The 57,671-nt window shown below is 57.1% G+C and carries 52 protein-coding genes and 1 other RNA gene (1 of these 53 running past the window's edge); 30 read left to right on the top strand and 23 right to left on the bottom strand.

Annotated elements, in window-relative coordinates:
• Positions 1 to 1,460, bottom strand: the 5' portion of a protein-coding gene (locus tag INF61_RS01100; protein WP_015571918.1) for a PAS domain-containing methyl-accepting chemotaxis protein. Its footprint begins 61 nt before the window's first position; 1,460 of the gene's 1,521 nt are visible here — the first part of the coding sequence; the start codon lies at positions 1,458 to 1,460; the stop codon falls past the left edge of the window.
• Between the two features lie 422 nt (positions 1,461 to 1,882).
• Between INF61_RS01100 and ygjG the strand changes: the two genes are divergently transcribed.
• The 9 genes from ygjG to INF61_RS01055 all read left to right on the top strand — a co-directional run bounded on the left by ygjG (position 1,883) and on the right by INF61_RS01055 (position 11,257).
• Positions 1,883 to 3,262: a putrescine aminotransferase gene (ygjG, locus tag INF61_RS01095; RefSeq protein ID WP_045348130.1), complete on the top strand. Its 1,380-nt coding sequence runs from the start codon at positions 1,883 to 1,885 to the stop codon at positions 3,260 to 3,262.
• A gap of 602 nt (positions 3,263 to 3,864) precedes the next feature.
• The gene (locus tag INF61_RS01090; protein ID WP_040118130.1) at positions 3,865 to 4,407 is read left to right on the top strand and encodes a fimbrial protein BcfA; all 543 of its coding nucleotides are present in this window, start codon (positions 3,865 to 3,867) and stop codon (positions 4,405 to 4,407) included.
• 71 nt (positions 4,408 to 4,478) lie between these two features.
• Positions 4,479 to 5,012: a fimbrial protein gene (locus tag INF61_RS01085; RefSeq protein ID WP_015571921.1), complete on the top strand. Its 534-nt coding sequence runs from the start codon at positions 4,479 to 4,481 to the stop codon at positions 5,010 to 5,012.
• Positions 5,013 to 5,058: 46 nt separating this feature from the next.
• Positions 5,059 to 5,769 carry a fimbria/pilus periplasmic chaperone gene (locus tag INF61_RS01080; RefSeq protein ID WP_023304467.1) on the top strand — a complete coding sequence of 237 codons (711 nt, stop codon included), beginning with the start codon at positions 5,059 to 5,061 and terminating at the stop codon, positions 5,767 to 5,769.
• 60 nt (positions 5,770 to 5,829) lie between these two features.
• Positions 5,830 to 8,454 carry a fimbrial biogenesis usher protein gene (locus tag INF61_RS01075; RefSeq protein WP_193547455.1) on the top strand — a complete coding sequence of 875 codons (2,625 nt, stop codon included), beginning with the start codon at positions 5,830 to 5,832 and terminating at the stop codon, positions 8,452 to 8,454.
• A complete protein-coding gene (locus tag INF61_RS01070) occupies positions 8,455 to 9,462 on the top strand; it encodes a fimbrial protein (protein ID WP_023295472.1) in 1,008 nt (335 codons plus the stop codon).
• Positions 9,463 to 9,471: 9 nt separating this feature from the next.
• Entirely contained in the window at positions 9,472 to 10,017 is a 546-nt protein-coding gene (locus tag INF61_RS01065; protein WP_193547454.1) for a fimbrial protein, read from the top strand.
• Positions 10,018 to 10,026: 9 nt separating this feature from the next.
• A complete protein-coding gene (locus INF61_RS01060) occupies positions 10,027 to 10,548 on the top strand; it encodes a fimbrial protein (protein WP_017692635.1) in 522 nt (173 codons plus the stop codon).
• Positions 10,541 to 11,257 (top strand): fimbria/pilus periplasmic chaperone, encoded by a 717-nt coding sequence (locus tag INF61_RS01055; RefSeq protein WP_193547453.1) that lies wholly within the window; start codon positions 10,541 to 10,543, stop codon positions 11,255 to 11,257. Before INF61_RS01060 ends, INF61_RS01055 begins: the two co-directional genes overlap by 8 nt.
• 34 nt (positions 11,258 to 11,291) lie before the next feature.
• Here the strand turns inward: INF61_RS01055 and INF61_RS01050 are convergent, their stop codons facing one another.
• Positions 11,292 to 11,894, bottom strand: a complete 603-nt coding sequence (locus INF61_RS01050) for a helix-turn-helix domain-containing protein (RefSeq protein ID WP_193547452.1) — start codon at positions 11,892 to 11,894, stop codon at positions 11,292 to 11,294.
• A gap of 42 nt (positions 11,895 to 11,936) precedes the next feature.
• Here INF61_RS01050 and INF61_RS01045 point away from each other — a divergent pair, with 42 nt between their 5' ends.
• On the top strand, positions 11,937 to 12,626 hold the full coding sequence (locus INF61_RS01045; protein ID WP_047726746.1) for a B3/4 domain-containing protein: 690 nt from the start codon (positions 11,937 to 11,939) through the stop codon (positions 12,624 to 12,626).
• 134 nt (positions 12,627 to 12,760) lie between these two features.
• Here the strand turns inward: INF61_RS01045 and lsrG are convergent, their stop codons facing one another.
• From lsrG to lsrA, 6 genes are read right to left on the bottom strand one after another with little or no spacing between them, the layout of a single operon-like run.
• The gene (lsrG, locus tag INF61_RS01040; RefSeq protein WP_023295476.1) at positions 12,761 to 13,054 is read right to left on the bottom strand and encodes a (4S)-4-hydroxy-5-phosphonooxypentane-2,3-dione isomerase; all 294 of its coding nucleotides are present in this window, start codon (positions 13,052 to 13,054) and stop codon (positions 12,761 to 12,763) included.
• A complete protein-coding gene (lsrF, locus tag INF61_RS01035; RefSeq protein ID WP_017382415.1) occupies positions 13,051 to 13,938 on the bottom strand; it encodes a 3-hydroxy-5-phosphonooxypentane-2,4-dione thiolase in 888 nt (295 codons plus the stop codon). Before lsrF ends, lsrG begins: the two co-directional genes overlap by 4 nt.
• Positions 13,939 to 13,949: 11 nt before the next feature.
• The gene (lsrB, locus tag INF61_RS01030; RefSeq protein ID WP_045348124.1) at positions 13,950 to 14,951 is read right to left on the bottom strand and encodes an autoinducer 2 ABC transporter substrate-binding protein LsrB; all 1,002 of its coding nucleotides are present in this window, start codon (positions 14,949 to 14,951) and stop codon (positions 13,950 to 13,952) included.
• A 1-nt stretch (position 14,952) separates the two neighbouring features.
• Positions 14,953 to 15,930, bottom strand: coding sequence for an autoinducer 2 ABC transporter permease LsrD (gene lsrD / locus INF61_RS01025; RefSeq protein WP_032103364.1), 978 nt, complete (start codon positions 15,928 to 15,930; stop codon positions 14,953 to 14,955).
• Entirely contained in the window at positions 15,931 to 16,962 is a 1,032-nt protein-coding gene (gene lsrC, locus INF61_RS01020) for an autoinducer 2 ABC transporter permease LsrC (protein ID WP_039269700.1), read from the bottom strand.
• Positions 16,959 to 18,446 carry an autoinducer 2 ABC transporter ATP-binding protein LsrA gene (gene lsrA / locus INF61_RS01015; RefSeq protein ID WP_032669124.1) on the bottom strand — a complete coding sequence of 496 codons (1,488 nt, stop codon included), beginning with the start codon at positions 18,444 to 18,446 and terminating at the stop codon, positions 16,959 to 16,961. Before lsrA ends, lsrC begins: the two co-directional genes overlap by 4 nt.
• Before the next feature lie 215 nt (positions 18,447 to 18,661).
• Between lsrA and lsrR the strand changes: the two genes are divergently transcribed.
• From lsrR to INF61_RS01000, 3 genes are all read left to right on the top strand, one after another.
• Positions 18,662 to 19,633 carry a transcriptional regulator LsrR gene (lsrR, locus tag INF61_RS01010; protein ID WP_015571933.1) on the top strand — a complete coding sequence of 324 codons (972 nt, stop codon included), beginning with the start codon at positions 18,662 to 18,664 and terminating at the stop codon, positions 19,631 to 19,633.
• Between the two features lie 32 nt (positions 19,634 to 19,665).
• A complete protein-coding gene (gene lsrK / locus INF61_RS01005) occupies positions 19,666 to 21,246 on the top strand; it encodes an autoinducer-2 kinase (RefSeq protein ID WP_045327433.1) in 1,581 nt (526 codons plus the stop codon).
• Positions 21,247 to 21,430: 184 nt separating this feature from the next.
• Positions 21,431 to 23,452, top strand: coding sequence for an NADPH-dependent 2,4-dienoyl-CoA reductase (locus tag INF61_RS01000; RefSeq protein WP_193547451.1), 2,022 nt, complete (start codon positions 21,431 to 21,433; stop codon positions 23,450 to 23,452).
• A gap of 103 nt (positions 23,453 to 23,555) precedes the next feature.
• On the opposite strand, the gene rlmG is transcribed toward INF61_RS01000, so the two are convergent.
• Positions 23,556 to 24,692 carry a 23S rRNA (guanine(1835)-N(2))-methyltransferase RlmG gene (rlmG, locus tag INF61_RS00995; RefSeq protein ID WP_032649625.1) on the bottom strand — a complete coding sequence of 379 codons (1,137 nt, stop codon included), beginning with the start codon at positions 24,690 to 24,692 and terminating at the stop codon, positions 23,556 to 23,558.
• An 83-nt stretch (positions 24,693 to 24,775) separates the two neighbouring features.
• On the opposite strand from rlmG, the gene INF61_RS00990 reads away from it, so the two are divergent.
• From INF61_RS00990 to sstT, 4 genes are all read left to right on the top strand, one after another.
• Positions 24,776 to 25,279, top strand: a complete 504-nt coding sequence (locus tag INF61_RS00990; protein ID WP_003862622.1) for a YgjP-like metallopeptidase domain-containing protein — start codon at positions 24,776 to 24,778, stop codon at positions 25,277 to 25,279.
• Between the two features lie 70 nt (positions 25,280 to 25,349).
• Positions 25,350 to 26,348 (top strand): Gfo/Idh/MocA family protein, encoded by a 999-nt coding sequence (locus INF61_RS00985; RefSeq protein WP_003862623.1) that lies wholly within the window; start codon positions 25,350 to 25,352, stop codon positions 26,346 to 26,348.
• Between the two features lie 251 nt (positions 26,349 to 26,599).
• On the top strand, positions 26,600 to 27,565 hold the full coding sequence (locus tag INF61_RS00980) for a TerC family protein (RefSeq protein WP_017382424.1): 966 nt from the start codon (positions 26,600 to 26,602) through the stop codon (positions 27,563 to 27,565).
• Positions 27,566 to 27,840: 275 nt separating this feature from the next.
• Positions 27,841 to 29,082: a serine/threonine transporter SstT gene (gene sstT, locus INF61_RS00975; RefSeq protein ID WP_003862628.1), complete on the top strand. Its 1,242-nt coding sequence runs from the start codon at positions 27,841 to 27,843 to the stop codon at positions 29,080 to 29,082.
• An 86-nt stretch (positions 29,083 to 29,168) separates the two neighbouring features.
• Here sstT and INF61_RS00970 read toward each other — a convergent pair whose 3' ends face one another.
• Together INF61_RS00970 and uxaC are read right to left on the bottom strand one after the other, a co-directional pair.
• A complete protein-coding gene (locus INF61_RS00970) occupies positions 29,169 to 30,656 on the bottom strand; it encodes a UxaA family hydrolase (protein WP_015571940.1) in 1,488 nt (495 codons plus the stop codon).
• Positions 30,657 to 30,673: 17 nt separating this feature from the next.
• Positions 30,674 to 32,086, bottom strand: a complete 1,413-nt coding sequence (uxaC, locus tag INF61_RS00965; RefSeq protein WP_017382427.1) for a glucuronate isomerase — start codon at positions 32,084 to 32,086, stop codon at positions 30,674 to 30,676.
• A gap of 475 nt (positions 32,087 to 32,561) precedes the next feature.
• Between uxaC and INF61_RS00960 the strand changes: the two genes are divergently transcribed.
• The 11 genes from INF61_RS00960 (at position 32,562) to INF61_RS00910 (ending at position 39,927) form a co-directional block, all read left to right on the top strand.
• Complete coding sequence (locus INF61_RS00960) at positions 32,562 to 33,860, top strand: MFS transporter (RefSeq protein ID WP_015571942.1); 1,299 nt, start codon at positions 32,562 to 32,564, stop codon at positions 33,858 to 33,860.
• A 188-nt stretch (positions 33,861 to 34,048) separates the two neighbouring features.
• Complete coding sequence (gene exuR / locus INF61_RS00955) at positions 34,049 to 34,825, top strand: transcriptional regulator ExuR (RefSeq protein ID WP_003862635.1); 777 nt, start codon at positions 34,049 to 34,051, stop codon at positions 34,823 to 34,825.
• A gap of 341 nt (positions 34,826 to 35,166) precedes the next feature.
• Positions 35,167 to 35,829, top strand: coding sequence for a DedA family general envelope maintenance protein YqjA (yqjA, locus tag INF61_RS00950; RefSeq protein WP_003862638.1), 663 nt, complete (start codon positions 35,167 to 35,169; stop codon positions 35,827 to 35,829).
• A 2-nt stretch (positions 35,830 to 35,831) separates the two neighbouring features.
• The gene (gene mzrA / locus INF61_RS00945; protein ID WP_003862640.1) at positions 35,832 to 36,215 is read left to right on the top strand and encodes an EnvZ/OmpR regulon moderator MzrA; all 384 of its coding nucleotides are present in this window, start codon (positions 35,832 to 35,834) and stop codon (positions 36,213 to 36,215) included.
• A 143-nt stretch (positions 36,216 to 36,358) separates the two neighbouring features.
• On the top strand, positions 36,359 to 36,727 hold the full coding sequence (locus INF61_RS00940) for a DUF1090 domain-containing protein (protein WP_017382428.1): 369 nt from the start codon (positions 36,359 to 36,361) through the stop codon (positions 36,725 to 36,727).
• A 29-nt stretch (positions 36,728 to 36,756) separates the two neighbouring features.
• Entirely contained in the window at positions 36,757 to 37,062 is a 306-nt protein-coding gene (locus tag INF61_RS00935) for a YqjD family protein (protein ID WP_003862645.1), read from the top strand.
• 2 nt (positions 37,063 to 37,064) lie between these two features.
• Positions 37,065 to 37,463 (top strand): phage holin family protein, encoded by a 399-nt coding sequence (locus INF61_RS00930; protein ID WP_003862647.1) that lies wholly within the window; start codon positions 37,065 to 37,067, stop codon positions 37,461 to 37,463.
• Complete coding sequence (locus tag INF61_RS00925) at positions 37,460 to 37,756, top strand: YqjK-like family protein (RefSeq protein ID WP_003862649.1); 297 nt, start codon at positions 37,460 to 37,462, stop codon at positions 37,754 to 37,756. The genes INF61_RS00930 and INF61_RS00925 overlap by 4 nt, the downstream gene beginning before the upstream one ends.
• 247 nt (positions 37,757 to 38,003) lie before the next feature.
• On the top strand, positions 38,004 to 38,396 hold the full coding sequence (locus tag INF61_RS00920; RefSeq protein WP_006812075.1) for a DoxX family protein: 393 nt from the start codon (positions 38,004 to 38,006) through the stop codon (positions 38,394 to 38,396).
• 72 nt (positions 38,397 to 38,468) lie between these two features.
• Complete coding sequence (locus INF61_RS00915; RefSeq protein WP_017382429.1) at positions 38,469 to 39,455, top strand: glutathione S-transferase family protein; 987 nt, start codon at positions 38,469 to 38,471, stop codon at positions 39,453 to 39,455.
• A gap of 106 nt (positions 39,456 to 39,561) precedes the next feature.
• Positions 39,562 to 39,927, top strand: coding sequence for a DUF805 domain-containing protein (locus INF61_RS00910; protein ID WP_015571946.1), 366 nt, complete (start codon positions 39,562 to 39,564; stop codon positions 39,925 to 39,927).
• Positions 39,928 to 39,965: 38 nt separating this feature from the next.
• Here the strand turns inward: INF61_RS00910 and yhaJ are convergent, their stop codons facing one another.
• Positions 39,966 to 40,868, bottom strand: coding sequence for a DNA-binding transcriptional regulator YhaJ (gene yhaJ / locus INF61_RS00905; RefSeq protein WP_003862655.1), 903 nt, complete (start codon positions 40,866 to 40,868; stop codon positions 39,966 to 39,968).
• A 104-nt stretch (positions 40,869 to 40,972) separates the two neighbouring features.
• Between yhaJ and INF61_RS00900 the strand changes: the two genes are divergently transcribed.
• Entirely contained in the window at positions 40,973 to 41,674 is a 702-nt protein-coding gene (locus INF61_RS00900; RefSeq protein WP_017382430.1) for a pirin family protein, read from the top strand.
• Between the two features lie 80 nt (positions 41,675 to 41,754).
• Here INF61_RS00900 and INF61_RS00895 read toward each other — a convergent pair whose 3' ends face one another.
• The 11 genes from INF61_RS00895 to garL form a co-directional block, all read right to left on the bottom strand.
• Entirely contained in the window at positions 41,755 to 43,059 is a 1,305-nt protein-coding gene (locus INF61_RS00895; protein ID WP_193547450.1) for a serine dehydratase subunit alpha family protein, read from the bottom strand.
• Between the two features lie 20 nt (positions 43,060 to 43,079).
• A complete protein-coding gene (locus INF61_RS00890; RefSeq protein ID WP_045357998.1) occupies positions 43,080 to 44,411 on the bottom strand; it encodes an amino acid permease in 1,332 nt (443 codons plus the stop codon).
• Between the two features lie 274 nt (positions 44,412 to 44,685).
• On the bottom strand, positions 44,686 to 46,980 hold the full coding sequence (gene pflB, locus INF61_RS00885) for a formate C-acetyltransferase (RefSeq protein ID WP_048246824.1): 2,295 nt from the start codon (positions 46,978 to 46,980) through the stop codon (positions 44,686 to 44,688).
• Positions 46,981 to 46,995: 15 nt separating this feature from the next.
• Positions 46,996 to 48,204: a propionate kinase gene (gene tdcD, locus INF61_RS00880; protein ID WP_193547449.1), complete on the bottom strand. Its 1,209-nt coding sequence runs from the start codon at positions 48,202 to 48,204 to the stop codon at positions 46,996 to 46,998.
• A gap of 30 nt (positions 48,205 to 48,234) precedes the next feature.
• Positions 48,235 to 49,566, bottom strand: a complete 1,332-nt coding sequence (tdcC, locus tag INF61_RS00875; protein WP_193547448.1) for a threonine/serine transporter TdcC — start codon at positions 49,564 to 49,566, stop codon at positions 48,235 to 48,237.
• A 10-nt stretch (positions 49,567 to 49,576) separates the two neighbouring features.
• Complete coding sequence (gene tdcB / locus INF61_RS00870; protein WP_023304478.1) at positions 49,577 to 50,566, bottom strand: bifunctional threonine ammonia-lyase/L-serine ammonia-lyase TdcB; 990 nt, start codon at positions 50,564 to 50,566, stop codon at positions 49,577 to 49,579.
• A 96-nt stretch (positions 50,567 to 50,662) separates the two neighbouring features.
• The gene (gene tdcA / locus INF61_RS00865; protein ID WP_047726741.1) at positions 50,663 to 51,583 is read right to left on the bottom strand and encodes a transcriptional regulator TdcA; all 921 of its coding nucleotides are present in this window, start codon (positions 51,581 to 51,583) and stop codon (positions 50,663 to 50,665) included.
• A 672-nt stretch (positions 51,584 to 52,255) separates the two neighbouring features.
• Positions 52,256 to 52,632, bottom strand: an RNA gene (rnpB, locus tag INF61_RS00860) — RNase P RNA component class A.
• Between the two features lie 32 nt (positions 52,633 to 52,664).
• A complete protein-coding gene (gene garK / locus INF61_RS00855; RefSeq protein ID WP_032672038.1) occupies positions 52,665 to 53,810 on the bottom strand; it encodes a glycerate 2-kinase in 1,146 nt (381 codons plus the stop codon).
• A gap of 56 nt (positions 53,811 to 53,866) precedes the next feature.
• Complete coding sequence (gene garR / locus INF61_RS00850; RefSeq protein ID WP_017382435.1) at positions 53,867 to 54,757, bottom strand: 2-hydroxy-3-oxopropionate reductase; 891 nt, start codon at positions 54,755 to 54,757, stop codon at positions 53,867 to 53,869.
• 21 nt (positions 54,758 to 54,778) lie between these two features.
• Positions 54,779 to 55,549, bottom strand: coding sequence for a 2-dehydro-3-deoxyglucarate aldolase (gene garL, locus INF61_RS00845; protein WP_003862676.1), 771 nt, complete (start codon positions 55,547 to 55,549; stop codon positions 54,779 to 54,781).
• 367 nt (positions 55,550 to 55,916) lie between these two features.
• Between garL and garD the strand changes: the two genes are divergently transcribed.
• Entirely contained in the window at positions 55,917 to 57,488 is a 1,572-nt protein-coding gene (gene garD / locus INF61_RS00840) for a galactarate dehydratase (protein WP_032669108.1), read from the top strand.
• The last annotated feature ends 183 nt before the right edge of the window (positions 57,489 to 57,671 follow it).

Raw genomic sequence — 57,671 nt, 5'->3', positions numbered from 1 at the left:
ATCTGCGCGCTCTCTTCAACCAGGTCAGCATTTTTCTGCGTAATGCTGTCCAGCTCTGCCACAGCACGGGTCAGCTCTGTCAGGCCTGTCGCCTGCTCTGAGGTGGCGTGACTGATCTGCGCGATGAGCTGCGTGACGTTTTTCACCTGCTCGACAATATCATCCATAGTACGTCCCGCGGCGTGGACCTGCTCGGCGCCCGACTGCACTTTGCTGGCGCTGGCGTCGATCAGCTTGCGAATATCGTTAGCCGCGTTCGCGCTGCGGCTGGCAAGATGACGCACTTCGCCCGCTACCACCGCAAAGCCTTTCCCCTGCTCGCCTGCGCGTGCCGCCTCAACCGCGGCGTTCAGCGCCAGAATATTGGTCTGGAAGGCAATGTCATTGATAAGCGAGGTAATAGAGCCAATGCGCTGGGTACTGTCGGCAATGTCATCCATGGTTTTCACCACGGTCTGCATCACGGTGCCCCCCTGCGTGGCCGCGCTGCTGGCAGCCATCGACAGCTTGTCGACTTCGGCTGCGGTCTCAGAGTTACTCTGCACCGACGCCGCCATCTGGTTCATTGTTGCCACGGTCTGCTGCACGTTAGCCACGGTCTGGCGCGTGCGGTCGTTGAGATCTTCATTGCCCTGCGCCAGCCTGTCGCTGCCGTCGCGCACGCTCACCACCTGGCTGGAGACGTCGTTGATCAGCCAGCGGCACATCAGCCCCAGCTGTCCGACGGCCCGCAGCGTCAGCCCCAGTTCATCGCTGCGGTTAAGATGCTGCACGCTGTTACGCTCTCCGGTAGCGACCCTGAGCGCCTGCCGTGCGACGTTTTCCACCGGGCGGACAATCTGTTGCTCAAACACCAGGGTGCCAAGCAGCATCACCACGGCTGCCGCCACCAACGAAGCCCAGCCCGCGGCACTGGCAACCAGCGTTGCGGCCATCACCGCGAAAAGTACCGCCATTACGCTACGCACGCGCCAGCGCAGCGGCATCGCCGGTAATTTGCCGAGCCAACCTTTGCGCACCACCAGCCCTTTATGAATGCGTTTTTTGCAGCGTCCTTCGTTGAGCGCCTTATAAAGCGGCTCCACCGCGGCGACCTCGTCCTGCGTGGCGCGGGTACGAATGGACATATAGCCCGTCATCTGGCCGTTACGCACCATTGGTACCGCATTGGCGCGTACCCAATAGTGATCGCCATTTTTACGTCGGTTTTTGACAATCCCGCTCCAGGGTTCGCCCTTTTGCAGCGTGTACCACATGTCGGCAAAAGCCGCTTTCGGCATATCCGGATGACGCACAATGTTGTGCGGTTGCCCGAGCAGCTCCTGGAGCGTAAAGCCGCTCACTTGCACAAAGGTGTCGTTAGTGTGGGTCATGTAGCTGTGGAGGTCGGTGGTCGACATAAGCGTGGTGTCATCGTCCAGTGGATATTCATTCTGGGTGACATAGTCAGGAGAGGACATAGTGAGCATCCCTTGCAGGTTATTTGAATGTTAATTTTGTGGCTTATGTTTTTTCGGCGATAAAAAATTTATCTTTAGTTGTTAAATATGATTGAGATCGCAAATCTCGGTTAAACCGCACTTTTCGTGCGTTTTTCTAATTAATTGATTTAAAATACTTTCGGCATGAAACTACCTACAAAGCATGATACCCCGGTGCACACTTAAGGCGCATTCCCTGCCCTGGAGCAGTGCAATTGACGACACCCCATCCCCGGCTCGTTATCCCTTATCCCGTGCGGCGCGCGATGGCATGATTAAATATTGTGCAACTTTGATTTCACCTGGCGTTTATCCCGATTTTTGTTAAGGCATCTGAGGTGGCGTAATCCCTGCAATACTTAACTCAGTATCATGTGATACGCGATCCCCGGGAGCATATTTTGAACAGGTTACCTTCCAGCGCCTCGGCTCTTGCCTGTACCGCGCACGCACTGAATCTCATTGAGAAGCGAACGCTTGATCATGAGGAGATGAAACAACTTAACCGTGAGGTCATTGATTACTTTAAGGAGCATGTGAATCCAGGTTTTCTGGAGTATCGCAAATCTGTTACCGCCGGCGGGGATTACGGAGCCGTAGAGTGGCAAGCGGGCAGTCTGAATACGCTTGTCGACACCCAGGGACAGGAGTTTATCGATTGCCTGGGGGGTTTTGGTATTTTCAACGTGGGGCACCGTAATCCAGTTGTGGTTTCCGCCGTACAGAATCAACTTGCGAAACAACCTCTCCATAGCCAGGAACTGCTCGATCCGCTTCGCGCCATGCTCGCGAAAACGCTGGCAGCCTTAACGCCTGGTAAGCTGAAATACAGCTTCTTCAGCAACAGCGGCACCGAATCGGTCGAAGCGGCGATTAAACTCGCCAAAGCGTACCAGTCGCCGCGCGGGAAATTTACCTTTATCGCCACCAGCGGCGCGTTCCACGGGAAATCCCTGGGCGCACTGTCGGCGACCGCTAAATCAACCTTCCGCAAACCGTTTATGCCGCTGCTGCCGGGCTTCCGCCACGTGCCATTTGGCGACATCAACGCCATGCGCACCGTGCTGAGTGAATGCCGTAAAACCGGCGACGACGTGGCGGCGGTGATCCTGGAGCCGATTCAGGGTGAAGGCGGCGTGATCCTCCCGCCGCAGGGCTATCTGCCCGCCGTGCGTCAACTGTGCGATGAGTTCGGCGCGCTGCTGATCTTCGACGAAGTGCAGACCGGGATGGGGCGCACCGGCAAGATGTTCGCCTGCGAGCACGAGAACGTTCAGCCTGACATTCTGTGCCTGGCGAAAGCGCTCGGTGGCGGCGTGATGCCGATTGGCGCAACGGTCGCCACTGAGGAGGTCTTCTCGGTGCTGTTCGATAACCCGTTCTTACATACCACCACCTTTGGCGGTAACCCGCTGGCCTGTGCGGCGGCGCTGGCCACCATCAACGTGCTGCTGGAGCAAAACCTGCCCGCGCAAGCGGAGCAGAAAGGCGACATGCTGCTGGACGGCTTCCGTCAGCTGGGCCGGGAATATCCGGATCTGGTACAGGATGCGCGCGGGAAAGGGATGCTGATGGCGATTGAGTTCGTTGATAACGAAACCGGTTATAGCTTCGCAAGCGAGATGTTCCGCCAGCGGGTACTGGTGGCGGGAACGCTTAACAACTCGAAAACCATCCGCATTGAGCCACCGTTGACGCTTACCATTGAGCAGTGTGAGCAGGTGCTGAAGGCGGCGCGTAAGGCGCTGGCGGCATTACGTATTGCCGTAACATCCGCCTGAGCATTTATTTTTCCTGCCCTTTTAGCAGTATCAGGGCGATATGCAAAGAAATCCCTGGGATACGCCAGGGATTTCTTTATGCAGTCAGACTGAGGAATAATGTGCATAAGTGCAAACACGGTTCATCATATAAATTTAAAATATTTCTTTATGTAATATCAGATTGTAAAAGCAGCCGGATAATAACACCACCGCATTACCAACGCTTGTCCGAATAATGACAGCCGTAACGTCTTGCATTATTAACAAAACCACGATGACATTCATCGCAGACATTAATAAAACCGACCAGCGAATAGAAATGCGGTTCTGACGGCGTGCAATATCATTCAAACAAATAAATTATGAGTTAATTTTATATTTAGTAAAACTAATAAAACATCAACCCATTATCACATTGATATAATATTATTTAATCCGTAGAATCCCCTCATTCATCAGCGCAGTGGCGGATGATATAAAACCAGTAACAACGCCCTGGGTAAAAATAATATATTAATCTAAAAACATATCCTATACCACTGCCTCGAAAAAAGATTCACATGACATTGTGAATATATTATTTCAATTGACAGCATGATGTTTATCTAAAAAGGATTTGTATGAAAAAGCAAGTTATAGCAATGGCTGTTGCCGGCGCGCTGGCTGGTGGCATGGCAACTAATGCGCAGGCCGATACCGTTACCGTTTCCGGCGGGACCGTCAACTTTGTCGGCCAGGTGGTAAACGCCGCCTGTTCCGTCGCGGCTGACTCCGTAGACCAGACCGTTACCCTGAGCCAGGTGCGTACCGTCAAGCTGACAACGGTCGGCATGCAGGCCAACCAGAAAGAAGATTTTAAAATCGTTCTGGAAGATTGCGACGCCACCGTTAGCCAGAATGCCGCCGTGATCTTTAACGGCCAGCAGGACCCTGCTGTAGAAGGCAGCCTGGCGAACACCGCTGGCGCAGGCTCGGCCAAAAACGTTGCGCTGCAACTGTTCGGGCCGGACGGCCAGGCGCTGAACATTGGCGATACCTCCTCCAACGTTAAGCTGATCAACGGCGAAAACATCATCCCGCTGAGCGTGGATTACGTGGCCACAGGCGCGGCCGAGCCGGGCAACGTCTCCTCCGTCGCAACGTTCCAGATGGTTTATTCCTGATTCGTTAGCCGATCTCGCTTCTTCGCCTGCGGGCGGAGAAGCGTTGTCCGGCAAGCGTTAGAGAGTTCGCAATGCAGCAATCCATAAATCGGGCGCTGCTGATAGCCGGCACTGCGCTTTTTGCCGTATTGCCAGCCGCGGCAAAGGACGATGGAAGCGTGACCTTTCAGGGTCAGGTCGTCAATGCGGCCTGTTCCGTCAGCATGGATTCCCAGGATCAAATCGTGCATATGGGACAGGTACGCAATAGCCAGTTCATCGCCGCCGGTGACTGGGCCAAACCGGTACCCTTCTTCATCACGCTGGAAGCATGCGACACCAGCGTAAGCCAGCGCGCCGGGGTGCTGTTTAGCGGCGAGTCTGACAGCAACGATCCCCAGGTTTTTCGCGCGGGCTATGGGCCTGGCGCCGCCACCGGGATTGGTATCGGTCTATTCGATGCGATGGGGAACCTGGTAAAGCCAGACACCGCGCCCCCCTGGTACAGACCTTTGCAGGACGGTGAAAACCGGCTGAGCTATATCGCCAGGTATCGCGCCACCGAAGATAGCGTCAACGCTGGTACCGCGAACGCGCAGGTCTGGTTCATCGTTTTTTACCAATAACTGACTCACAGGCAAGAAGCCTGACACATGAGAAACTGAGGGAACAATGCGTATCATTACATCACGCTGTAAACTGACTTGTCTGATAGCTGGCGCGCTAACGGCTCTGTTCGCGATGGGGGTGGCCGGTTCTGCCAGCGCAGGCGGTATCGCGCTCGGGGGAACCCGGGTGATTTATCCCCAGGGTGATAAGCAGGCTTCATTAGCCATTATTAACTCTTCAACGAATACCACTTTTTTAATTCAGAGCTGGGTGTCCAATGCCGAAGGGGCAAAATCAGCGGATTTTGTCATTACGCCGCCGCTGTTTGTTATCCATCCTAAAAAAGAGAATACCCTGCGTATTATGTACGTGGGCCCCGATCTGCCTGTCGATCGTGAAAGCGTTTTTTATCTGAACAGCAAAGCCATTCCTTCCGTCGAGAAAAATAAGCTTTCCGGTAATACGCTACAAATTGCCACCCAGAGCGTTATTAAACTTTTTATCCGGCCGAAAAAATTGCCGTCGCTCTCTATTGATGCGCCCAAAACATTAACCTGCTCAGTCACCAATGGAAAAGTCACTATTACCAATCCATCGCCTTATTACGTTTCGTTGGTTCAGTTTTTCGTCGGCAGCACGCAACTGGCAAATAACATGGTAGCGCCCAAAAATAACCTGGTGGTGGAGATCCCCGGTGGCGGCACTGGCAGCGTGAGGTTTCAGACCGTTAATGACTTTGGTGCCAACACGCCCGTTCAGTCATGCGCGAAATAAGTCGTATACGGCGTTACGTATGACGTTTTGTCATTAAAAGCCTCGCAGGTAAGGGAAGACATGAAGCGTGTTCAGCCACGAAGATTTTACGCGCTCGTCAGAGCGTCGCTAACGCCGCTGGCGTTGACGATTGCGGGACTCCTTTCGTCCATCACCGTGCGCGCGGAGTATTTTTTTAACCCGGCATTTTTGTCGAGCGATCCTTCCGCCGTGGCGGATCTCTCCCGTTTTTCAACAAATGGCCAGGCGCCGGGCGTCTATCGCGTGGATCTCTGGCTGAATGGAACATTTGTCACCACCCGCGATATCAACTTTATCGCCAGAACCGTAACGGACGGAGCCGTACAGGGCGACGACACGGGGCTAATGGCCTGCCTGACGCCCAAAGCGTATGAAAACCTGGGCGTCAACGTTCAGGCATTCCCGGCGCTGGCCGCCGCGAAAGCCGACAGCTGCGTGGACATTGCCGCCATTATTCCGGCCGCTGCCACTCTCTTTAATTTCGAACAGCAGCGTCTGGAAATCAGCATTCCGCAGGCCGCATTACGCAACAACGCGCGCGGCTATATCGCGCCAGAGCAGTGGGATGAAGGTATTAACGCTCTGCTGCTGAACTATAACTTTAGCGGCTCATACAGCCGCGATCGCAGCGAAAACGGCACAACCCACAAAAGCTATTTCCTCGGCCTGAACAGCGGGGTGAATCTTGGTGCGTGGCGTCTGCGGGACTACTCGACGTGGAACTACTATAACAGCGACGAGAACCGCCATAGCGAATGGGAACATATCAACACCTATCTTGAGCGGACGGTGATTCCGCTAAAGGGCAGACTGACGGTGGGCGATAGCTATACCTCGTCGGAAATTTTCGACAGCCTTCCCTTTCGCGGCGCGCAGATCGCCTCGGACGACAACATGCTGCCAGACAGCATGAAAGGCTTTGCGCCCACAATTCGCGGAATTGCCAAAAGCAACGCGCAGGTCACCATCAAGCAGAACGGCTATAGTCTTTACCAGAGCTACGTTCCGCCCGGCGCCTTCGCCATTAACGATCTCTTCCCAACCTCCTCCAGCGGCGACCTCACGGTGGAAGTGAAGGAGACGGACGGCAGTATCTCCCGCTATTCCGTTCCTTACTCCGCCGTACCGCTCCTCCAGCGCGAAGGGCGGGTGAAGTATGCCCTGACGGCGGCACAGTACCGCAGCAATAACGGTCAGCAGGACGAGGTGAATTTTGCCCAGGGCACGCTGATTTGGGGGCTACCGCAGGGCGTAACCGTCTATGGCGGCTCACAGCTTTCCGGCGATTATCACGCGCTGGCTCTTGGCGCTGGCCTCAATATGGGCAACTTTGGCGCCGTCTCTCTCGACGTTACCCACGCGCGCAGTACGCTGGCCGACGACACCAGCCATACGGGGCAGTCTCTTCGTTTCCTGTATGCCAAATCCCTCAACAAGATGGGTACGAACTTCCAGCTGCTGGGCTACCGCTACTCCACGTCCGGGTTCTATAACCTGGATGAGACAACCTACACACATATGCAGGGCTATACGGGCGATGCGGAGCAGGATGACGCGAATGAGGCCACGAACTGGCTGGACTACTACAACCTCAACTGGACTAAACGCGGCAAGCTTCAATTCAATATTTCGCAGCAGCTAGGCAGGCTCGGCTCGCTGTTCGTGACCGGAAGCCAGCAGAGCTACTGGCACACGGACGACAAAAACACGCTCGTCCAGGTGGGATACAGCGGTACCTGGGCCGGGATCTCATACAGCCTGACCTACAACTACAACAAATCGCCGGGCATGTCGGATAGCGATGAGATTTATGCGATTAACCTTTCCTTCCCGCTTAGCCAGTGGCTTTCACCTGCCAATGACGTCAGCCAGAAGCGGAACTACGCCTATGCCACCTACGGCATGAGCGCCAATAAACATGGAGAAACATCTCAGAACGCGGGGATTAACGGCACGCTGCTGGCGGAGAACAACCTTAACTACAGCGTGCAGGAAGGTTATGCCCGCCAGGGGGCTGGCTCGCAAGGTTCCGCCAGTCTGGAATACGATGCCGCCTACGGCAACGCCAGCCTGGGCTACAACTACAGCGATAACGGCGATTATCGGGAAGTAACCTACGGCCTGAGCGGAGGCGTGGTAGCCCACCGCAACGGCATCACCTTAAGCCAGCCACTGGGTGATACCAACGTGCTGATTGCCGTACCGGGCGCAGCGGACGTCAGCGTCGAGAATGAACCCGGTATCCATACCGACGGACGCGGCTATGCGGTGGTGCCTTACGCCTCGGCCTACCATCTGAACAGGATGGCGCTGGACATTAACTCCCTCTCAGACGCCATGGATATCGATGATGCCGTCACCAGCGTGGTGCCGACCCACGGCGCCATCGTGCGCGCCACGTTTAACGCCCGTCTGGGCGCACGCGCGCTGGTAACGCTGCGCTACCACGGCAAGCCGGTGCCGTTTGGCGCCATGGTTTCCCGCGACGATAACGGCAGCGACACCATCGTAGGCGAAGAAGGCGAAACCTACCTCTCCGGCCTGAGCCAAAAGGGAGTGTTGAAGGCGCAATGGGGAGAAGGGGCGGATAAGCGCTGTACGGCCAACTACCACTTACCTGAAAGCATACAGCCGCTGCTGCGGATCACCATGGAGTGTTCATAAATGAAATTAAGGATGATGCTTCTCTCTGCCGCTGGGCTACTTTTTTCGCTGAGCAGCCTGGCCGCAACGTGCAAAAACGCTAACGGCGGAATTTCCATGGTGAATTACGATCTGACCACCACGCTCACCACGGATCAAAACATCAAGGGCAACGGTACAGAGCTGAACCGAACCCAGGATATCCACGTCAACGCCACCTGTCCCCCAGGCAACTGGGAGAAGCGCACCTATCGTACCTATATCTCACCTTTCCCCGTGGTCAAAACGGAAGGCGAGTGGAAATATTTACAGCTTGATCCGGATTATATTATCGGTGCGATGAAAATCCATGATGCCACCATCGGCGATTTTTATCCGCCGGTGGAGTATGTCCACATGGGGGGGCACGAAGAGGTGGATACGGGCGGCGTCTTCCCGGTGAACGACAGCAATCTGACCTTCAAAATACAGATTGTCAGGCCGTTCATCGGCTCGGTCGTGATCCCGCCGAAACTGATGTTTAACGTCTATGTCACCACGACGGAAAATGACCGGCCCACCGTAATCGTTTATCAGATCACCTACAGCGGCGTAATAACCGTCCCGCAAAACTGCGTGATTAACGCCGGGCAAACCGTCACCGTCGATTTTGGGGCACTCTACCACGGCGATTTCACCCAGGCCGGACAGCGACCCGACAGCGTAGCGCCAAAAACCTTTACCGTGCCGATCGAATGCAACGCTGATGTCAACTCACCGGCGCAGCTCACCCTGCGGGTACAGGGGACGGCAGACGCTCGTTTCGCCAACGCGCTGGCGACGGATAACCCGGACGTGGCCGTCGTCGTGACCAGCCCGCAGGGCGAGATCCTGCGGCCAAACGTGTTCTCAAGCAGCGTCCCCTTTACCACGGATATGTCAGGACGCGCGGACGTGACGCTGCAAGCCTACCCCATCAGCACCACCGGGCAGTCGCCAGAGCTGGGCGTCTTCAGGGCGCTGGCGCTGTTACGCATTGATTTCGCCTGAGGAAGCGTAATGACCATTTCATGGAAAAACACCGTATGGCTGAGCGTGGCCCTGTTAAACCCGCCGCTGGTGAAGGCTGACGACACAAGCTTTAACGTGCAGTTTATCGGCACCATCGTTGGGGAATCCTGTAACGTCGATACTAACAGCGCAGAGCAAACGATCGACCTGGGTGAATTTACGATAGAGGAATTTCCGCGCGTGGGCGCCACGACACCGGAAAAGCAGTTTGCCATCACGCTCAAAAACTGCACCCGCGCAATCGGCGGCACGACCGTCTGGTTTACCGGCGACGCGGACGCCAACGATCCCACGCTGCTTGCCCTCTCAGATACGGGAAAAGGGACGCAGCACATGATGGCGACCGGACTGGCAGTCGAGCTGCTCGACAGCGCGCGGGCGTCTGTCCCGATCAATAATACCGAGTCGCCGCTATATCCCCTGCTGCCGGGCGATAACACGCTGACCTTCTTCCTGCGCTATAAATCTACGCTGCCGACGGTCACCACCGGCAACGCCACCGCCGTGATGTATTTCGATCTGCTTTACCAGTAAGGAGACAGAATGACGATCCTGAACAGGTTATTTATCTGTTGCGCGCTGCTGTTGTCAGGCAAGACGCTCGCCCATGACGGCACGGTCTATATTACCGGCGTGGTGAAAGGCAAAACCTGTATTGTCTCCCCCGGCTCGGAACAGCTGGTAGTGGAGATGCATGATGTGGCGGCCCGCCAGCTGGCCGGGCAAAAAAACGAAACGCCCTATGAGCCGTTCACTATTAACCTTGAAGCCTGCGGCGCCGGGTTATCCGCCGTCAGCACCCATTTTGAAGGCACGCCGGACGGTAACAATAGCGATCTGCTGGCCCTGACCGGCGGGCCGGACTATGCAACCGGCGTGGCTATCGGCCTCTATAATCCTGATAAATCGCTGATCGCCATGGGGGATGAAAGCCTGCCGTTCGCGCTAAGCAATGACCAGACCACCCTGGCGCTGCATTTTTACGCCCGCTACCTCGCCGTGACGAACGCCGTTACGCCGGGGGTGGCTAACGCTGCCGCCACCTTTGTGCTGACCTATGCGTGAGGCCAGCCTGCTGAAAAAAGCGGGGATAGCCCTGCTGACCGCCGCGTCTTTCTGGCTCTTGCCTGCTCAGGCCGGGGTGGTGATTGGCGGCACGCGGTTTGTTTATCCTCAGGATCAGCGCGCTATCAGCGTCACCGTGCGCAATAAGTCCTCGCTGCCGTATCTGATTGGCACAAAAATTTATCGCGGCGGCCGATGGCCGGGGGCGCAGCAGCCCCCCGAAGCGGCCACCGCGTGGTTTACCGCGACGCCGCCACTTTTTGCACTCCAGCCCGGACGTGAGAATAAGATCCGTCTGTTTCGCGCCGATGCGCCGCTTCCTGCCGATCGCGAAACGCTTTTCACGCTAAGCATTGCCTCCATTCCGGCCAGCCAGCGTCACAGCGATAACGTTCAGATGGCGGTACGTTCCAGCATGAAGTTTATCTATCGCCCGGAGGGGATTCAGGGCGAACCGGCGCTGGCCTATCGTCAGCTACGCTGGCAGCTGACCGCCGACGGGCTGACGGTTGAAAACCCGTCGCCTTATTACGTTACGCTGTATCAGCTTTCCGTTAACGGAACGCGGGTGGATAACGCCGGCGTTGTCGCCCCTCTGAGCCAGCGACGAACGGACTGGTGTAAAGGGACTGCCAGGTGCCAGCTCACCTGGCAGTCGCTGAGCGACGAGGGGCGGATATTGCCCTCGATCGCCCGCACGGTGAAATAATTGCTCGCGGGGGTATCCTGGCAGCGGACCGACACTAGCGGTGAAACTCCGCTACCGTCATGGTAAAGCGCAGCACTTTTTCTCCCTCATTGCCATAGCCGTGCGCCGCTTCCGTTTTCGCTACCGCCGACGCGCCAGCATTAACCTGTACCACCGTCTCGTCCACCGTCAGGGTTAATACGCCTTCGTTCACGTGCAGCAGCTCAAACGTTCCCGCCGGATGTCCCGGAGAGGTGAAAGTCTCTCCCGGATGCATCTCCCACTGCCACAGCTCAATCATGTCGGGGCCTGCGGTGCCTGCCAGCAATCTGGCATAACCGCCCTGTGCGCCCTGCCACAGAACCGGGATCGCCTCTTCCTGAATAATGTGTATCTGCGGCTCGCTGGAGACGTTAACGATGTCTGCCACCGAGACGCCAAGCGCGGCGGCCAGTTTGCACAGAATGGCAATGCTGGGGTTGGCAGCCCCTTTTTCGATCTCCACCAGCATGCCTTTGCTGACGCTGGCGCGGCGGGAAAGCTCGTCCAGCGACAGCTTTTTCTCTTTCCGCCAGCTGCGGATACGGTTCGCCACGGCCAGGCTTACCTGGACAACATCGGCGCCCGCATCGGTCATTATATTGACTTTATCAGTCATTGGTCACTACCATGGTATAAAACAGTCAATACAGGATTATTTATGTCTCTTCTAACACCGTCAATAGATTCGCGACTTGTCGGGATCGCGCCCGGCTTTCGGGCGCTGAGCATTCTGGTTGAAGCTGCCCCGATTACCCAACCGGAGGTTGCGCCCGCTGCGCTGGCGCAGGCCTGCCAGCAGATGCTCAATGATGATGTGCCCTGGGCAGAAAATCATCTCGCCGCCTGGGATGAGGTGTTTAAAGCCTTTGGTGCAAAACCCAAACGTACGCCCTGCTCGGCCTCGGCCCTGCGCAAGCGCGTGATGAGAGACGGTTCGCTGCCGCCGCTCGACCCGGTGGTGGATATCTATAATGCCATCAGTATCCGCTACGCTATTCCGGTAGGGGGAGAAAATCTGGCGGCTTACTCGGGAGCGCCGCGCCTGACGCTGGCCGACGGCAGCGAGCCGTTTGATACCTTTAAAGAAGGTGAGCCGGTTGTAGAAAATCCGGAGCCAGGCGAAGTTATCTGGCGTGACGATCTCGGCGTCACCTGCCGCCGCTGGAACTGGCGACAGGGGGTACGCACGCGTCTGGACAGCCAGGCGAAATCCATGTGGTTTATTCTCGAAAGCCTGCCGTCGATGCCGCTGGCGGCATTACAGGAAGCTGGCGATGAGCTGGTGAGCAATCTGCAAAAGCTGATGCCGGGCGCGACGGCGCGTGTTCAGTTGCTGGAGCTGGCGTGAACAACGCCGGGTGGCGCTTCGCTTACCCGGCCTACAAATACTGCATATGTAGGCCCGGTAAGCGCAGCGCCACCGGGCAAACACCGCACCATCCCCCGTAGGCCCGGTAAGCGCAGCGCCACCGGGCAAAGCCGCTACTCCGGCAACAACCCCACAAAACAGCGTTTTTTGCGCGGCTCTGACATCAGCTCTTCAAGCTTATCCACGCACGCCAGATAGTGTGGCGTTTGCTTATGCGCCAGCACCGCCGCTTCGTCCTTATAGGCTTCGTAGATAAAGAAGCGGGTTTTCACCCGCGGGTCCTGCAAGACATCAAAGCGCAGGTTTCCCGGCTCCTTGATGGCCCCCTCGTGGTTGGCGCGAAATACCTCCAGAAACTCGTCTACCCGCTCGGGTTTAATATTAATCTCCACCAGCGTCACGTTCATTTTGCTTCTCCCTGTTTCTCTTCCTGCCAGAACTGGAACGCATCGCGTGCATTCCAGTTCTCGTGAACCACTTTTTTTACCGCCTTCAGCATGGCGAGCGGCGCGCTGGACTGGAAGATGTTGCGCCCCATGTCCACGCCGGATGCGCCCTGGTCAATCGCCCGCCAGCACATCTCCAGCGCCTCGTGCTCCGGCAGCTTTTTGCCCCCGGCGATAACAATCGGCACCGGGCAGCTGGCGGTCACTTTTTCAAAGCCCTCGTCCACGTAGTAGGTTTTGACGAACTGCGCTCCCATTTCGGCGGCGATGCGGCTGGCAAGCGAGAAATAGCGCGCGTCACGCGCCATCTCTTTCCCGACGCCCGTCACCGCCAGCGTCGGCATGCCGTAGCGCGCCCCCGCATCCACCAGCTTGATGATGTTGTTGATCGACTGATGCTCAAACGGGCTTCCGATATACACCTGCGCCGCCACCGCGCAGACGTTCAGGCGCAGCGCGTCCTCCATCGCCACCGCCACGCACTCGTTGGACAGCTCGCCCAGAATCGAGTTACCGCCGGAGGCGCGCAGCACCACCGGTTTGTTCGTGGCGGCTGGCACCTGGCTCCTGAGGATGCCGCGGGTGCACATCAGCACGTCGGTTTCACCAAACAGCGGCGCGATGGAGAGATCGATACGCTCAAGGCCGGTGGTCGGCCCCTGAAAGTAGCCGTGGTCAAAGGCCAGCATCACCGTGCGGTTGCTCTGTGGGTTGAAGATGCGCGCAAGCCTCGACTGCATTCCCCAGTCCAGCGAGCCGCAGCCCTTCAGGGTGTACGGCACATTCTGCTGCGGCGTGCCGATGCCAAAATCCTTGCCGTCTTTGATGTCGTCTAAATCAGCCATTTGCTCCCCCGTCAGAAATCGTATTTGTTGATGTTCTCTTTGGTGAACACCACCCGCTCCGGCAGCAGCACGATGCCGTTGCCCTTCGCCTCATACTGGTAGCCCTGCACGCTGTTCGGCTCGACCTTCAGCGTCCCGATATCTTTCACGTCGACGCTGTCGCCAGGGTTAAGATCGCCTTTTTTCAGTAAACGATCGGCGACATTGACCGCAATTTTGCCCTGTTGCACCACATCCCACAGGCCGAAGGCTTTCACCGTGCCGCGCTCAACGTACGGGCGCATCACGTTCGGCGTGCTGAAGCCGACAATCGCCACCCCTTCCCGTTTCAGGTTTTCCGCCGCCTGTGCCGCAGCTGGCAGGGCGTTGGCGTCCGGGGCGATGATCGCATCCAGATCCGGATAGGCTTTTAAGATCCCTTCGGCGGTTTGCAGAGATTTGGTGGCGTCGTTATAGCCAAACTGGGTGGTGACGACCTGCCACTGAGGATGATCTTTCTCGATTTTGGCCTTCGCCTCTTTCACCCACTGGTTCTGGTCGGTAACGGTCGGGCTGGAGTAGAAGAACGCCACTTTCGCGTTCGGTTTGGTGACCTGCTTGCCCGCCATGTCCACCAGCAGACTGCCGAGCTGTTCCGGCGTGCCCTGGTTGATATAGATGCTGCGGCACTCCGGTTTGGTGTCGGAGTCCCAGGTCAGGACCTTCACGCCGCGCTGCATCGCGCGCTTCAGCGCCGGGCAGAGACCGTCCGGCGACACGGCAGAGACGATGATGGCGTTATAGCCCTGGTTGACGAAGTTATTGATCAGCTGCACCTGGCCGGAGACGCTCGGCTCGGTCGGGCCGTCGTAGGTCACGTCCACGCCGAGATCTTTCCCCGCCTCTTTCGCGCCGTTGCCGCCGCTGGTGAAGAAGCCCACGCCTACCAGTTTCGGGATAAAGGCAATGCGGTCCGCCGCCTGCGCCGAAGCGAAGCTGAGGGCCATTGCCAGGACGAATAGTTTTGTTTTCATCTTACGCTCCGGATAGTTTTCTGAAGAGAGAACGCACCCATTCGCGGTGCAGACTCAGCGAACGTCCCATCACCACCACAACCAGCAGCGCCCCTGACAGCGCGCTCGACACCTGGTTGGGGATGCCGACCATCTGTAAACCCTGTTGCAGGTACCCCACCAGCAGCGCCGCCAGCGCCGTACCGACAACCGAACCTGACCCGCCGTAGATATTTGCCCCGCCGAGTACGGCGGCGGTGAGCGCGGGCATGAGTAAATCGCGCCCCAGATCCGAGCGCGCGGAACCGAAATAGGAAACCATCACCAGCGCGGCAACCGCCGAGGCTACCCCCACCAGGCCGTACAGCGCGTACGGCATGCCGTTCACCGACAGCGCCGCATAGCGCGCCGCACGCGGATTCTGGCCGATTAAAAACAGATGCCGACCAAAGCGCCCGCGGTGGGTAATCAGCCAGAAGAAAGCGGTAATCACCGCGAACAGCACCAGCGGGATCGGCAGGCCCACCACCGTGAGGTTAGCGAAGGTGGTAAAGCTGTCCGGGAAGCCGCCGATCCCCTCGTAGCCCGTCGCCCCCGCCATGCCGGAGAGCAGCAGCGCCCCGCCGCCGTAGAGGTAGAGCGTGCCGAGGGTAATGACCAACGGGCTGATGCCGGTGTAGTGGATTAGCGCCGCATTCACCAGCCCGCACAGCAGGCCGAGCAGCAGCGTCAGAGGGATGGCAACCGCCATCGGCCACCCTGCCTGCATCATCACCCCCAGCGCGATGGCGCACAGGCCGATGGTTGAGCCGAGGGAAATATCGATCCCGCCGCTGATAATCACAAGCGTAAGCGGCAGCGCCACGATGCCAATGCAGATAAAGTCGCTGGTGCTGAACAGCAGCATGTTGATATCAAGCATGCGCGGGTTGATGGCGCCGAAGAGCAGGATCTCCAGCACCAGTAAAATCAGCAGCGCGCTTTCCCAGTTAAGCCTCATTTACGCCACCTCTTTTTTGCGTTTGGGAAACGGGGTAACGTGCTTTCCCCCTTTGTTACCCGGCTGGAAACGGCTGTATTTCAGCGCCCGCTGATGCCGTGAGAGCGCCTGACGCAGCCGCCCGTCGAGCACCAGCACACCCAGCAGCACCAGCCCGGCGATAAAGTCGTTCCACCAGGCCGGGAGCCGGAACAGCACCAGCACGGTATCGATTTGGGTGAGGAAGAATGCTCCCAGCAGAGCACCGATCAGCGTGCCCGTGCCGCCCAGCAGTGAAATGCCACCGAGCACGCAGGCGGCGATGGCTTTCATCTCCAGCCCGCTGCCGGTCTGGTTGGGCACAAAGCCAATCTGCGCGGCAAACACAATCCCGGCGCAGGCCGCCAGCATGCCGTTGAGGGTAAAGGCGATCATGCGGGTGCGGTTCACCGCCACGCCCAGCTGGCGCGCGGCGGCGAGGTTATCCCCCACGGCGTAAAAATCACGTCCAAAGGCGGTGCGCGACAGCGTCCACGCGCCGATGGCCGCGATAATCAACACCAGCATGCCGAGCGGCGAAATGCCGACGGCGGCGGGCTCAGAGAGAGATTTCAGCCCCGGCGGCAGCCCTTCTATCCACTTCCCGCCGGTCCACAGCAGCATCGCCCCACGATACAGCCCCAGCGTGCCGAGGGTGGCGACAATCGCCGGAATGCGCAGGCCCACCACCAGATAACCGTTGAACGCCCCCGCCAGCGCGCCAATCGACAGCGCGAAGAGAATGGAAACGGGCAGGCTGTAGCCGCTGTTCAGCGCCACGCCGACGGCGATCGCCGAAAGCCCGACGGTGGAGCCGACGGAGACGTCAATATTGCGGGTCAGCATCACCAGCGCCGCGCCGATAGCCAGCAGGATCAAGATCTGCGAGCTGGCGAAGATCATCCCCAGCGTCTGTAAGCTCAGGTAGGACGGGTTCAGCGCCACCAGCACGGCGAACAGCGCCAGAATGGAGAGAAACGCGCTCAGCTCGCGGTTTTTCAGTAAGATCTTCATGATTGCCCTCCAAACGCCAGCGCCATCATCCGGTCGAGGCTGACGGCGTGGCGCGGCAGCTCGCCGCTGAGCACGCCCTGATGCATTACCAGCACCCGATCCGCGAGGCCGGGAAACTCATCGAGATCGCTTGAGATCATCAGCACCGCCACGTTCTGCGCCGCCACGCTTTTCAGCAGCTGATAAATATCAGCGCGCGCCGATACGTCCACGCCGCGCGTCGGTTCATCGACGATCAGCAGCAGCGGGTTGGCCTCAAGACAGCGCGCCAGCAGCACCTTCTGCTGATTACCACCGGAGAGCGTGCGCACGGTTTGATCCGCATGGTTGAGCTTGATCCCCAGCGCCCGGTGATAGCGTTCCACTACCGCAGACTCCCGCTTTCGCTGCTGCCAGAGCGACGGCTCGTTCAGCGCCACGGTGTTCCAGCGGATCGGCGCGTCGAGAAACAGGCCGGACACCTGCCTGTCTTCCGGCAGATAGACCAGCCCTTTTTGCAGGCGTGAACTGACCGGATCGGCGGTGATCTCCTGGCTCTCCAGCCACACCCGCCCGCCGCGAACCGGACGCAGGCCGTAGAGCGTTTCGGCAAACTCGGTGCGCCCGGACCCCACCAGCCCGGCCAGACCAACGATCTCCCCGGCGTAAATCTCAAGGCTGAGATCGATAAAGCCCTCCCCGGTGAGCGCTTCCACGCGCAGCACGGGAAAATCCTGCGCCTGGGTGCGGCGGTTGCCCGGCAGCGCCAACCACAGCTTTTGCGTATCGCTCAGGGATGCTTCCCGGCTTACAGGCGTCATGGCGGCGATCAGGGCGTTATCGTCAAAATGCGCAGTTTCGCCGCTGAGCACCACCGCGCCGTCGCGCATCACTGAGACGTGACTCGCCAGCTGTCGAATCTCCGGCAGCTTATGCGAGATAAAAACAATCCCGACGCCAAGATCCTGCAAGGCACGGATCTGGCGAAACAGCCGTTCGGTTTCACCGGGCGTCAGCGAGGCCGTGGGTTCATCAAGGATCAGAATTCTGGCGTTGCGCATCAGCCCGCGCAGGATCTCCACCATCTGCTGGTCCGCCACCTCGAGGGTGCTGGCGGTAGCGTCGAGGTTAAGCTGGCATTGCAGCTGCCGGAGTTTTTCCGCCAGGCGTTTTTCCCGATCGCGCTCTCGCGGCAGACGAAACAGGATGTTTTCCCGCACCGTCAGGTTGGGAAATAGCAGCGGCTCCTGCGGCACCAGATAAATGCCTAACCTGTGCGCCTGCGCCGGGGTAAGCCGTGCAAAAGACTCACCCGCCACCGAAAGTTCACCGCTATCCGGGGTTTCTACCCCGGCGATGATCTTCATCAGCGTCGATTTTCCCGCGCCGTTACCGCCCATCAGCGCATGCACCTGCCCCGCAAGCAGTGTGAAATCAATGCCTTTTAAGACCGGTACGCCTGAAAACTGCTTGCTGATATCACGCGCGTCGAGAAGTGGTGTCATCATCGCTCCGCTATTGAACAAATGATTTTTAGATTTAATAATGTTCAAAAGCGTAGACGGTGAACTATATTTACAACCGTGCAGGGATCACAGTTTTATCGATTGAGATTCAGATAAAGCGGAAACGATCGAAAAGATCCGTTTTGTCGCGTGGCTCACATTTTCACGTCGCACCATCACGAACATATGATCTAAATTTTTATAAGAGTTCAATTATGAGCGATAAACGCACTGCGGAAGAAGGACGGTTTGCCGGGCTGGCACTGGCGGAAGAGGAGCTGGTGGCGCGCGTGGCCTGGTGCTACTACCACGACGGGCTGACCCAGAACGACATCGGCGAACGGCTCGGGCTGCCGCGTCTGAAGATCTCCCGCCTGCTGGAGAAAGGCCGTCAGTCCGGGGTGATCCGCGTGCAGATCAACTCCCGCTACGAGGGCTGCCTGGCGCTGGAAACCGAGCTGCAACAACGATTTGGCCTGAAGCTGGTGCGCGTGATGCCCGCCCTGAATACGCCGCCGATGAACGTGCGGCTGGGCATTGGCGCGGCACAGTCGCTGATGGGCGTACTGCAACCCGGCCAGCTGTTAGCGGTGGGCTTCGGTGAAACCACCATGAGCAGTCTGCAACACTTAAGCGGTTTTATCAGCTCGCAGCAGATCCGCCTGGTGACGCTCTCCGGCGGCGTCGGGCCGTATATGACCGGTATCGGCCAGCTGGATGCGGCCTGTAGCGTCAGCATGATCCCCGCCCCGCTTCGCGTGTCATCCGCTGAAGTCGCCGGGATCTTAAAGCGCGAAACCAGCGTGCGGGACGTGATCCTCGCCGCCACCGCGGCTGACGTGGCGGTGGTCGGGATTGGCTCGGTAAACCAGCGCCGTGACGCGACGATACTGCGCTCCGGCTATATCAGCGAAGGTGAACAGCTGATGTACGCCCGTAAAGGCGCGGTGGGCGATATCCTTGGCTATTTCCTTAATGCCGAAGGGGAATGCGTTGAGGAGCTGGAGATCCACAAAGAATTACTGGGCGTCACGCTCGATGAACTGGCGCAGCTGCCCACCATCGTAGGCGTGGCCGGAGGGGAAGAGAAAGCCGATGCGATTTATGCCGCACTGAAAGGTCGCCGTATTAATGGCCTGGTGACGGAAGAGACGACAGCCCGCGCGGTGCTGGCTCTGGCCGGATAAGAGCAGCCCTGCGCCTGACACGAGGCAAGCTCATGAGTTACCTTTTAGCGTTAGATGCAGGGACAGGCAGCGTTCGCGCCGTGATTTTTGATTTACAGGGCAACCAGATTGCCGTTGGCCAGGCCGAGTGGAAGCACCTGAGCGTGGAGAACGTGCCGGGCTCGATGGAGTTCGACCTCGACACCAACTGGCGGCTGGCCTGCCGGTGTATTCATCAGGCGCTGGAGCGCGCACGCCTGAGCGCGGCGGATATTCAGTCCGTCGCCTGCTGCTCGATGCGCGAAGGGATTGTGCTGTACGACCGCAACGGCGAGGCAATCTGGGCCTGCGCCAACGTCGACGCCCGCGCCAGCCGCGAGGTGGCTGAACTCAAAGAGATCCACGACTACCGGTTTGAATCCGAAGTGTATGATGTTTCCGGCCAGACGCTTGCCCTCAGCGCCATGCCGCGCCTGCTGTGGCTGGCGCACCATCGTCCGGATATTTATCGTAAAGCCGCCACCATCACCATGATCAGCGACTGGCTGGCGGCGAAGCTCTCCGGTGAGCTGGCGGTCGATCCGTCCAATGCGGGCACCACCGGCATGCTGGATCTCTTCTCCCGCGACTGGCGTCCGGCGCTGCTCGACATGGCCGGGCTGCGCGCCGATATCCTCTCCCCGGTGAAAGAGACCGGCACCGTGCTGGGCGCTGTCACCAAAGAGGCCGCGCAGCAGAGCGGCCTGCGCGAAGGCACACCGGTGGTGATGGGCGGCGGCGACGTGCAGCTGGGCTGTCTGGGGCTGGGCGTGGTCCGCGCCGGACAAACGGCGGTTCTCGGCGGCACCTTCTGGCAGCAGGTGGTGAATCTGCCGCAGGTGCGCACCGACCCTGAGATGAACATCCGCGTAAACCCGCACGTCATCCCCGGCATGGCGCAGGCGGAGTCGATCAGCTTCTTTACCGGGCTAACCATGCGCTGGTTCCGCGACGCCTTCTGCGCCGAAGAGAAGCTGATTGCCGAACGAATGGGAATGGACACCTACTCCCTGCTCGAAGAGATGGCGAGCCGCGTCCCGGCGGGCTCCCACGGCGTAATGCCGATCTTCTCCGACGCGATGCATTTTAAGCAGTGGTATCACGCAGCGCCGTCGTTTATTAACCTCTCCATCGACCCGGAAAAGTGCAACAAAGCGACGCTGTTCCGCGCGCTGGAAGAGAACGCGGCCATCGTCTCGGCCTGCAACCTGGCGCAGATTTCGCGCTTCTCCGGCGTGACGTTTGAGAGCCTGGTGTTTGCGGGCGGCGGGGCCAAAGGCGCCCTGTGGAGCCAGATTTTAAGCGACGTTACCGGGCTGCCGGTGCGCGTGCCGGAAGTGAAGGAAGCGACGGCGCTGGGTTGCGCGATTGCGGCAGGTGCTGGCGCGGGGTTGTTTGCGGATATGGCTTCGACGGGCGAGCGGCTGGTGAAGTGGAGCCGCGAGTTCACGCCGAACCCGCAGCACCGCGAGCTGTACGACGGCATGATGCAGAAATGGCAGGCGGTGTATGCCGACCAGCTTGGGCTGGTGGACAGCGGGCTGACGACGTCGATGTGGCAGGCACCGGGGCTGGTGCGGGCAGCGGCGCCGTAAAATACGCCGGATGGCGCTGCGCTTATCCGGCCTACGGTTTGTAGCCCCGGTAAGCGCAGCGCCACCGGGGAAGTTCTTTGAGATCTATCACAATCATTCGATCCCGCTTTTACCTTTCCGCTGCCGCTGGCTAAATTAGTAACTCATCCGACCACATAACAATAATTTTACACTGGAAGAGACTATGAACCGCTACCCGTCGCTATTCGCCCCCCTCGATCTTGGGTTTACCACCCTTAAAAACCGCGTGTTAATGGGCTCAATGCACACCGGGCTGGAGGAGCGTCCGGACGGGGCTGAACGTCTGGCGGCCTTCTATGCCGAGCGCGCGCGCCACGGGGTGGCGCTGATTGTCACCGGCGGCGTAGCCCCTGCACCTTCCGGGGTGACGATGGAGGGCGGCGCGGTATTGAACGATGCGTCACAGCTGCCGCACCACCGCATTGTGACCGACGCGGTCCACCGCGAGGGCGGCAAAATCGCCCTGCAAATTCTGCATACCGGACGCTACAGCTATCAGCCGAACCTGGTTGCCCCCTCGGCTATTCAGGCGCCGATTAACCGCTTTACTCCCCATGCCCTCAGCCACGACGAGATCCTGGCCCTGATAGACGATTTTGCCCGCTGCGCCGCGCTGGCGCGGGAAGCGGGCTACGACGGGGTGGAGGTGATGGGCTCGGAAGGCTACCTGATCAACGAATTCCTCGCCGCACGCACCAACCAGCGCGACGACGAATGGGGTGGCGACTATGCCCGCCGGATGCGTTTTGCCGTGGAGGTGGTGCGCGCGGTGCGTGAACGTGCGGGTACGGATTTTATTATCATCTTCCGCCTGTCGATGCTCGACCTGGTAGAGGGCGGCGGCACCTTCGACGAAACCGTGCAGCTGGCGCAGGCGATTGAAGCCGCTGGCGCCACCATCATCAACACCGGGATTGGCTGGCACGAAGCGCGCATTCCGACCATCGCTACGCCGGTGCCGCGCGCGGCGTTCAGCTGGGTAACGCGCAAGCTGAAAGGCAAAGTCTCCGTTCCACTGGTCACCACCAACCGCATTAACGATCCGCAGGTGGCGGAGGATGTGATCTCACGCGGCGATGCCGATATGGTATCGATGGCGCGCCCGTTCCTCGCGGATGCCGAACTGCTCTCCAAAGCGCAAAGCGGCCGTGCGGACGAGATTAATACCTGCATCGGCTGTAACCAGGCGTGTCTGGATCAGATCTTCGTCGGCAAGGTCACCTCCTGCCTCGTTAACCCCCGCGCCTGCCATGAAACCAAAATGCCGATCGTTCCGGCGGTCAATAAAAAACGCCTGGCCGTGGTGGGCGCAGGCCCGGCGGGACTGGCGTTCGCAGTCAATGCCGCCTCGCGCGGGCACAGCGTGACGCTGTTTGATGCGCTGGCGGAGATTGGCGGGCAGTTTACTGTCGCCAGACAGATCCCCGGCAAAGAGGAGTTCTACGAAACGCTGCGCTATTACCGCCGGATGATCGAGGTGACGGGCGTCGATCTGCGGCTTAAACAGTTTGTCAGCGCGGCGGATCTGATCGGTTTCGACGAGGTGATCCTCGCGAGTGGGATCGCCCCGCGCACGCCAGCGATCGAAGGCATCGATCATCCGAAGGTATTGAGCTATCTGGATGTATTAAGGGACAAAGCGCCGGTTGGCGAGAAGGTGGCGATCATCGGCTGCGGCGGGATCGGTTTTGATACCGCGATGTATTTAAGCCAGCCGGGCGAAGCCACCAGCCAGAACATCGCTGAGTTCTGCGTGGAATGGGGGATCGACACCAGCCTGAACCAGTCCGGCGGGCTACGCCCGGAAGGGCCGCAACTGCCGAAAAGCCCGCGTCAGATCGTGATGCTCCAGCGTAAAGCCAGCAAGCCGGGTGAAGGGCTGGGAAAAACCACGGGCTGGATCCACCGCGCCACCCTGCTCTCGCGCGGGGTGAAGATGATCCCGGGGGTGAGCTACCAGAAGATCGACGACGACGGGCTGCACGTGCTGATCGGCGGCGAACCGCAACTGCTGCGCGTGGATCATGTGATTTTGTGCGCCGGGCAGGAGCCGAAGCGGGATCTGGCGGATCCGCTGCGTGAAGCGGGGAAAACGGTGCATTTGATCGGCGGGTGCGATGTGGCGATGGAGCTGGATGCGCGGCGGGCAATTGCGCAGGGGACGAAGTTAGCTCTGGCGATCTAGGGCATTGCCGGGCGGCGCTTCGCTTGCCCGGCCTACGGGTTCGAGGCCATTGTAGGCCCGGTAAGCGAAGCGCCACCGGGCATCAGGCCGCACATACCCAATCTTACCGACGACGCCCCAGCTTCACCGATTTCAGCACCACGAATTTGTTATTGGTGGCAATGGTGACGCAGTTGCCGAAAATCTTCTTCAGCTTGTGGAAGTAGTCCAGGTGGCGGTTCGCCACGATATACAGCTCGCCGTTGATTTTCAGGCAGCGGCGCGCGTGGTGGAACATCTCCCACGCGACGTTATCCGTCAGGGCGTGCTTCTGGTGGAATGGCGGGTTACAGAATACCGCGTTGAAGCGGAAAGGCTCTACGCCCGACAGCGCGTTATTGATCATAAACTCGCAGCGATCCAGTGCCTCCGGCAGGTTGGTTTCCACGTTCAGACGGCTGGAGGCCACCGCCATCGGCGATTCGTCGCTGAACACCACGCTGGCCTCCGGGTTCTTCGCCAGCAGCGTCAGGCCAATCACGCCATTACCGCAGCCGAGATCAACGATTTCCCCTTCCAGGTTTTCCGGCAGATGTTCCATAAAGAAGCGTGCGCCGATATCCAGACCGGTACGGGAGAAAACGTTCGCGTGGTTGTGGATGGTCCAGTCGGTGCCTTCCAGCTTCCAGCTCAGCGTCTCCGGCGCGTCGGCCAGCGCCGGTGCGCTGAAGGTACAGTTGATCAGGCGCGCTTTTTTCCAGGCAAGCGTAGTGGTGGTTGGGCCGAGCACTTTCTCGAACAATTCCAGCGTCGAGGTGTGAATATCGCGCGCTTTGGCACCCGCGATAATACGCGTATCCGGCGTCACGACCTTACGCAGCGCGCGAAGCTGCTGCTCCAGCAGCGCCATGGTTTTGGGCACTTTAATCAGCACCACGCCCGGCGCCTGCGGGTAGTCCGCGGTGCTGTCGAGGAACTTCACGCTGGATTCGTCGATATCGTTGTGACGCAGGTTTTCACGCGTCGCCAGCTCGCTTAAGTAAGAATCGCCGATACTGTAAGGCGCATGTTCCGCCAGCGCGCAGGCCAGCGCGCCAAACGCGTCATTCAGGATCAGAACCGGGCCGCTGATTTCAGTCCCATCCAACTGTTGCAGCAGATATTCATCCGCCGCTTCCCACGCCTGAAGCGGGTTAACGTCGTCCGTTTCCGGGAAACGTTTAAGGTTGAGTGAACGGAAACCGTTGTCTAAGTGGCTCATCGGCCCTCCTGAATGGTAAAATTTGGCGTATCCCTGAAAAGGGTGCGTGAGTATACCCGTTTTCACACTATTTTGGGGTTTTGATGAACCAGCTGACTTATCTCCAGGGCTATCCGGAGCATTTACTTTCCCAGGTTCGTGACCTGATTGCCGCGGGAAAGCTCGGCGCGGTGCTGGAAAAACGCTACCCGGGCACGCATGATTTCGCGACTGACAAAGCCCTCTGGCAGTATACGCAGGATCTGAAAAACCAGTATCTTAAGAGCGCTCCGCCGATCAACAAGGTGATGTACGACAATAAGATCCACGTGCTGAAAAACGCGCTCGGCCTGCATACCGCCATCTCCCGCGTACAGGGCGGCAAGCTGAAGGCCAAAGCGGAGATCCGCGTCGCGACCGTCTTTCGCAATGCGCCGGAAGCCTTTCTGCGGATGATCGTGGTGCACGAGCTGGCGCACCTGAAAGAGAAAGAGCACGACAAAGCGTTCTACTCACTGTGCTGCCATATGGAGCCGCAGTACCACCAGCTGGAGTTTGATACCCGTTTGTGGCTGACGCATTTATCGTTAAAGAGTAATGCGCAGTAGCGCACGCGAAATGTCATGATGACGTGCTACAGTGGCTTTAGGTTCCCTGCTACGGAGTACGTAAACGTTTATGATACGTTTCGCAGTCATCGGTACGAACTGGATCACGCGCCAGTTCGTCGACGCCGCCCACGAAACCGGCAAATATAAGCTCACCGCAGTCTATTCCCGCAGCCTTGAGCAGGCGCAGAGTTTTGCGAATGACTACCTGGTTGAACATCTGTTCACCTCGCTCGATGAGATGGCGCAAAGCGACGCCATTGACGCGGTCTATATCGCCAGCCCGAATTCTCTGCACTTCCCGCAAACGAAGCTGTTCCTCAGCCACAAAAAGCATGTGATCTGCGAGAAGCCGCTCGCCTCGAATATTGAGGAAGTGGAAGCCGCCATTGCGCTTGCCCGCGAAAACCAGGTGGTACTGTTTGAAGCGTTCAAAACCGCCAGCCTACCGAACTTCCTGCTGTTGCAGCAATCGCTGCCGAAAATTGGCAAAGTGCGTAAAGCCTTTATCAACTACTGCCAGTATTCCTCGCGCTACCAGCGCTACCTGGACGGCGAAAACCCGAACACCTTTAACCCGGCATTCTCGAATGGCTCGATTATGGATATCGGTTTTTACTGCCTGGCCTCTGCGGTCGCCCTGTGGGGTGAACCGCACGGCGTAACCGCCACTGCCAGCCTGCTGGAAAGCGGCGTGGATGCACACGGCGTTGTGGTGCTGGACTACGGTGATTTTAGCGTGACGTTGCAGCACTCGAAGGTCAGTGACTCCGTACTGCCAAGCGAAATTCAGGGCGAAGACGGCTCGCTGGTGATCGAAAAAATCTCCGAATGCCAGAAGCTAAGCATCGTTCCCCGCGGCGGCAAAGCGCAGGAGCTGACGCAGCCTCAGCATATTAACACTATGCTCTATGAGGCAGAGGTCTTCGCCCGTCTGGTAGAAGACAACGAAGTGAACCACCCGGGGCTGGCGATCAGCCGCACCACGGCGAAGCTGCAAACGGAGATCCGCCGACAGACTGGCGTGATCTTCCCCGCAGACGGCGTGAATGTGGAAGCCGTCGCGTAAAACTGTGTAATGAAATCGTGCAGACCATTGACGAAACCGATGGTCTGACATAATTTGTTACCTGCAAAGGGGAGTAACTTCTTCGTCGGTGGATCGTCATTACGATGCGTGCAAAACCGCATCCGGTCGCCGGGCAACCTTCGTGGTTGTAAGTGAGACCTTGCCGGAAGGCGAGGTCTATGCATAAAAAGCTAACGGCTATCGTCTTCTGACCATGGCCGTTTTTGTTTTTTATGTGTAAGGAAAATAGTATGCATTCTGTCGGCACTCCAATGCTGTGGGGCGGATTCGCGGTTGTCGTGCTCATCATGCTGGCAATCGACCTCTTTTTGCAGGGTCGTCGCGGCGAGCACGGCATGAGCGTCAAGCAAGCCGCCGTCTGGTCGCTGGTATGGGTTACCCTCTCACTCCTCTTCTGCGCCGCCTTCTGGTGGTATCTGGCCTCAACCGAAGGCCGCGCGGTGGCCGATCCTCAGGCACTCGCCTTCCTCACCGGCTATCTGATTGAAAAAGCGCTGGCGGTTGATAACGTCTTCGTCTGGCTGATGCTGTTCAGCTACTTCGCCGTGCCTGCGGCTCTGCAACGCCGCGTGCTGGTGTACGGCGTGCTGGGCGCTATTGTCCTGCGTACCATCATGATCTTCGCCGGTAGCTGGCTAATTACCCAGTTCGAATGGCTGCTATATGTATTTGGCGCGTTCCTGCTGTTCACCGGGGTAAAAATGGCGCTGGCGAAAGAAGACGATACCGGGATCGGTGATAAGCCGCTGGTGAAGTGGATCCGGGGTCATCTGCGCATGACGGACAAGATCGAGAGCGAGCATTTCTTCGTGCGTAAGAACGGCCTGCTGTTCGCCACCCCGCTGCTGCTGGTGCTGATTCTGGTCGAACTGAGCGACGTGATTTTCGCGGTGGACAGTATCCCGGCTATCTTTGCGGTCACTACCGACCCGTTCATCGTGCTGACTTCTAACCTGTTCGCCATCCTCGGCCTGCGTGCGATGTACTTCCTGCTGGCGGGTGCGGCAGAGCGCTTCTCAATGCTGAAGTACGGTCTGTCGGTGATTCTGGTGTTTATCGGTATCAAGATGCTGATCGTCGATTTCTACCATATTCCGATCGCCATTTCGCTCGGCGTGGTGTTTGGCATTCTGCTGGTGACGCTGATTATCAATACCTGGGTTAACCGCCAGCACGATAAGAAGCAGCAGGCTTAGTGCAACGTTCGGTGCGGGCTGATGCCCTCACCCCAACCCTCTCCCACAGGGAGAGGGGGAAATGCAATGTAGGCCGGGTAAGCGCAGCGCCACCCGGCACTTTCGTTAACCAATAGTTAAAAAACATGACACAACACGTAAAATCCAGCATTTTACGCTTCCGCCTTTCGCTGCTTTCCCTGATACTCAACCAGGCAAACAAATACTTACATCCGGACACAAATGTGACTTAGAGCACATCCAGGATGGAACGCAATTTCACTCAGGAATAACGTATGAGCACACAATCACGCGGTCTGTTCGCGCGCCTGGCGCAGGGCAGTCTTGTAAAACAAATTCTGGTCGGGTTGGTACTGGGTATTCTGCTGGCGATGGTGTCAAAACCTGCCGCGGAGGCCACGGGGCTGCTCGGCACCCTTTTCGTTGGCGCACTGAAGGCCGTCGCCCCGGTACTGGTGCTGATGCTGGTGATGGCGTCGATTGCCAACCACCAGCACGGACAAAAAACCAACATTCGCCCTATTCTGTTCCTGTATCTGCTGGGAACCTTCTCTGCTGCCTTAACGGCCGTGGTGTTTAGCTTCCTGTTCCCGTCCACGCTGCACCTGACCAGCGCGGCCGGTGATATCACCCCGCCGTCCGGGATTGTGGAAGTCCTTCGCGGCCTGCTGATGAGCATGGTCTCTAACCCCATCACCGCACTGATGAGCGGAAACTACATTGGCATCCTGGTCTGGGCGATTGGTCTGGGCTTCGCGCTGCGTCACGGCAACGAGACCACGAAAAACCTGGTCAACGATTTGTCCAACGCCGTGACCTTTATGGTGAAGCTGGTGATTCGCTTTGCGCCAGTCGGGATCTTTGGTCTGGTTTCTTCGACGCTGGCCACCACCGGTTTCGATGCACTGTGGGGCTACGCGCAGCTGCTGGTCGTCCTGGTCGGCTGTATGCTGCTGGTGGCGCTGGTGATCAACCCGCTGCTGGTGTTCTGGCAGATCCGCCGCAACCCGTATCCGCTGGTGCTGACCTGCCTGCGTGAAAGCGGCGTGTATGCCTTCTTCACCCGCAGCTCGGCGGCAAACATTCCGGTCAACATGGCGCTGGCGGAGAAGCTGAATCTGGATCGCGATACCTATTCGGTGTCGATTCCTCTGGGTGCAACCGTGAACATGGCAGGTGCGGCGATCACCATCACCGTGCTGACGCTGGCGGCGGTGCATACGCTGGGCATTCCGGTGGATCTGCCGACCGCGCTGCTGCTGAGCGTCGTTGCATCACTGTGTGCCTGTGGCGCCTCCGGTGTGGCGGGCGGCTCGCTGCTGCTGATCCCGCTGGCCTGTAACATGTTCGGTATTCCGAACGAGATTGCCATGCAGGTTGTCGCGGTCGGCTTCATTATCGGCGTATTGCAGGATTCCTGCGAAACCGCGCTGAACTCCTCTACCGACGTGCTGTTTACCGCAGCGGCCTGTCAGGCGGAAGATGCACGTTTAGCGAAGAACGCCCTGCGCAGTTAAAAAGACAAGCCCGGTGGCGGCTACGCCTTACCGGGCCTACAGGATTTAGTAGGTCGGGTAAGCGCTAGCGCCACCCGACAAAGCACTTATAGCGTCACACCACTCTTAAAGATCGCCAGCTCGCGGAAGTCGTTCTTCTCGTTGCAGGTCTGCCTGCCGCTGGCAAATTCCACAATCGTGTCCACGAATTCGCTCAGCAGCTGCGGCATCGCTTTGCCGTGGATCAGCTGGCCGGCATCAAAGTCGATCCAGTGTTTTTTCTTCGCCGCCAGCTCGCTGTTAGTGGCGATTTTCACCGTTGGCACAAATCCGCCGTACGGCGTGCCGCGCCCGGTACTGAACAGCACCATGTGACAGCCCGCTCCCGCCAGCGCACTGGTGGCGACCGCATCGTTGCCCGGTGCGCTCAGCAGGTTCAGACCGTGCGTTTTCAGCCGTTCACCGTAGCGCAGCACGTCCACTACCTGGCTGGCGCCCGCTTTCTGGGTGCAGCCCAGGGATTTCTCTTCCAGCGTGGTGATCCCGCCCGCCTTGTTACCCGGCGACGGGTTCTCATAAATCGGCTGGTTATGGGCGATGAAGTACTGTTTGAAATCGTTGACCATGGTGACGGTCTTCTCAAAGGTCTCTTCGTCGCGGCAGTGGCTCATCAGAATGCGCTCTGCGCCGAACATCTCCGGCACTTCGGTCAGCACTGTCGTGCCACCGTTGGCAATCACGTAATCTGAGAAGCGGCCCAGCATCGGGTTAGCGGTAATGCCGGAAAGCCCGTCAGATCCGCCGCACTCCAGGCCAAACTTCAGTTCACTCAGCTTGCCCGGCTCGCGCTTGTCGTGACGCATCACCTCATACAGCTGGTGCAGCTGTTCAACGCCCGCTTCCACTTCGTCGTCCTGGTGCTGACACACCATAAAGTGCACGCGCTCAGGATCGAACTCGCCCAGCGTGTCGCGGAAGGCGTCGACCTGATTGTTTTCACAGCCGAGGCCAATCACCAGCACCGCCCCCGCGTTCGGGTGGCGCACCATATTTTGCAGCATGGTGCGGGTATTGATGTGGTCGTCGCCCAGCTGGGAACAACCGTAGGTATGGCTGAACAGATGCACGCCGTCGGTGCCTTCAGCATTGTTGGTCTCTTTCAGGAAACGCGTCTGAATTTGACGCGCGATCCCGTTCACGCAGCCGACGGTCGGGAGGATCCACAGTTCATTGCGGATCCCCACCTCCCCGCTGGCGCGGCGGTAGATCTGCACCTCACGATCGGCCGCCTGTCCTTCTTCTGCCTGGAAGTCAGGTTGATAGCTGTACTCGTCCAGATCGCTGAGATTGGTGCGGGTATTATGGGAATGAATGTATTCACCCGGCGCAATATCCGCCAGCGCATGACCGATGGGCAAACCGTACTTCACCACGTTCTCCCCTTTCGCGATGGGGATCAGGGCAAACTTATGTCCACGTCCAATGGCCTGGCGTAACGTCACCGACTGGTTGTCGAAGGTCACTTCCGTCCCTTCGGCTAAATCGGCCAGCGCGACGGCAACGTTATCCAGCGAATGGATTTTGATGTATTGCATATCAACCTCAAACGGCCTTAGTTCAGTTCAATGGCGAAGTAGTCACGCGCATTGTTAAAGCAGATGTTTCTCACCATTTCGCCCAGCAGCTGGATATCCGCTGGCGCTTCGCCCGCGTGCACCCAGCGGCCAATCATCTGGCACAGAATGCGGCGGAAATATTCATGGCGGGTATAGGAGAGGAAACTGCGGCTGTCGGTCAGCATGCCAACGAAGCGGCTCAGCAGGCCGAGCTGCGCCAGCTGCGTCATCTGACGCTCCATGCCGTCTTTCTGATCGTTAAACCACCAGCCGGAACCGAACTGCATCTTGCCCGGCATCCCTTCGCCCTGGAAGTTGCCGATCATAGTGCCCAGCACTTCGTTATCGCGCGGGTTCAGGCAGTACAGAATGGTTTTTGGCAGCAGGTTTTGCTCGTTCTGTTTGCTCAGCAGTTTTGACAGCTCTTCCGCCATCGGACGGTCGTTGATGGAGTCAAAGCCTACGTCCGCGCCCAGCAGTTTGAACTGACGCTGGTTGTTATTACGCAGCGCGCCGATGTGATACTGCTGAACCCAGCCGCGACGGGCATATTCCGCACCGAGGAACACCAGCACCGCGGTTTTAAACTGCGCCACTTCGTGCTCGCTCAGGGCTTCGCCGGAGAGACGACGCGCCAGAATACTGTCCAGCTCAGCTTCACTGGATTCCGCGAACAGCACTACGTCCAGCGCGTGGTCAGACACTTTACAGCCGTGTGCGGCAAAGTGATCCAGACGTTTGGTCAGCGCGGTTTGCAGATCGCCAAAGCGACGAATGTCGGTATCCGAAACTTCCGCCAGCTTCGCCATGTAGTCGTTAAAGGTCGGCAGCTCGATGTTGAAGGCTTTATCCGGGCGCCAGCTTGGCAGCACTTTGATGTCAAACGTGCTGTCCTTCGCGACAACCGCGTGATGTTCCAGAGAGTCGACCGGATCGTCGGTGGTGCCCACCATCTTCACGTTCATCTGCTGCATGATGCCGCGCGCCGAGAAGCTATCCTGCGCCAGCAGTTCGTTGCACTGATCCCAGATTTCATCCGCCGTGGCGGGAGAGAGCAGCTTGCCGGTGATACCAAACGGACGACGCAGTTCGAGGTGCGTCCAGTGGTATAACGGGTTACCGATGGTGTGAGGAACGGTAGCGGCCCAGGCGTCAAACTTCTCGCGATCGGTCGCGTCGCCGGTACACAGGCGCTCGGCCACGCCGTTGGTGCGCATTGCGCGCCACTTATAGTGGTCACCCTTCAGCCAGATATCATACAGGTTTTTGAAACGGTAATTTTCGGCAACCTGCTGCGGCGGTAAATGGCAGTGGTAGTCGAAAATCGGCTGGTCTTTTGCGTAGTCGTGGTACAGGCGGCGAGCAAATTCGGTATCTAGCAGAAAATCGTCGGTCATAAACGGTGTCATTATCGTCTTCCTCATTACGGGAGCGTCAGAAAGCTTATGTTCAGATGCTGCAAAGTTATCACACCAATTTCCAGAGTCCGACGTTTTTTTCGTGAGTTAGATCAATAAACGTCGACAAATAAATTACCCTCAAAGGGGTAAACCCTCTCGCAGACCGCGCCAGTTCTGGCTTTGCGCGCGCCGCATAATGTCCCTACAAAGATTCACACTTTTGTGATGTCACTCACCTTTTAAAGTTGTATGACAAGTTATCTTTTCGCCGTCGCAAACTATAAGCCGACGGAATGCATTACCGGTGTTTGAGACATCGGATTTAACGGTACGGAAGCCGACTTAGCACGATTACTTATGGCAAGGTTCGGGCCGTTCCGGGACAGGTTCCCGGTTACGCCCCTCCCGTTACAGAACAACTCCCGGCAACGGTTGAGTTGTTGCCGTGTCCCGACACGGAAATAACATAACGATGAGGTTTTACATGCGTAAAATTAAAGGGTTACGTTGGTACATGATCGCACTGGTGACGCTCGGCACCGTGCTGGGCTACCTGACACGTAACACCGTGGCAGCAGCGGCGCCAACGTTGATGGAAGAGTTACATATCTCCACGCAGCAATACTCTTACATCATTGCGGCTTACTCTGCCGCTTACACCGTAATGCAGCCTGTTGCAGGTTATGTTCTTGATATTCTGGGTACAAAAATTGGTTATGCCTTCTTCGCTGTAGCCTGGGCCGTCTTCTGTGGGGCGACCGCGCTGGCCGGCAGCTGGGGCGGACTGGCGCTGGCGCGTGGTGCGGTAGGTGCTGCCGAAGCAGCGATGATCCCCGCGGGTCTGAAAGCCAGCTCTGAATGGTTCCCGGCAAAAGAGCGTTCAATCGCTGTCGGTTACTTCAACGTGGGCTCCTCCATCGGGGCGATGATTGCTCCGCCACTGGTGGTGTGGGCGATTGTGATGCACAGCTGGCAGATGGCGTTCATCATCTCCGGTGTGCTGAGCTTTGCCTGGGCCATGGCGTGGCTGATCTTCTATAAACACCCGCGCGACCAGAAAAAGCTGTCTGACGAAGAACGTGACTACATTATTAATGGTCAGGAATCCCAGCATCAGACAGACAACGGCAAAAAGATGTCCGTCTGGCAGATCCTGGGCACCCGTCAGTTCTGGGGTATCGCTCTGCCACGCTTCCTGGCAGAACCGGCCTGGGGTACGTTTAACGCCTGGATCCCGCTGTTCATGTTTAAAGTTTACGGCTTTAACCTGAAAGAGATCGCGATGTTCGCCTGGATGCCAATGCTGTTTGCAGACCTGGGCTGTATCGTCGGCGGCTACCTGCCACCGCTGTTCCAGCGCTGGTTTGGCGTGAACCTGATTGTGTCCCGTAAGATGGTGGTCACCATGGGCGCCCTGCTGATGATCGGCCCGGGCATGATCGGCCTGTTCACCAGCCCTTACGTGGCTATCGCCCTGCTGTGTATCGGGGGCTTTGCTCACCAGTCTCTTTCCGGTGCGCTTATTACGCTCTCGTCCGACGTGTTTGGTCGTAACGAAGTCGCTACCGCCAACGGCCTGACCGGGATGGCCGCCTGGACCGCAAGTACCCTGTTTGCGCTGGTGGTCGGCGCGCTGGCAGATACCATTGGCTTTAGCCCGCTGTTCGCGGTACTGGCTATCTTCGACCTGATGGGTGCGGTGGTTATCTGGACGGTGCTGAAGAGCAAATCCGCCGATGAACTGGCGAAAGAGTCCCTTGGGGGACCGGCGACGCAGAGTTAGCGTTGTTGTGCCGGGTGGCGGCTACGCCTTACCCGGCCTACAAAACCCATAGGCCCGCGCAAGCGAAGCGCACCCGGCAAAATCTTCTCAAAAGCCGCCTCCGGGCGGCTTTTTTCATGGCGAAATCTGGAGAGTGGCACGCAAAAGTGGTATAACAAATCATTCGCCGTACCCTGCCTGGAGCGCATATGGAAATCACCGAATCACGTCGTTTATATCAACAACTTGCCGCCGAGCTGAAAGATCGCATCGAGCAAGGGGTCTATCTTGTCGGTGATAAACTTCCCGCTGAGCGTTTCATTGCGGATGAAAAAAGCGTCAGCCGTACGGTGGTCCGCGAAGCCATCATCATGCTGGAAGTGGAAGGATATGTTGAGGTACGCAAAGGTTCCGGCATTCATGTGATTTCCAGCCAGGCGAAACACTCCCCCACCCCGGACGAAAGTCTGGAGTTTGCCAGCTACGGTCCGTTTGAGCTTCTCCAGGCTCGCCAGCTGATTGAAAGCAACATTGCGGAATTTGCTGCGACGCAGGTGACCAAGCAGGACATCATGAAGCTGATGGAAATCCAGGATCATGCGCGTAAAGAAAAATGTTTCCGCGATTCCGAATGGGACCTGCAATTCCACGTCCAGGTCGCCCTTGCGACTCAGAACACGGCGCTGGCGGCAATCGTTGAAAAAATGTGGACTCAGCGCGTTCACAACCCGTACTGGAAGAAATTGCACGATCACATTGATTCCCGCACGGTAGACAACTGGTGTGACGACCACGACCAGATTCTTAAGGCTCTGATTCGTAAAGATCCGCATGCGGCGAAACTGGCAATGTGGCAGCACCTGGAGAACACCAAACAGATGCTGTTTAATGAAACAAGTGATGACTTTGAATTTAACGCTGACCGCTATCTTTTTGCCGATAATCCGGTCGTTCACCTCGATACCGCGACCAATCTCGCAAAATAACTCCCCGAACTGCTGGCAGGCGCACCGCCGCGCCTTCCGGCCAGACAGGGTAAGAAAACCTCTATAGTGTCAGCCTTTGTAAAATTTCTCGCTCCCCTCCGTGGCTTACGCCAAAATCGTGTTTCCCCTCAAATTCTGTGACGCAGAACGTCGGGCTTTGTTACAATTGGATTCACTTCGTTATTTTGTAAGTTAGTGCTTGCTAACCAGCCAATTAACAGGGAACAGTGTTGGCCACACATCAATGTGTCCGCGAGCGACCATAATGAAATCATAACAATGTCGCCGTGCTGTTTTCCCGAATGACAGGCGTGACGTTAACCGATTTCCAGGAACACTGAATGGAACTTTTGACCCAACTACTGAACGCCCTCTGGGCTCAGGATTTCGAAACGCTGGCCAACCCGTCCATGATTGGCATGCTCTACTTTGTGTTATTTATGATCCTGTTCCTTGAGAACGGTCTGCTGCCTGCTGCCTTTTTACCCGGCGACAGCCTGCTGGTGCTGGTCGGGGTGCTCTGTGCAAAAGGGGCGATGGCTTTCCCGCAAACGGTCCTGCTTTTGACCATTGCCGCCAGCCTGGGCTGCTGGGTGAGTTACATTCAGGGGCGATGGCTGGGTAACACGCGAATCGTTCAGAACTGGCTTTCGCACCTTCCGGCCCATTACCACCAGCGAGCGCACCACCTTTTCCATAAGCATGGGCTTTCCGCCTTACTGATCGGCCGCTTTATCGCATTCGTACGCACCCTGCTGCCCACCATTGCGGGCTTGTCCGGCCTGAGCAGTACGCGCTTCCAGTTCTTTAACTGGATGAGCGGCTTGCTGTGGGTGCTGATCCTGACCACGCTCGGCTACGCGCTGGGTAAAACGCCGGTCTTTATGAAATATGAAGATCAGCTGATGTCTTGCCTGATGCTGCTGCCCGTCGTTCTGCTGGTGTTTGGCCTGGTCGGGTCCCTGGTCGTACTGTGGAAGAAGAAATACGGAGCCAGGGGTTAACGATGGTCATCTCCCCGCTCGCGCTGCGCCGCTTCTCTTACGCTATCGTCGCGCTGATGATGTTCAGCGCTCTTATCCTGCTGTGGTCTGCGCTACAGCATCAGGAGTCGACGCTGGCTATCCGTCCTGTGAGCCAGGGAACCAGCGTGCCGGATGGTTTTTCCATCTGGCATCATCTGGACGCAAACGGGATCCGCTTTAAGAGCATCACGCCGCAAGACGATGTGCTGCTGATAAAATTTGACTCCAGTGCGCAAAGCGCCGCGGCGAAAGCCGTGCTGGACCGCACGCTGCCGCAGGGTTACATCATTGCGCAACAGGATGATGACAGCCACGTAGCCTCCTGGATGTCACGGTTACGCGACACGTCGCATCGATTTGGTTAACGACTAAGATTCCGAATATTTTCACCTACTTTGGTGAAACTCCCGTTTACTTACTATGCTTAAGTACGCGGAGCACCCCTCAGATGTTCTCCGCATAGTTCTGGAACACGGTTTACGCCGTAACACAATGGAAGGTTTCTATAATGAAATACCGCATCACTCTGGCTCTGGCCCTTTTTTCTTTAAGCACAGCTTCCTTCGCTATGTCTCTTTGTCAGGAGAAAGAACAGGATATCCAACGCGAAATCAGTTATGCCGAAAAGCATAACAATCAGCACCGGATCGACGGGCTGAAAAAAGCGTTGAGCGAAGTGAAAGACAACTGTACGGACAGCAAGCTGCGTGCCGATCATCAGGAAAAAATCGCTGAACAGAAGGACGAGATAGCCGAGCGCCGTCAAGACCTACAGGAAGCGAAAGAGAAAGGTGATGCGGAAAAAATTGCCAAGCGCGAGAGGAAGTTGCAAGAGGCGCAGGACGAACTGAAAGCGCTGGAAGCTCGCGATTATTGAGTTAACGGAAATCTCAACAGGAGAGAATCATGTCAAAAGATACAACTTCAGAAAATCTGCGCGCTGAACTGAAATCCCTGGCGGACACCCTGGAAGAGGTGCTGAACTCTTCTGCGGATAAATCAAAAGAAGAAGTAAGTAAACTGCGCAGCAAAGCGGAGCAGGCACTGAAAGAGAGCCGTTACCGTCTGGGCGAAACCGGTGACGCGCTGGCGAAACAAACCCGCGAAGCGGCAGCGCGCGCAGACGAATATGTACGTGATAATCCATGGACGGGTGTAGGTATTGGCGCCGCAGTGGGTGTGGTGCTGGGTGTCCTGCTGACGCGTCGTTGATTATGGAAGATCCACGTCACGCACAAGGGCCTGCTAAAAACGTCCTCGGCATCGGCCAGCGTATTCTTACGACGCTGGTCGGGATTGCCGAAACGCGCGTCCGGCTTGCGGTAGTGGAGCTGGAAGAGGAGAAAGCCAACCTCTTCCAGATGCTGCTCATGCTTGGGCTTACGATGCTCTTTGCCGCGTTTGGTCTGATGAGCCTGATGGTGTTAATCATCTGGGCTATCGATCCACAGTATCGTCTGAACGCGATGATTGCGACTACCGTGGTTCTGCTGGTGGCGGCGCTGATAGGCGGTATCTGGACCCTGCATAAAGCGCGCACGTCGACCTTCCTGCGCCATACGCGCCAGGAGCTGGCCAACGACCGCGCCCTGCTGGAGGATGATAAGTCGTGAGCGACAAAGCCGAACGTCAAAAGCGGAAAGCGTATCTGTTGAGCCAAATCCAGCAGCAGCGGCTGGATTTGTCTGCCAGCCGTCGAGACTGGGTTGAAGCCACGCATCGGTTTGACCGCGGCTGGAACACGGTCCTGAGCCTGCGCTCATGGGCGCTGGTCGGCAGCAGCGTGATGGCGATCTGGTCGGTTCGGCATCCTAACATGCTGATCCGCTGGGCACGCCGCGGCTTTGGCGCCTGGAGCGCCTGGCGGCTGGTGAAAACCACGCTGCGACAACAGCAGTTGCGCTAGCCTTCTTGCCGGGTGACGCTGCGCTTACCCGGCCTACGATTGCGTGTAGGCCGGGTAAGGCGTAGCCGCTACCCGGCAAAACCCCCTCCCTTACTCAATATCTTTGAAGAAGATTAACAGTTTTCCTTGCTAACATTTGCCATCCGCCCCGTTTACACCCCTCTCCATCGACAGCAAAGACGCGGTATCTACCCGAATTTGCAAGCAAATAACGTTTAGCCGCTGATGTGGTTTCCTGGAGAGTAAAATGAAAAAATTAGAAGATGTTGGTGTACTGGTAGCGCGTATTCTGATGCCTGTTCTGTTCATCACCGCAGGCTGGGGCAAAATTACCGGCTATGCGGGCACTCAGCAGTATATGGAAGCGATGGGCGTGCCGGGGTTCCTGCTGCCACTGACCATTCTGCTTGAGTTCGGCGGCGGCCTGGCAGTGCTGTTCGGTTTCCTGACCCGCACTACGGCGCTGTTCACCGCAGGCTTTACCCTGCTGACCGCGTTCATCTTCCACAGCAACTTTGCGGAAGGCGTGAACTCCCTGATGTTCATGAAAAACCTGACCATCGCGGGCGGCTTCCTGCTGCTGGCTATCACGGGTCCGGGCGCCTACAGCATCGACCGTCTTCTGAATAAGAAGTGGTAAGCAGGCTATACTGATTACATTCAAAGCGAGGAGACATCTCCTCGCTTTTGCTATCTGACGGAGGAGTAAAAAATGGGACAACTCGTAGACGGCGTCTGGCAGGATGTCTGGTATGACACCAAATCCACCGGTGGACGCTTTAAGCGCTCTGTTTCGGCCTTCCGTAACTGGCTGACCGCCGACGGCGCACCCGGCCCGAGTGGCGAAGGGGGCTTTGCGGCGGAAAAAGATCGTTATCATCTGTATGTTTCTCTCGCCTGTCCGTGGGCGCACCGCACGCTGATTGTGCGCAAACTTAAAGGTCTCGAATCGTTAATTCCGGTTTCGGTGGTCAACCCGCTGATGCTGGAAAATGGCTGGACGTTCGACAGTGGCTTCCCGGCCGCGACGGGTGATGAGCTTTATCATCACGATTTCCTGTATCAGCTCTATCTGCGCGCCGATCCGCACTACACCGGACGCGTAACGGTGCCTGTGCTGTGGGACAAGAAAAACCAGACGATCGTCAGCAATGAATCCGCTGAAATCATTCGCATGTTCAATACCGCGTTTGACGCTCACGGTGCACGCGCCGGGGATTACTACCCGGTTGAGCTGCGCGAGAAAATTGACGAGCTGAACGGCTGGATCTACGACAACGTCAACAACGGCGTCTACAAAGCGGGCTTTGCCACCAGTCAGGAAGCGTACGACGAAGCGGTCGGCAACGTGTTTGGATCCCTGGAGCGCCTGGAGCAGATCCTCGGCCAGCATCGTTATTTAGCGGGCGATCGCCTCACCGAAGCAGACATCCGCCTGTGGACGACGCTGATCCGCTTTGATCCGGTATATGTCACCCACTTCAAGTGCGACAAGCATCGCATCAGTGATTACCTGAACCTGCACGGTTTCCTGCGCGACATCTATCAGATGCCGGGGATTGCGGAGACGGTCAATTTTGACCATATTCGCACCCACTATTTCCGCAGTCATAAGACCATCAACCCAACGGGCATTATCTCCATTGGCCCGTGGCAGGACCTGGATGAACCGCACGGGCGCGACGTGCGTTTCGGATAATTATTTAGGGAATCGATTGATTCCCTTTTTTAATTCACAGCATACATCTATCCTTACCTCGATCGCTTAGAAAACAAGTGATTGACTGATTAAGAGGCAAGGAAAAATGGACTGGTATTTAAAGGTACTGCGCAACTACGTTGGATTTGGTGGCCGTGCCCGCCGTAAAGAGTACTGGATGTTCGTTCTGGTGAACTTCGTCCTGATTATGGTGCTGGGCATTGTGGACAAGATCCTCGGCTGGGAACGCGAGGGGGGTGAAGGCATTCTCACCACCATTTATGGTGTGTTAGTTCTGCTGCCTTCATGGGCCGTACTGTTTCGTCGTCTCCACGACACAGATCGTTCGGCGTGGTGGCTGCTGTTGCTGTTGATCCCGCTTATCGGCTGGATCGTGATTTTGATTTTCAACTGTCAGAGCGGGACGCCGGGCGAAAACCGCTTTGGTCCGGATCCTAAGGCAAGCGCGTAAATTCTGCCCGGTGGCGCTTACGCTTACCGGGCCTACGCTTATTTGTTGTGGTGGGCAAAGAGCTTTGGAATTTCACGCAAACACCACGATTTGGCTTCGCCCATGCTGTCGCGACGCCACGCCATAATGATATCCACTTCGCTGGTGTATTCCGGGCTGACGACGCGCAGCCGCCCTTCTGCAATGTCCTTTTCGACAAACGGATACGGCATAGTCGCCACGCCCAGCCCCGCCAGGAGTGCCTGTCGCTTATCTTCCAGTGACGTTACCGTCAGTCGCGGCTGTTTATCCAGCAACTGTACCGTTAACACCGGGCGCTCTCGGGCGGTATCCGCGACCGCCACACCGCGGTATTTCACGCGCGTGACCTCAGAGAGCGGCTCCGGCTCCTGATGGATCGGGTGATCCGGGGCGGCGACGTAGACGTTCATCACGCTGTACAGTTTGCGCGAATTGATTTCTGACGATGAGCGGAAATGCATGTCCGGCGCAATCACGATATCCGCCCTGCCCGTCTCAAGACGCTCCCACGCCCCGGCCAGTACCTCAGTGATGATCGACAACTGGGTATTGGCTTTCGCGGCCAGTCTGTCCACCAGCGGGAACAGCGCCTCGGTGGGCACCAGCGCTTCGGTCACCAGCGTCAGATGGGTTTCCCAGCCGCGGGCCAGCGCTTCGGCATCCGTCGTCAGCTTATCCGCCGCTTCCAGCAATACGCGGCCGCGCTCCAGCAGCATCCGCCCAACGTTGGTGAATTTTGTTCGATGACCGGAACGGTCAAAGAGCACAACATCCAGCTCCTCTTCCAGCTTTTGCATGGTATAGCTCAGGGCAGACGGAACGCGCCCCAGTTCATCTGCCGCCGCGGCAAAACTGCCGCGCCTGTCAATCGCGTCCATGACGCGAAGCGCCTCAAGCGTCAATGCTCTCTCTTTAGCCATCTCGTTCTCATTCAGGAAATTTGAACATACCAGGCAGAATATCTGGCTAACAATGCAGCGTCCATACCTTTACCATTGATTTAGTGTAAAGAGAGGTCAAGTTTATGATTACGACAAGAACAGCGAAACAGTGCGGACAAGCCGATTTCGGTTGGTTGCAGGCCCGCTACACCTTTTCCTTTGGACACTACTTTGACCCTAAACTCCTCGGTTACGCTTCACTGCGCGTATTGAATCAGGAAGTGCTCGCCCCGGGCGCGTCCTTCCAGCCGCGCACGTACCCTAAAGTCGATATCCTGAACCTGATCCTGGAAGGCGAGGCAGAATACCGCGATAGCGAGGGCAATCATGTCCAGGCAAAGGCTGGCGAGGCGCTGTTAATTTCCACGCAGCCAGGTATTAGCTACAGCGAGCATAACCTCAGCAAAGATAAAACGCTGACCCGCATGCAGCTGTGGCTGGATGCCTGTCCGGAGCGGGAAAATCCGCTGGTGCAAAAAATCGATCTGAAGGGCGGTAAACAGCAGCTGATTGCCTCGCCAGACGGCAGCAAAGGCAGCTTGCAGTTGCGCCAGCAGGTGTGGCTGCACCATATCGAACTGAAAAAAGGTGAACAGGCGAGCTTCCAGCTTCATGGCCCGCGTGCCTATTTGCAGTCCATTCACGGAACGGTGCATGCGGTCACGCATACGGAAGAGAAAGAAGCGCTCACCTGCGGTGACGGGGCGTTTATTCGTGACGAAGCGAATATCACTCTGGTTGCCGATACGCCGCTGCGCGCGCTGCTGATTGATTTGCCGGTTTAAGATCAACACGCCCCCTCGCTCGATCGGTTCCCTCTCCCTATGGGAGAGGGTTAGAGTCAGGGGTAACGGGTTGGATTAAATCACAACACCTTACTCGCCATAATTTCAATGATCTGCCGGTCCGTCGCCTGCATTGCGCGGCACGCCAGGGCGCACAGGTTAGAGATAGACTGTTCCACGTCGTGCGCCACAATCCCCTCGTTACCCGTCACGGCAGTATCATCCAGCGCCATCATCACGGCTTTCCAGGCGCTGGTGACGCTGGTCGAGACCTTCATTGCGCAGCTGTTAGAGGCCCCATCGCAGATCATCCCGCTCACGTCGCCGATCATACTGCCGATCGCCATGGCAATGGTCTGGTAAGATCCGCCCATCAGCCACGCCATCCCCGCCGCTGCCCCCATTCCGGCCGTTGTCGCCGCGCATAACGCGGACAAGCGCGGAAGCTGGTAATGGATATAGATAGCCGACAGATGCGAGAGCATCAGCGCCCGCGCCAGCCGTTCGTCATCGGCCTGAACGTGCTCAGCCACCACCACTACCGGCATGGTGGCGGTGATGCCCTGATTCCCGGAACCCGAGTTGCTCATCGCCGGCAGCGTCGCGCCTCCCATGCGGGCATCCGAGGCTGCGCTGGTGCGGATAATAATGTCTGAACCCAGATCCTGCGCCATCCAGCCGCGTGCGCGCTGTTTATTGAGCGTCGCGCCAATATGCAGCCCCCAGTTGCCACGCAAACCTTCGCGGGAGAGCGCATCGTTCAGCCGCCCCGCATCGAGGATAAAGCGGATCGCGTCGAACGGCACCTGCTCTACAAACTCAAGGATCTGCGACAGCGTGGTGGTCGAGAGTACCGCCAGCGGATCGTCGTTGTTCTGGCTCTGACAATCGTCAAGCCTGAAGCGCGTTTCGCCCTGACAAACTACCTCCACCACGCGAGTGTGCCCGCCAGCGATGGTCACCATCGCCGAGGATTCACCGACGTAAACGCAGGCGCGTGAATAGAGGATCTCCTCGCACGGCTCCTGCAATTTCACCTGCACCAGACCCGCGTTCAGCAGTGCTTTGGCGCGCGTTAGCGCCTCGGCCGACGCGTCTTTCAACACCTCCAGCCCGGCGTGTGCATTACCGCCTGTCGCCCCCAGCGCGGCCGCGATGGGTAAACCGACCATACCGGTGCCGGGCACCGTTACGCCAAGCCCGTTTTTCATCAGGTTCGGCGATACCCACGCCTCGATACGCGTCACCTCACCGTCAAGCTGTCCGGCAGCCATCGCGCACGCCAGCGCCAGCGAGACGGGTTCGGTACAGCCCAGCGCAGGCTTTACCTCTTCCTGCACAGCGCGAATAAAATGGTTCCATAAAGGATTAATTTGCTCAGACATCGTTACGACCTTATTTAACCTCATGAGAAGGCGAGGAAAGGAGAAACACAAAGCAGCAGCCCGGTAAACACAATAATCACCAGCGATACGCCTTTATATTTATGAAGTGCGGGCACTTTGTAGACCAGCCACGCCGGAATTAAGCAACCCACCATCCCGAAAATAGGGCTACAGATGGAGGTAAAGCTCAGCACCGGCGCGTTTAACACAATCGCGCTCCAGGCAAGCAGGATAGCGAACAGCATAATCCCGCGCTGGACGGTGCTTTCATTGATTTTCTCCGCCGGCATTTTGCGGCGCAGGATGTTCATCACGATGCCCTGCGTCGCCTCACGAAAGCCGAGATAGACGCCAAAGAACGCGGTCATCACGGCAAAAATGTTGAGGATCACGCTGACGATTTTGACCCAGCCCGCACCATCACCGCTGATGAACTGTGCTGCGATTGCCAGGGCGGAAATATTCTGCTCGTAGGCTTTTACCGCCTCGTCGTGCCCCATCGCCAGCGTAAAGGAGACCGCGTAGAAAAAGACCGTCACAAACAGCACGCCAAAGGCGATATTCATTGCCCGCAGCGCTTTATGACGCGCCACCTCAACGGATTTTTCCCGTGAACGATAGGAAATCACCATCGGGCTTAATGTCTGAATAAACAGAATGGAGGTTAAGGTGAAAGGCAGCGTAATAATGGCATTTTTAATCAGCAGGCCCATCGGTGGCAGCATACCGACGTTGGCTAAATGCCAGAGGCCAATCATCGAAAGCCCCAGCGCCGCCACCACAAATAATTTGGTCAGCACCATCAGGCTGGAGACTTTAAACAGCAGTTTTTCACCGCGCGACGAAATGGCGACCAGAATGCAGATCAGGAATAAGCCGTAGAACGGATTTTCCGACAGCAAACCGTCGGTTACGCCGAAGGTGTGTAGGTAGGATGCGCTGTCGTTGGTGATAGCCGTGGAATAGACAAACATCCAGATCACCAGCATCACAAAATAAAGCGCACCCAATAAGATGCCCCAGTTTTTACCTAAATAACCGCTAATGACGCTCGGGTAATCTTTGCATTCCGGTGATTCCGCCAGCGTATTAATAAACAGGCGCTGGAACAGGTACATAGCCGGATAACCAATTATCGACGAGAGTAAAAACACCCACAGCCCCATTAACCCGACCTGCACCGGAAGAAAAACGATACCCGCGCCGATAGCCATCCCGATACTCATGATGACCCAGCCCGTATCGGTGCTGTCGAATTTGATCGCCTCTCGCCATTCGCTTTCGCTCATTCCCGCCCGCCTTGCCGCAGGGGAATCACTCACAATCACACTGCTGTTTGTTGCCATATTCATTGGGCACTCGCTTATTTTGTAGGGTAACTGGTTGTTTTTATAAGGTTCCGATCGCCAGCGATTGCGAGTCAGAGGGTGCAGGTGTGAGTTATTGATATGGGAAGATCATATCCGGAGCGCGGGAGAAAAAAGTCACAACTTTTATATGGTTTTTCTAAAGCGAGAGAATAATATTACTTCGGGATAGCAGAAAGGAGAGTAAGTTTTCTAAAATTGACGACGTTCACAAAATTAAAGGCCTCCCCATTTGAGGAGGCTGAAGATGAAGCCTGTATTACATCGCCTGCGTAAACGTCCTCGAAATCACGTCCTGCTGCTGCTCGCGCGTCAGGGCATTAAACCGCACCGCATAACCTGAAACGCGGATCGTCAGGTTCGGATAGTTCTCCGGATGGGCAATGGCATCCAGCAGCATCTCCCGGTTCATCACGTTGACGTTCAGGTGTTGCCCGCCCTCAATGGTCGCTTCGTGGTGGAAGTATCCGTCCAGCAGCCCGACAAGGTTGGTTTTGCGCACCGGCTCGTCCTTGCCCAGTGCCTGCGGCACGATGGAGAAGGTGTAGGAGATCCCGTCTTTGGCATAGGTGAACGGCAGCTTGGCGACCGAGGTTAACGACGCCACCGCCCCTTTTCTGTCGCGCCCGTGCATCGGGTTGGCGCCAGGCGCAAACGGCGTGCCGCCGCGACGTCCGTCCGGCGTGTTGCCGGTCTTCTGCCCGTAAACCACGTTGGAGGTGATGGTCAGGATCGACTGCGTCGGTACCGCGTTGCGGTACGTCGGCAGCGCCTGGATTTTCTTCATAAAGCGCTCAACCAGATCGCAGGCGATACTGTCCACGCGATCGTCGTTGTTGCCGTACTGCGGATAGTCGCCTTCGATGACGAAATCCACCGCCAGACCAGTGTGGTCGCGCACCGGTTTTACCGTGGCGTATTTGATGGCCGACAGGGAATCCGCCGCCACCGACAGCCCGGCAATGCCGCAGGCCATGGTGCGGTAGACGTCCCGGTCGTGCAGCGCCATCAGCGAGGCTTCGTAGCTGTATTTATCATGCATATAGTGAATGAGATTCAGCGCGCTGATGTACTGTACCGCCAGCCAGTCCATGAAGTGATCGAGGCTCGCCATTACGGTGTCGTAATCCAGTACCTCATCCAGCAGCGGCTCGGTTTTCGGCCCCACCTGGATCTTCAGCTTCTCATCCACCCCGCCGTTGATTGCATACAGCAGCGTTTTCGCCAGGTTGGCGCGTGCGCCGAAGAACTGCATCTGCTTGCCGATCACCATCGGGCTGACGCAGCAGGCAATGGCGTAGTCGTCGCTGTTGAAGTCGGCGCGCATCAGATCGTCGTTCTCGTATTGCAGCGAGGAGGTGACGATCGACACCTGCGCGGCGTATTTCTTGAACGCGATCGGCAGTTGTTCGGACCAGAGGATCGTCAGGTTTGGCTCCGGCGCAGGCCCCATGGTGTGCAGGGTATGCAGGTAGCGGAAGCTGTTTTTGGTCACCAGCGTACGGCCATCCAGCCCCATGCCGCCAATCACTTCCGTGGCCCAGATCGGATCGCCGGAGAAGAGCGTGTCGAACTCCGGCGTGCGCAGGAAGCGTACCATGCGGATCTTCATGATGAAGTGGTCGATCAGCTCCTGGGCCTGCACCTCATTCAGCCTTCCTGCCTGCATGTCGCGTTCAATATAGATATCGAGGAACGAGGCCGTGCGCCCCAGTGACATCGCCCCGCCGTTCTGGGATTTCACTGCGGCAAGGTAGGCAAAGTAGACCCACTGCACCGCTTCCTGCGCATTCATCGCCGGACGTGAAATATCAAAGCCATAGTTCGCCGCCATCTGCTGGATCTGGAGCAACGCACGTTTATGCTCCGCCAGCTCCTCGCGCAGGCGGATCGTGGCCTCCAGATCTTCTCCGCGCTCCAGTTTCCCCTGGAGATCGGCGAACTGAAGTTCACGCTCGCGCACCAGATAGCTGATGCCGTACAGCGCCACGCGACGGTAGTCGCCGATGATGCGTCCGCGCCCGTAGCCGTCCGGCAGACCGGTCAGCACCCCCGATTTGCGGCAGCGCATCATCTCCGGGGAGTAAACGTCAAACACGCCCTGGTTGTGGGTTTTGCGCAGGTCTGTGAAGAGATATTCAAACTGCGGATCCATCTCGCGACCGTAGGCTTCGAACGAGCTGCGGATCATGTTGATCCCGCCGTACGGATGCAGGGCGCGCTTGAGCGGCTTGTCGGTTTGCAGGCCAACGATCGTCTCCAGCTCCTGATCAATATAGCCCGGCCCGTGCGCGGTAATGGTAGTGGCGATGTTGGTGTCAAAATCCACCGGAGCGTGAGTAGCATTCTCCTGACGAATGCCGACCATCACCTTCTGCCACAGCGCCGTCGTTGCTGGCGTCGCCTGCGCGAGGAAAGCTTCATCGCCTTCATAAGGGGTGTAGTTATGCTGAATAAAATCGCGCACGTTAATGGCGTTTTTCCATTCTTCACCGCGAAACCCGGCCCATGCGTCGCTGTAAGGGGCGACGCCCGTATCGATTGTTACTTTCATCAGATTCTCGCTTTATCAGGCGTAAGCCGCAGCCGGAGTAACCTTCCCAAGACGGAGGGCGTCCAGCGCGATCATTTTTTCTTCATTGGTAGGGATCACCGCGCAGGCCGCGCGGGACGACTCGGTAGAGATCACGCGCTCGCCCGCGCTGACCGGCAGGGCATTTTTGGACTCGTCGAGGATGATGCCAAACACCTTCAGGTGGTCCACCACCAGCGCGCGGATAAGCACGGAGTTCTCACCGATCCCGCCGGTAAACACCACGCCATCCAGACGGTGCAGGGACGCGGCATGACCGGCGATATGTCGCGCAATCCGGTGGACGAAGGTCTTTATTGCCAGCCGCGCCCGCTCGCTGCCGTCATGCCAGGCTTTCTCCAGCGCGCGCAAATCGGAGGAGATGCCAGAGATCCCCAGCAGCCCGGACTCTTTGTTGACCACGCGCTCCAGATCCTCGAACGACTGGCCGGTCTGCCGGGCAATCCACGCCATCGCGCCAAAATCCACGTCGCCGCAGCGCGTGCCCATCACCAGTCCTTCAAGCGGCGTCATCCCCATGGACGTGTCCACGCTTACGCCGTTACGCACCGCGCAGATGGACGCCCCGTTGCCGAGATGGGCAATCACCAGGCCGCTGTCATCGGGAGAGAGCCCGAGCAGCGCGTGCGCCTGCGCCGACACGTAGCGGTGAGAGGTGCCGTGGAAACCGTAGCGGCGCACGCCCAGCTCTTCAAAATAGCGGTACGGCAAGCCGTACAGATACGCCTGCGGCGCTATGGTCTGGTGGAAGCTGGTATCAAATACCGCCACCTGCTGCACGCCGGGGAACAAGCGCCCGGCGGCTTCCACGCCGCTCAGGTTGGCGTAGTTATGCAGCGGCGCCAGCGGGGAGACCTCGCGGATCTGCGCCATCACCTCTTCCGTGATCAGGGTCGACTCGCTGAAGAGGTCGCCGCCGTGGGCAATGCGATGGCCAATCAAGGCCACGCTGCCCATCAGGTTGCGTTTCTCCAGCTCCAGGGCGATGGCGGCCAGCGCCCCTTCGTAGTCCTGGTGAGCCAGTCTGACCGGCTCCCCCCCATTCACGGAAATAAAGGCTTTTTCTGTGTTGATGCCGTCCGCAATGCCCGTCATCAGGGCATCGCAGCCTGCGGCGTCCAGCACCGAGAACTTAACAGAGGACGATCCGCAGTTAATGACCAGTACTACCGGAAACTCAATCATGGTATGGCTCCGCTCTTCCTGAGCTTTGGTTTAAAACAGTTTGTACACGATGTTCAGAATGGTCAGCAGGCCGACCACGGTTACGAAGATGTTCTCGGTCCGGCCTTTGTATTTCGCCAGCGCAGGCGCCTTGCGGATGGCGTACATCGGCAGCAGGCACAGCAGAGAGGCGATAATTGGCGCGCCCATGGCTTCAATAAGGTCCAGGATGTTCGGGTTGGCGTAGGCCACAATCCAGGTGGAGCCCATGATGAAGACCATGCTGATGGTGTTCAGCTTGCCGACGGAGACTTTCTTCTTGTCGCCCTTGTAACCGAACTTGAGGATCAGACCGTTTAGCCCCTCCAGCGTGCCCAGATAGTGGCCGAAGAAGGATTTAAAGATAGCGACCAGCGCGATGATGGAGGCGCCGTATTCCAGCACCGTGGCGAACGTGGATTTACTGCCTGACATCGACGCGAAGTGGTTCGCCAGGTAAGAGAGCACCGGAATGTTCTGCGCTTTGGCGTCCGCCATGTTCTGCGGAGAGAGCGTAAACAGGCAGCTAAAGGCGAAGAACATCACCACCGCCACCATCAGCAGGCTGGCGCGACCAATGATTTTGGAACATTTCTGCTCGGTAAACTCTTTCCCGAACTCTGGTTCGTACTCTTCGCGTTTGGAGACCACAAACGAGGAGACGATAGGCGAGAAGTTGAAGGAGAAGACCATGATGGAGATCCCCAGCCACACCGTGACCAGAATGCCGTCATGACCGGTGAAGGCGATATCGCTCAGGTTAACCTGGTCGATCACCGCCGAGTTCCAGTACGGGATCAGCGAGAGAGAAATCAACACCAGGCTGGCGATGAACGGGAACACAAGGTAGCTCATCACTTTCACCATCAGGTCTTTACCGAACCAGATAACAAAAGCCATCAGCAGCAGCAGGAATAGCGCCACCACGCCGCGGTTCAGGGCGGGCATCTGGAGCTGGTTTTCCCAGAAGGTCATAAAGGTGTTGGTAATGGTGACGCCGTAAATCCACAGCAGCGGGCAAATGGCAAAGAAGTAGAGGAAGGTGATCACCACCCCGCCGGTCTTACCAAAATGCTCCTCCACCGTTTCGGTGATGTTGCCGGAGACGTTACTGCCGGACAAACACAGACGCGCCAGCGCGCGGTGGCAGTAAAAGGCAATCGGGAACGCGAGTACCAGCATCAGCAGGATAGGGATCAGGCCGCCAAAGCCTGCACGGATAGGGAAGAACAGCACGCCTGCGCCAATGGCGGTACCAAACAGGCCGAGCGTCCAGGTGGTATCCGATTTACGCCAGGTGGACGTTTTTGTCTGGCCAACGATAATGTTTTCTGTGTTGCTCATAAGTCATCCTTTATGCGTCAACGAAGCCGGTAATTTGGGAAACACGGGAGAGATCGATATTGCCGCCGGAAATAATGCAGACGGTTTTTCGGCCCTGAATATAGTGGTCCAGCTTGCCGCTTAATAACGCCGCGCACGCCAGCGCACCGGCACCTTCCGTGACCACCTTATTTCGCTGAATAAGCGCGATCATGCTGTTGCGAATCTCGTCTTCGCTGACCAGCACAATGTCATCGACTAATTCACGAACAATTTCGAAGGTTAAATTACCTGGGCGAGACACGTCGCAGCCGTCAGCTAATGTGCCGGTAACACGATGACTGGTTATTTCTCCGGCCTGATACGATGCCGCCATTCCGTGCACATTTTCAGACTGCACGCCGATAATATTGATAGTCGGGTTGATGGATTTAATTGCTGTCGCAATACCGGCAATTAAACCGCCGCCGCCGATGGGGACAATCACGTTATCCACGTCATATAAATCTTCGAGGATTTCCAGGCCGATGGTGCCCTGGCCGGCAATGACTTTCGGATCGTCGTAAGGCGGGATAAAAATGCGCCCTTCCATCTCGACGATTTCGCTCACTTTGGCGATGGTGTCGTTAAAGTTCTCGCCGTGCAGCACCACTTCGGCAGAGTAGTCACGCGTGGCGGCAACCTTGGATTTCGGCGCGCCCATCGGCATGACCACTTTGCCGTCGATGCCGAGCATGGCGCAGGAGAGAGAGACCCCCTGCGCGTGGTTCCCTGCGGAACAGGCCACCACGCCCTTGCGTTTTTCCGCATCGGTCAGCGAGCTTAATTTATTAAAAGCCCCACGTATTTTAAACGAACCGGTACGCTGCATATTTTCAAATTTCAGGAATATCTCACCCTTACACCGTTCGCTCAGATAATTCGAGCGCGGCATACCGGTTTTATAGATCTTTCCCGCCAGTCTTTTTCTGGCGTCCTGAATATCTTCAATGGTGACCGGGAGATCGTAAGTAATGTGCATAATATCCTCGTTATAATAATTCATTGTTTTCAGGCAAAGTCAGGGTATCAGAGCGTTAAAAAGCGTCGCTCCGGGTGTTTTAAATCATCATTATTTCTATCGTCGTTTTTCGATATTCATCGAAGAATATTGTTTTGCCAGTTCAACTAATACTGACGCCGATTTTTTAATACTGTAATTTTTTGACCACACGGCGGCATAACGCGCCACGGGTAATTCATCTTCCACCGGCAGAACAATAAACTGGTCCGAGCCGAATGGCGCAATCATGTCACGGGGGATCACCGTCAGGTAATCGGCATTGAGGACAAGGTTATAGATGGTGACGACGGAATCGGTCTGGACGATGTTTTCAATGCTGATGTGGTTGTCTTGCAGGGTGGTCAGGAGTTCGTTGTAGTAGCCCATATCGGTTTGCGGCATCACCCACTGCTCGTGCGTGAGCGATGCCAGTCTGGTCGGGCCGATGCACGTTCGTGATTTACTCGCCACCAGCACAAACTCGGATTCAAACAGTGGCTCAACGTGAAGATCCTGAAGCTGCATCCCGTCGCTCAGCGTGCCGATGGCGAAATCCAGCCGGCCATCGCGAATGGCGGGCAGGAATGAAGAGAGCTGCGCTTCATACATTGAGACGCGCGCTTTCGGGAACACTTCCTTGAATTTTTTGATCATCCCGGACAGGAAGGTGAAGCCAATCAGCGACGGATAGCCAAAAGAGACGTCCATGACGGTACTGAAACTGAGGCTGTTAATCTCGCTCACCATGTTTTTCATTTCGCGGGTGATCGACTCAGCGTAGGACAGCAGCACCTGACCGGCGGCAGTGAGTTTTACGCCGGTGTTCTTACGCACCATCACTTCCACCCCAAAGTAGGATTCGATGTCGCTGATGATTTTGCTGACGGCAGGTTGCGTCAGCCCCAGTTGTCTTGCAGCAGAACCTATGGAGCCACTTTTGATGACTTCCTGAAATACCACGAGGTGCTGTGTTTTCGGTAGAATAATAGTATTCATAATATTCTGCGCTTATTTCCCTATGACGCAGCGGATTCTACCCAATATTGTTTCAGGGGGTATGTGCTGTTACTCACAATTTGCCAGGACGCTCTGTTTTCAATCGCACCCAAAATCTATTTATGTCTTTATAAATCAAATGCTTATTACAATAAAAATACACATTTACGCTGATATTGATCAATAAAAAACGCGGTAATAAATTTATTTTATGGCAATAACCAGCGTGAATTTTTTTGCTTTAAAAATATTAATAAAGGCTATCTTTCAGGCAATTAAAGGTTAATAAAACACCATTATTCCTTTAAAACATTTTTGTGGTTTATCAACTTTACCAGGAATATTTATTCACTTTCCGGTTAAAGAGTGGGATATATCACACATTCACCAGAAGAATGTTTTTAGATTCAATATTAAATTATCAAATGAATAACATTCGGCATCACTGACTAAACATTTACAACATCTTATCAACACTAAAATTTTCTAATTTTATAGCGTTAAATTTTGTGATTACGATCATGCGCAGCAGATGAGAGGAACACAAAGTCAACCAAATAGTGAAATGTGCTTAGCGTCGCAAAATTGAGAATTGATGTCGTTTGGCGCTTCGCTTACCCGGCCTGCAACCTTCAGAAAACAAAAACCCCGCCGAAGCGGGGTTTCGTAAGAAGTTGAAGCTGACCGATAAGCCGGGTTCTGTCGTGGACAGTCATTCATCTAGGCCAGCAATCGCTCACTGGCTCAAGCAGCCTACCCGGGTTCAGTACGGGCCGTACCATGTGAACCCCTATTTGGCCTTGCTCCGGGTGGAGTTTACCGTGCCACGGACTGTTACCAGCCGCGCGGTGCGCTCTTACCGCACCCTTTCACCCTTACCTGATCCCGCTTGCGCGGGCCATCGGCGGTTTGCTCTCTGTTGCACTGGTCGTGGGTTTCCCCCCCAGGCGTTACCTGGCACCCTGCCCTGTGGAGCCCGGACTTTCCTCCCCTCCGCCCGTCTCCCCCGAAAGGGACGACGACGAAGCGGCGACTGTCTGGTCAGCTTCGGCGCGCAGTATAGAGGGTTTGCGCGCCGCTGTCACCCCTGGCTACGCATGCCTACCTGCAATGTGGCCGCGATATTCCGCGAGGCGCGGTAAATGTTGTCATACGCTCCCTGGAACGCCTCTTCCAGTGAACCGATACTGGTCAGTACGCTGAACACCGCGTCGATGCCGTACTGATGCACCACACCCACATCCTGCGTCAGACTTCCGGCAATCCCGATCACCGGCTTATGGTATTTTTTGGCGACGCTCGCCACGCCGACGGGCACTTTGCCATTAATGCTCTGGCTGTCGATGCGCCCTTCCCCGGTCAGCACCCACGTGCAATCGTGAATATGTTCTTCAAGATTGAGCGCCTGAGTGACAATCTCGATGCCGCTTTTCAGCTCAGCGCCCAGGAAGGCCATCAGCGCCGCGCCCATGCCGCCCGCGGCGCCAGCCCCCGGAACCCGGTTGACGTCAATGCGCAGTGATTTTTTGATCACCCCGGCGTAGTGGCTAAGATTGGCGTCGAGTTCGAGGATCATCTCCTCCGTGGCGCCTTTTTGCGGGCCAAAGATACGCGACGCGCCGCTTTCACCCACCAGCGGATTCGTCACGTCACAGGCGACGCGGATTGCGCATCCCTGAAGACGCGGATCGAGATCGGAAATATCAATCCGGTTAAGCGCCATCAGGCTGCCGCCGCCGTAGCCGATCTCCGTCCCGTTCGCATCCGTAAACTTCGCGCCCAGCGCCTGCATCATACCCGCGCCCCCATCGTTGGTTGCGCTCCCGCCGATACCGATAATGATGTTGCGCGCGCCTTTATCCAGCGCGCTGAGGATCAGCTCCCCCGTCCCGCGCGACGTCGTGACCAGCGGGTTACGCTGCGCGGGAGGAACAAGCACCAGGCCGCTGGCGGCGGCCATCTCGATAAACGCGGTGGTACCGTCGCCCGAGATCCCCCAACTGGCCTTCACCTTTTCCCCTAACGGGCCGGTGACGACAGCCTGCTGCCAGGTGCCCTGCGTCGCGGCGATCATCGCTTCAACCGTACCTTCTCCGCCGTCAGCAACGGGAACAGACACGTAATGAGCGTCGGGGAAAATTTCCCGAAATCCTTTTTCTATCGCCTGCGCCACCTCGGTGGCAGACAGGCTTTCTTTATAAGAGTCTGGCGCGATTACGATTTTCATAGTTGTATGCCTGAGCCGTAGGCCCGGTAAGCGTAACGCCACCGGGCAGGACGTCATTAGCGAGCAATTTCAACCTTCGCCAGTTTTTCGTAATAGCACGCTAACGCGCTGTGATCGGCGGTGCCCAGACCGTCCGCACGCAGCGCCTGCATCATCTCCATGACGGCGGCAGTCAGCGGCAACTGCGCGCCCACGCCGTGGGAGGTATCCAGCGCATTCGCCAGATCCTTAATGTGCAGATCGATGCGGAAGCCCGGCCTGAAGTTACGATCCATCACCATCGGCGCCTTGGCATCCAGCACGGTGCTGCCCGCCAGACCACCGCGAATGGCCTGATAGACCAGATCCGGATTAACGCCCGCTTTGGTGGCCAGCGTCAGCGCTTCGGACATGGCCGCGATGTTCAACGCCACAATCACCTGGTTTGCCAGCTTGGTGACGTTGCCTGCGCCAATTTCACCGGTGTGCACCACGGAGCCAGCCATGGCTTTCATCAGGTCGTAGTATTTGTCAAACACGGCTTTATCGCCCCCCACCATCACCGACAAGGTGCCGTCGATGGCTTTCGGTTCGCCGCCGCTGACTGGCGCATCCAGCATCTCCACACCTTTCGCTTTCAGCGCCTCGCTGATTTCGCGGCTTGCCAGCGGTGCGATAGAACTCATGTCGATCACCACCAGACCCGGCTTCGCGCCGTCGATAATGCCGTTCTCACCCAGCGCCACCTCTTTCACGTGCGGGGAGTTTGGCAGCATGGTGATAATCACGTCGCACTGCTCAGCAATCGCTTTTGCGGTTGTCGCCGTTTCTGCGCCAGCCGCAATCACCTCTGCCACCGCGTCTGAATTACGATCTAAAACCACCAGTGAGTAACCTGCTTTGATGAGGTTTTTGCTCATTGGTTTGCCCATGATACCCAGGCCAATAAAACCCACTTTCAGCGTCATAATCTGTTTCCTCAATGATGGTTATTTTTTAAAAGCGTCCGCTAATTTCTGCGTGGCGGCGCGGAATACGCCGAGATCGCTGCCCACGGCAACAAACGTTGCGCCCCACTCCAGGTAGCGGCGGGCATCGGCTTCCACTGGCGCCAGAATGCCGCACGGTTTACCGTGCGCTTTGGCACGGGCAAAAATGTGCTGAATTGCGCGCTGCACGTCCGGATGGCTGGCGTTGCCCAGATGACCAAAGGCGGCCGCCAGATCGCTCGGGCCGACGAAAATGCCGTCTACCCCCTCCGTCGCGGCAATAGCGTCGACGTTATCGACCCCCTGCTGGCTCTCGATCTGAACCAGAATGGTGATGTTCTTGTTGGACTGAGCGAAATAGTCCGGCACGGTGCCAAACATGTTGGCGCGGTGCGAGACGGACACGCCGCGGATCCCTTCCGGTGGATAGCGGGTCGCCGCCACGGCCAGCACCGCTTCTTCTTCCGTTTCAACAAACGGGATCAGGAAGTTGTAGAAGCCGATATCCAGCAGACGCTTGATGATCACCGGCTCGTTGGTGGGCACACGCACCACCGGCGCGCTGTGGCTGCCTTTCAGCGCCATCAGCTGCGGAATAAACGTGTTGATATCGTTTGGCGCATGTTCGCCGTCCAGCACCAGCCAGTCGAACCCGGCCAGGCCCAGCACTTCGGTGCTGATGGGGTTGGCCAGCGCAGACCAGCAGCCAATCTGAATCTGGTGCGCCGCGAGGGCCGCTTTAAATTTATTCGGGAAGATGTCGTTACTCATTACTTATACCTTTTTTAATTCCGCAGTTTTAGCCAGTAGCTTTTCTTATTTATTCCGACTCAGCGTCAGCGTTATATTTATTTTCCTGACTGAATTTTGGCGTTATAAAATCGTCATTCAGTATAATCGTCACCACCCGGCAGCACATTGTCTCAATGCTCAATTATCCAACGGGAGTAGCACGCTATTTTGAGCATATGCCCAACACAGTGGGCGCTGATGCACAGAATCAACGATTAGTGGTTCGGGAGCGATCGCGATCACATTCTCACCTTTCCTCTCCTGGCATTCTTTATTTCCTCAATAAGAAACAATTAACCATCTGGCTATATTTAGTATCAGATATTTTGCTGGAGAAGAGTGAACAATGGCCGATATTGAAATTCGACAGGCGTCGCCGACGGCGTTCTATATAAAAGTGCACGATACCGATAACGTGGCGATTATTGTCAACGACAATGGCCTAAAAGCTGGCACCCGCTTTCCGGATGGCCTGGAGCTGATTGAGCACATTCCGCAGGGGCATAAAGTCGCACTGGTCGATATCCCGGCGCAGGGCGAAATCGTGCGCTACGGCGAAGTCATCGGCTATGCGGTGCGCGCTATCCCGCAGGGTAGCTGGATTGAAGAGTCGCTGGTTGAGCTACCCACCGCCCCGCCGTTGGAGACGTTGCCGCTGGCTACCCGCGTCCCTGAGCCGTTGCCTCCGCTGGAGGGTTATACCTTCGAAGGTTACCGCAACGCGGATGGCAGCGTGGGAACCAAAAACCTGCTTGGCATCACCACCAGCGTGCATTGCGTGGCGGGCGTAGTGGATTACGTGGTGAAAATTATTGAGCGCGATCTGCTGCCGAAATACCCCAACGTTGACGGCGTGGTGGGTCTTAACCACCTGTACGGCTGCGGCGTGGCGATCAACGCGCCCGCAGCGGTCGTGCCGATCCGCACGATTCACAATATCGCCCTTAACCCAAACTTTGGCGGTGAGGTCATGGTGATTGGTCTCGGCTGTGAAAAATTGCAGCCAGAACGCCTGTTGCAGGGTACTGAGGATGTGAAAGCCATTCCGGTTGACGATGCCAGTGTTGTGCGACTTCAGGATGAACACCATGTCGGCTTCAGATCGATGGTCGACGACATTTTACAGGTGGCAGAGCACCATCTGGAGAAGCTGAACAAACGCCAGCGTGAAACCTGCCCGGCCTCTGAACTGGTCGTTGGGACACAGTGTGGCGGCAGCGATGCGTTTTCCGGCGTCACCGCCAACCCGGCAGTCGGTTATGCCTCCGATCTGTTCGTGCGCTGCGGCGCCACGGTGATGTTCTCCGAAGTCACCGAAGTACGTGATGCTATCCACCTGCTCACGCCGCGCGCCGTCAACGAAGAGGTGGGCAAACGCCTGCTGGAGGAGATGGCCTGGTACGATAACTATCTCGACATGGGCAAAACCGACCGCAGCGCCAACCCGTCTCCGGGTAACAAGAAAGGCGGCCTGGCGAACGTGGTGGAAAAGGCCCTCGGGTCGATTGCCAAATCCGGCCAGAGCGCGATTGTGGAAGTGCTCTCCCCTGGCCAGCGACCAACCAAACGCGGTCTGATCTACGCGGCAACGCCTGCCAGTGATTTCGTGTGCGGCACCCAGCAGGTAGCGTCCGGCATTACGGTACAGGTCTTTACCACCGGGCGCGGCACGCCGTACGGCCTGATGGCGGTACCGGTGATCAAAATGGCGACCCGCACCGAGCTGGCAAACCGCTGGTATGACTTAATGGATATCAACGCGGGCACCATCGCCACCGGGGAAGAGAGTATTGAAGAAGTGGGCTGGAAGCTGTTCCACTTCATTCTGGATGTGGCAAGCGGGCGGAAGAAAACCTTCTCCGATCAATGGGGATTGCATAACTCGCTGGCGGTGTTTAACCCGGCGCCGGTGACCTGATGGCCCCTCACCCTACCCTCTCCCCACCGGGGAGAGGGTAAAAAACCGCACCGGGCAGTCCCCTCTCCCCTATGGGGCTGAGGGTTCCCCACAAAATAATGCCTGCACAGACGGCCCCCTCTCCCTTGAGGGAGAGGGCTGGGGTGAGGGGGAACATACGGCTCAGGTGGTCATTCCGTTCAC

The sequence above is a fragment of the Enterobacter cloacae complex sp. P18RS genome, assembly GCF_014982105.1.
Classification (GTDB): Bacteria; Pseudomonadota; Gammaproteobacteria; order Enterobacterales; family Enterobacteriaceae; genus Enterobacter; species Enterobacter hormaechei_C.
Note: the sequence above shows the minus strand (reverse complement) of the source record. Positions and strands in the feature narration are given on the sequence as shown.

Bases quoted from the DNA above. Each gene is read 5' to 3' on its own strand.
- INF61_RS01090 (WP_040118130.1), top strand. From the start codon at position 3,865: ATGAAAAAGCAAGTTATAGCAATGGCTGTTGCCGGCGCGCTGGCTGGT.
- INF61_RS01085 (WP_015571921.1), top strand. From the start codon at position 4,479: ATGCAGCAATCCATAAATCGGGCGCTGCTGATAGCCGGCACTGCGCTT.
- INF61_RS01080 (WP_023304467.1), top strand. From the start codon at position 5,059: ATGCGTATCATTACATCACGCTGTAAACTGACTTGTCTGATAGCTGGC.
- INF61_RS01075 (WP_193547455.1), top strand. From the start codon at position 5,830: ATGAAGCGTGTTCAGCCACGAAGATTTTACGCGCTCGTCAGAGCGTCG.
- INF61_RS01070 (WP_023295472.1), top strand. From the start codon at position 8,455: ATGAAATTAAGGATGATGCTTCTCTCTGCCGCTGGGCTACTTTTTTCG.
- INF61_RS01065 (WP_193547454.1), top strand. From the start codon at position 9,472: ATGACCATTTCATGGAAAAACACCGTATGGCTGAGCGTGGCCCTGTTA.
- INF61_RS01060 (WP_017692635.1), top strand. From the start codon at position 10,027: ATGACGATCCTGAACAGGTTATTTATCTGTTGCGCGCTGCTGTTGTCA.
- INF61_RS01055 (WP_193547453.1), top strand. From the start codon at position 10,541: ATGCGTGAGGCCAGCCTGCTGAAAAAAGCGGGGATAGCCCTGCTGACC.
- INF61_RS01050 (WP_193547452.1), bottom strand. From the start codon at position 11,894: ATGACTGATAAAGTCAATATAATGACCGATGCGGGCGCCGATGTTGTC.
- INF61_RS01045 (WP_047726746.1), top strand. From the start codon at position 11,937: ATGTCTCTTCTAACACCGTCAATAGATTCGCGACTTGTCGGGATCGCG.
- lsrG (WP_023295476.1), bottom strand. From the start codon at position 13,054: ATGAACGTGACGCTGGTGGAGATTAATATTAAACCCGAGCGGGTAGAC.
- lsrF (WP_017382415.1), bottom strand. From the start codon at position 13,938: ATGGCTGATTTAGACGACATCAAAGACGGCAAGGATTTTGGCATCGGC.
- lsrB (WP_045348124.1), bottom strand. From the start codon at position 14,951: ATGAAAACAAAACTATTCGTCCTGGCAATGGCCCTCAGCTTCGCTTCG.
- lsrD (WP_032103364.1), bottom strand. From the start codon at position 15,930: ATGAGGCTTAACTGGGAAAGCGCGCTGCTGATTTTACTGGTGCTGGAG.
- lsrC (WP_039269700.1), bottom strand. From the start codon at position 16,962: ATGAAGATCTTACTGAAAAACCGCGAGCTGAGCGCGTTTCTCTCCATT.
- lsrA (WP_032669124.1), bottom strand. From the start codon at position 18,446: ATGACACCACTTCTCGACGCGCGTGATATCAGCAAGCAGTTTTCAGGC.
- lsrR (WP_015571933.1), top strand. From the start codon at position 18,662: ATGAGCGATAAACGCACTGCGGAAGAAGGACGGTTTGCCGGGCTGGCA.
- lsrK (WP_045327433.1), top strand. From the start codon at position 19,666: ATGAGTTACCTTTTAGCGTTAGATGCAGGGACAGGCAGCGTTCGCGCC.
- INF61_RS01000 (WP_193547451.1), top strand. From the start codon at position 21,431: ATGAACCGCTACCCGTCGCTATTCGCCCCCCTCGATCTTGGGTTTACC.
- rlmG (WP_032649625.1), bottom strand. From the start codon at position 24,692: ATGAGCCACTTAGACAACGGTTTCCGTTCACTCAACCTTAAACGTTTC.
- INF61_RS00990 (WP_003862622.1), top strand. From the start codon at position 24,776: ATGAACCAGCTGACTTATCTCCAGGGCTATCCGGAGCATTTACTTTCC.
- INF61_RS00985 (WP_003862623.1), top strand. From the start codon at position 25,350: ATGATACGTTTCGCAGTCATCGGTACGAACTGGATCACGCGCCAGTTC.
- INF61_RS00980 (WP_017382424.1), top strand. From the start codon at position 26,600: ATGCATTCTGTCGGCACTCCAATGCTGTGGGGCGGATTCGCGGTTGTC.
- sstT (WP_003862628.1), top strand. From the start codon at position 27,841: ATGAGCACACAATCACGCGGTCTGTTCGCGCGCCTGGCGCAGGGCAGT.
- INF61_RS00970 (WP_015571940.1), bottom strand. From the start codon at position 30,656: ATGCAATACATCAAAATCCATTCGCTGGATAACGTTGCCGTCGCGCTG.
- uxaC (WP_017382427.1), bottom strand. From the start codon at position 32,086: ATGACACCGTTTATGACCGACGATTTTCTGCTAGATACCGAATTTGCT.
- INF61_RS00960 (WP_015571942.1), top strand. From the start codon at position 32,562: ATGCGTAAAATTAAAGGGTTACGTTGGTACATGATCGCACTGGTGACG.
- exuR (WP_003862635.1), top strand. From the start codon at position 34,049: ATGGAAATCACCGAATCACGTCGTTTATATCAACAACTTGCCGCCGAG.
- yqjA (WP_003862638.1), top strand. From the start codon at position 35,167: ATGGAACTTTTGACCCAACTACTGAACGCCCTCTGGGCTCAGGATTTC.
- mzrA (WP_003862640.1), top strand. From the start codon at position 35,832: ATGGTCATCTCCCCGCTCGCGCTGCGCCGCTTCTCTTACGCTATCGTC.
- INF61_RS00940 (WP_017382428.1), top strand. From the start codon at position 36,359: ATGAAATACCGCATCACTCTGGCTCTGGCCCTTTTTTCTTTAAGCACA.
- INF61_RS00935 (WP_003862645.1), top strand. From the start codon at position 36,757: ATGTCAAAAGATACAACTTCAGAAAATCTGCGCGCTGAACTGAAATCC.
- INF61_RS00930 (WP_003862647.1), top strand. From the start codon at position 37,065: ATGGAAGATCCACGTCACGCACAAGGGCCTGCTAAAAACGTCCTCGGC.
- INF61_RS00920 (WP_006812075.1), top strand. From the start codon at position 38,004: ATGAAAAAATTAGAAGATGTTGGTGTACTGGTAGCGCGTATTCTGATG.
- INF61_RS00915 (WP_017382429.1), top strand. From the start codon at position 38,469: ATGGGACAACTCGTAGACGGCGTCTGGCAGGATGTCTGGTATGACACC.
- INF61_RS00910 (WP_015571946.1), top strand. From the start codon at position 39,562: ATGGACTGGTATTTAAAGGTACTGCGCAACTACGTTGGATTTGGTGGC.
- yhaJ (WP_003862655.1), bottom strand. From the start codon at position 40,868: ATGGCTAAAGAGAGAGCATTGACGCTTGAGGCGCTTCGCGTCATGGAC.
- INF61_RS00900 (WP_017382430.1), top strand. From the start codon at position 40,973: ATGATTACGACAAGAACAGCGAAACAGTGCGGACAAGCCGATTTCGGT.
- INF61_RS00895 (WP_193547450.1), bottom strand. From the start codon at position 43,059: ATGTCTGAGCAAATTAATCCTTTATGGAACCATTTTATTCGCGCTGTG.
- INF61_RS00890 (WP_045357998.1), bottom strand. From the start codon at position 44,411: ATGAATATGGCAACAAACAGCAGTGTGATTGTGAGTGATTCCCCTGCG.
- pflB (WP_048246824.1), bottom strand. From the start codon at position 46,980: ATGAAAGTAACAATCGATACGGGCGTCGCCCCTTACAGCGACGCATGG.
- tdcD (WP_193547449.1), bottom strand. From the start codon at position 48,204: ATGATTGAGTTTCCGGTAGTACTGGTCATTAACTGCGGATCGTCCTCT.
- tdcC (WP_193547448.1), bottom strand. From the start codon at position 49,566: ATGAGCAACACAGAAAACATTATCGTTGGCCAGACAAAAACGTCCACC.
- tdcB (WP_023304478.1), bottom strand. From the start codon at position 50,566: ATGCACATTACTTACGATCTCCCGGTCACCATTGAAGATATTCAGGAC.
- tdcA (WP_047726741.1), bottom strand. From the start codon at position 51,583: ATGAATACTATTATTCTACCGAAAACACAGCACCTCGTGGTATTTCAG.
- garK (WP_032672038.1), bottom strand. From the start codon at position 53,810: ATGAAAATCGTAATCGCGCCAGACTCTTATAAAGAAAGCCTGTCTGCC.
- garR (WP_017382435.1), bottom strand. From the start codon at position 54,757: ATGACGCTGAAAGTGGGTTTTATTGGCCTGGGTATCATGGGCAAACCA.
- garL (WP_003862676.1), bottom strand. From the start codon at position 55,549: ATGAGTAACGACATCTTCCCGAATAAATTTAAAGCGGCCCTCGCGGCG.
- garD (WP_032669108.1), top strand. From the start codon at position 55,917: ATGGCCGATATTGAAATTCGACAGGCGTCGCCGACGGCGTTCTATATA.